The organism is Pseudanabaena sp. UWO311, assembly GCF_006937785.1.
Classification (GTDB): domain Bacteria; phylum Cyanobacteriota; class Cyanobacteriia; order Pseudanabaenales; family Pseudanabaenaceae; genus Pseudanabaena.
On record NZ_SJEE01000042.1, the window covers coordinates 1 to 43,741 of the forward strand.

Annotated in this window: 46 protein-coding genes and 2 tRNA genes; 13 read left to right on the plus strand and 35 right to left on the minus strand. The window is 41.8% G+C overall.

All coding sequences use genetic code 11. From position 1 onward, the window contains the following. Positions 1–350: 350 nt before the first annotated feature. Entirely contained in the window at positions 351–560 is a 210-nt protein-coding gene (locus PseudUWO311_RS21755; RefSeq protein ID WP_142657330.1) for a hypothetical protein, read from the plus strand. 5 nt (positions 561–565) lie between these two features. Here the strand turns inward: PseudUWO311_RS21755 and PseudUWO311_RS24215 are convergent, their stop codons facing one another. From PseudUWO311_RS24215 to PseudUWO311_RS21765, 3 genes are all read right to left on the minus strand, one after another. Beyond that, positions 566–841 (minus strand): hypothetical protein, encoded by a 276-nt coding sequence (locus PseudUWO311_RS24215; RefSeq protein ID WP_190303610.1) that lies wholly within the window; start codon positions 839–841, stop codon positions 566–568. Next, positions 817–1,419, minus strand: coding sequence for a hypothetical protein (locus PseudUWO311_RS24220; protein WP_190303611.1), 603 nt, complete (start codon positions 1,417–1,419; stop codon positions 817–819). The genes PseudUWO311_RS24215 and PseudUWO311_RS24220 overlap by 25 nt, the downstream gene beginning before the upstream one ends. Positions 1,420–1,558: 139 nt before the next feature. After that, positions 1,559–1,632, minus strand: a tRNA-Val gene (locus tag PseudUWO311_RS21765). A gap of 48 nt (positions 1,633–1,680) precedes the next feature. On the opposite strand from PseudUWO311_RS21765, the gene PseudUWO311_RS21770 reads away from it, so the two are divergent. Further along, a complete protein-coding gene (locus PseudUWO311_RS21770; protein WP_142657331.1) occupies positions 1,681–1,938 on the plus strand; it encodes a glutaredoxin family protein in 258 nt (85 codons plus the stop codon). 2 nt (positions 1,939–1,940) lie between these two features. Here the strand turns inward: PseudUWO311_RS21770 and PseudUWO311_RS21775 are convergent, their stop codons facing one another. Continuing rightward, positions 1,941–3,254 carry an aldehyde dehydrogenase family protein gene (locus PseudUWO311_RS21775; protein WP_142657332.1) on the minus strand — a complete coding sequence of 438 codons (1,314 nt, stop codon included), beginning with the start codon at positions 3,252–3,254 and terminating at the stop codon, positions 1,941–1,943. A gap of 19 nt (positions 3,255–3,273) precedes the next feature. Beyond that, positions 3,274–3,777, minus strand: a complete 504-nt coding sequence (locus PseudUWO311_RS21780; protein ID WP_223807686.1) for a hypothetical protein — start codon at positions 3,775–3,777, stop codon at positions 3,274–3,276. 355 nt (positions 3,778–4,132) lie between these two features. Here PseudUWO311_RS21780 and PseudUWO311_RS21785 point away from each other — a divergent pair. Next, positions 4,133–4,213, plus strand: a tRNA-Leu gene (locus tag PseudUWO311_RS21785). A 42-nt stretch (positions 4,214–4,255) separates the two neighbouring features. Here PseudUWO311_RS21785 and PseudUWO311_RS21790 read toward each other — a convergent pair. The 4 genes from PseudUWO311_RS21790 to ndhO form a co-directional block, all read right to left on the minus strand. Further along, entirely contained in the window at positions 4,256–4,738 is a 483-nt protein-coding gene (locus PseudUWO311_RS21790; RefSeq protein ID WP_223807687.1) for a 2TM domain-containing protein, read from the minus strand. Positions 4,739–4,828: 90 nt separating this feature from the next. Next, complete coding sequence (gene idi, locus PseudUWO311_RS21795; RefSeq protein WP_142657334.1) at positions 4,829–5,371, minus strand: isopentenyl-diphosphate Delta-isomerase; 543 nt, start codon at positions 5,369–5,371, stop codon at positions 4,829–4,831. A 172-nt stretch (positions 5,372–5,543) separates the two neighbouring features. Beyond that, positions 5,544–6,239, minus strand: a complete 696-nt coding sequence (gene surE, locus PseudUWO311_RS21800; protein WP_142657335.1) for a 5'/3'-nucleotidase SurE — start codon at positions 6,237–6,239, stop codon at positions 5,544–5,546. Between the two features lie 72 nt (positions 6,240–6,311). Next, entirely contained in the window at positions 6,312–6,530 is a 219-nt protein-coding gene (ndhO, locus tag PseudUWO311_RS21805) for an NAD(P)H-quinone oxidoreductase subunit O (protein ID WP_103666650.1), read from the minus strand. 153 nt (positions 6,531–6,683) lie between these two features. Between ndhO and PseudUWO311_RS21810 the strand changes: the two genes are divergently transcribed. Both PseudUWO311_RS21810 and PseudUWO311_RS21815 read left to right on the plus strand, forming a co-directional pair. Further along, a complete protein-coding gene (locus PseudUWO311_RS21810) occupies positions 6,684–6,932 on the plus strand; it encodes a Ycf34 family protein (protein ID WP_142657336.1) in 249 nt (82 codons plus the stop codon). Positions 6,933–7,022: 90 nt separating this feature from the next. Further along, complete coding sequence (locus tag PseudUWO311_RS21815) at positions 7,023–7,991, plus strand: N-acetylmuramoyl-L-alanine amidase-like domain-containing protein (RefSeq protein ID WP_142657337.1); 969 nt, start codon at positions 7,023–7,025, stop codon at positions 7,989–7,991. A gap of 105 nt (positions 7,992–8,096) precedes the next feature. Here PseudUWO311_RS21815 and prmA read toward each other — a convergent pair whose 3' ends face one another. Together prmA and PseudUWO311_RS21825 are read right to left on the minus strand one after the other, a co-directional pair. Beyond that, positions 8,097–9,005, minus strand: a complete 909-nt coding sequence (gene prmA, locus PseudUWO311_RS21820) for a 50S ribosomal protein L11 methyltransferase (RefSeq protein WP_190303613.1) — start codon at positions 9,003–9,005, stop codon at positions 8,097–8,099. Between the two features lie 95 nt (positions 9,006–9,100). Beyond that, positions 9,101–9,502, minus strand: a complete 402-nt coding sequence (locus tag PseudUWO311_RS21825; protein ID WP_142657339.1) for a DUF4346 domain-containing protein — start codon at positions 9,500–9,502, stop codon at positions 9,101–9,103. A 159-nt stretch (positions 9,503–9,661) separates the two neighbouring features. On the opposite strand from PseudUWO311_RS21825, the gene PseudUWO311_RS21830 reads away from it, so the two are divergent. Both PseudUWO311_RS21830 and PseudUWO311_RS21835 read left to right on the plus strand, forming a co-directional pair. Continuing rightward, positions 9,662–11,395, plus strand: a complete 1,734-nt coding sequence (locus tag PseudUWO311_RS21830; protein WP_142657340.1) for a serine/threonine-protein kinase — start codon at positions 9,662–9,664, stop codon at positions 11,393–11,395. A 136-nt stretch (positions 11,396–11,531) separates the two neighbouring features. Then, a complete protein-coding gene (locus tag PseudUWO311_RS21835) occupies positions 11,532–12,338 on the plus strand; it encodes a DUF429 domain-containing protein (RefSeq protein ID WP_190303612.1) in 807 nt (268 codons plus the stop codon). Between the two features lie 161 nt (positions 12,339–12,499). Here the strand turns inward: PseudUWO311_RS21835 and PseudUWO311_RS21840 are convergent, their stop codons facing one another. Both PseudUWO311_RS21840 and PseudUWO311_RS21845 read right to left on the minus strand, forming a co-directional pair. Beyond that, positions 12,500–12,712: a hypothetical protein gene (locus PseudUWO311_RS21840; RefSeq protein WP_142657342.1), complete on the minus strand. Its 213-nt coding sequence runs from the start codon at positions 12,710–12,712 to the stop codon at positions 12,500–12,502. A gap of 245 nt (positions 12,713–12,957) precedes the next feature. After that, complete coding sequence (locus PseudUWO311_RS21845; RefSeq protein WP_142657343.1) at positions 12,958–13,380, minus strand: hypothetical protein; 423 nt, start codon at positions 13,378–13,380, stop codon at positions 12,958–12,960. 145 nt (positions 13,381–13,525) lie between these two features. Here PseudUWO311_RS21845 and PseudUWO311_RS21850 point away from each other — a divergent pair, with 145 nt between their 5' ends. The 3 genes from PseudUWO311_RS21850 (at position 13,526) to PseudUWO311_RS21860 (ending at position 16,673) form a co-directional block, all read left to right on the plus strand. Beyond that, positions 13,526–14,326, plus strand: coding sequence for a WecB/TagA/CpsF family glycosyltransferase (locus tag PseudUWO311_RS21850; RefSeq protein WP_142657344.1), 801 nt, complete (start codon positions 13,526–13,528; stop codon positions 14,324–14,326). 174 nt (positions 14,327–14,500) lie between these two features. Next, a complete protein-coding gene (locus PseudUWO311_RS21855) occupies positions 14,501–15,967 on the plus strand; it encodes a sugar transferase (protein ID WP_142657345.1) in 1,467 nt (488 codons plus the stop codon). A 445-nt stretch (positions 15,968–16,412) separates the two neighbouring features. Further along, positions 16,413–16,673 (plus strand): hypothetical protein, encoded by a 261-nt coding sequence (locus PseudUWO311_RS21860; RefSeq protein ID WP_142657346.1) that lies wholly within the window; start codon positions 16,413–16,415, stop codon positions 16,671–16,673. A gap of 114 nt (positions 16,674–16,787) precedes the next feature. Here PseudUWO311_RS21860 and PseudUWO311_RS21865 read toward each other — a convergent pair whose 3' ends face one another. Beyond that, positions 16,788–17,792 carry a pentapeptide repeat-containing protein gene (locus tag PseudUWO311_RS21865; RefSeq protein ID WP_142657347.1) on the minus strand — a complete coding sequence of 335 codons (1,005 nt, stop codon included), beginning with the start codon at positions 17,790–17,792 and terminating at the stop codon, positions 16,788–16,790. A gap of 354 nt (positions 17,793–18,146) precedes the next feature. Between PseudUWO311_RS21865 and PseudUWO311_RS21870 the strand changes: the two genes are divergently transcribed. After that, positions 18,147–20,333, plus strand: a complete 2,187-nt coding sequence (locus PseudUWO311_RS21870) for a sigma 54-interacting transcriptional regulator (protein ID WP_142657348.1) — start codon at positions 18,147–18,149, stop codon at positions 20,331–20,333. Between the two features lie 90 nt (positions 20,334–20,423). On the opposite strand, the gene PseudUWO311_RS21875 is transcribed toward PseudUWO311_RS21870, so the two are convergent. After that, positions 20,424–21,524 (minus strand): glycosyltransferase family 4 protein, encoded by a 1,101-nt coding sequence (locus PseudUWO311_RS21875; RefSeq protein WP_142657349.1) that lies wholly within the window; start codon positions 21,522–21,524, stop codon positions 20,424–20,426. A gap of 101 nt (positions 21,525–21,625) precedes the next feature. On the opposite strand from PseudUWO311_RS21875, the gene PseudUWO311_RS21880 reads away from it, so the two are divergent. Beyond that, positions 21,626–22,255 carry a Uma2 family endonuclease gene (locus tag PseudUWO311_RS21880; protein WP_142657367.1) on the plus strand — a complete coding sequence of 210 codons (630 nt, stop codon included), beginning with the start codon at positions 21,626–21,628 and terminating at the stop codon, positions 22,253–22,255. Positions 22,256–22,270: 15 nt separating this feature from the next. On the opposite strand, the gene PseudUWO311_RS21885 is transcribed toward PseudUWO311_RS21880, so the two are convergent. From PseudUWO311_RS21885 to PseudUWO311_RS21915, 7 genes are all read right to left on the minus strand, one after another. Then, the gene (locus PseudUWO311_RS21885) at positions 22,271–23,011 is read right to left on the minus strand and encodes an energy-coupling factor ABC transporter ATP-binding protein (RefSeq protein ID WP_142657350.1); all 741 of its coding nucleotides are present in this window, start codon (positions 23,009–23,011) and stop codon (positions 22,271–22,273) included. A 6-nt stretch (positions 23,012–23,017) separates the two neighbouring features. Next, entirely contained in the window at positions 23,018–23,830 is an 813-nt protein-coding gene (cbiQ, locus tag PseudUWO311_RS21890; RefSeq protein WP_142657351.1) for a cobalt ECF transporter T component CbiQ, read from the minus strand. A gap of 92 nt (positions 23,831–23,922) precedes the next feature. Next, positions 23,923–24,246, minus strand: a complete 324-nt coding sequence (locus tag PseudUWO311_RS21895; protein ID WP_142657352.1) for a PDGLE domain-containing protein — start codon at positions 24,244–24,246, stop codon at positions 23,923–23,925. 23 nt (positions 24,247–24,269) lie between these two features. After that, positions 24,270–24,971 carry an energy-coupling factor ABC transporter permease gene (locus PseudUWO311_RS21900; RefSeq protein WP_142657353.1) on the minus strand — a complete coding sequence of 234 codons (702 nt, stop codon included), beginning with the start codon at positions 24,969–24,971 and terminating at the stop codon, positions 24,270–24,272. A 175-nt stretch (positions 24,972–25,146) separates the two neighbouring features. Continuing rightward, on the minus strand, positions 25,147–26,838 hold the full coding sequence (locus PseudUWO311_RS21905; protein WP_142657354.1) for an NAD-binding protein: 1,692 nt from the start codon (positions 26,836–26,838) through the stop codon (positions 25,147–25,149). A 150-nt stretch (positions 26,839–26,988) separates the two neighbouring features. Further along, on the minus strand, positions 26,989–27,384 hold the full coding sequence (locus PseudUWO311_RS21910; RefSeq protein ID WP_142657355.1) for an ACP S-malonyltransferase: 396 nt from the start codon (positions 27,382–27,384) through the stop codon (positions 26,989–26,991). Beyond that, positions 27,381–27,755 carry a DUF433 domain-containing protein gene (locus PseudUWO311_RS21915; protein ID WP_103666631.1) on the minus strand — a complete coding sequence of 125 codons (375 nt, stop codon included), beginning with the start codon at positions 27,753–27,755 and terminating at the stop codon, positions 27,381–27,383. The genes PseudUWO311_RS21910 and PseudUWO311_RS21915 overlap by 4 nt, the downstream gene beginning before the upstream one ends. 245 nt (positions 27,756–28,000) lie before the next feature. Here PseudUWO311_RS21915 and bioU point away from each other — a divergent pair, with 245 nt between their 5' ends. Continuing rightward, a complete protein-coding gene (bioU, locus tag PseudUWO311_RS21920) occupies positions 28,001–28,984 on the plus strand; it encodes a (S)-8-amino-7-oxononanoate synthase BioU (protein ID WP_142657356.1) in 984 nt (327 codons plus the stop codon). Positions 28,985–29,151: 167 nt separating this feature from the next. Here the strand turns inward: bioU and PseudUWO311_RS21925 are convergent, their stop codons facing one another. The 13 genes from PseudUWO311_RS21925 to PseudUWO311_RS21985 all read right to left on the minus strand — a co-directional run bounded on the left by PseudUWO311_RS21925 (position 29,152) and on the right by PseudUWO311_RS21985 (position 43,558). Next, a complete protein-coding gene (locus PseudUWO311_RS21925; RefSeq protein ID WP_142657357.1) occupies positions 29,152–32,130 on the minus strand; it encodes a COR domain-containing protein in 2,979 nt (992 codons plus the stop codon). A gap of 57 nt (positions 32,131–32,187) precedes the next feature. Continuing rightward, a complete protein-coding gene (locus PseudUWO311_RS21930) occupies positions 32,188–32,508 on the minus strand; it encodes a DUF433 domain-containing protein (protein WP_142657358.1) in 321 nt (106 codons plus the stop codon). Positions 32,509–32,734: 226 nt separating this feature from the next. Next, positions 32,735–33,328 (minus strand): plasmid pRiA4b ORF-3 family protein, encoded by a 594-nt coding sequence (locus tag PseudUWO311_RS21935; protein WP_142657359.1) that lies wholly within the window; start codon positions 33,326–33,328, stop codon positions 32,735–32,737. 387 nt (positions 33,329–33,715) lie between these two features. Continuing rightward, positions 33,716–34,645, minus strand: coding sequence for an ABC transporter substrate-binding protein (locus PseudUWO311_RS21940; RefSeq protein ID WP_223807688.1), 930 nt, complete (start codon positions 34,643–34,645; stop codon positions 33,716–33,718). An 84-nt stretch (positions 34,646–34,729) separates the two neighbouring features. Then, positions 34,730–35,353 (minus strand): hypothetical protein, encoded by a 624-nt coding sequence (locus tag PseudUWO311_RS21945; protein ID WP_223807689.1) that lies wholly within the window; start codon positions 35,351–35,353, stop codon positions 34,730–34,732. A gap of 157 nt (positions 35,354–35,510) precedes the next feature. Then, a complete protein-coding gene (locus tag PseudUWO311_RS21950; RefSeq protein ID WP_142657360.1) occupies positions 35,511–35,864 on the minus strand; it encodes a VOC family protein in 354 nt (117 codons plus the stop codon). A gap of 94 nt (positions 35,865–35,958) precedes the next feature. Beyond that, a complete protein-coding gene (locus PseudUWO311_RS21955) occupies positions 35,959–38,625 on the minus strand; it encodes a TonB-dependent hemoglobin/transferrin/lactoferrin family receptor (protein ID WP_142657361.1) in 2,667 nt (888 codons plus the stop codon). Between the two features lie 77 nt (positions 38,626–38,702). Continuing rightward, a complete protein-coding gene (locus PseudUWO311_RS21960; protein WP_142657362.1) occupies positions 38,703–39,548 on the minus strand; it encodes an ABC transporter ATP-binding protein in 846 nt (281 codons plus the stop codon). Between the two features lie 2 nt (positions 39,549–39,550). Further along, the gene (locus tag PseudUWO311_RS21965) at positions 39,551–40,492 is read right to left on the minus strand and encodes a FecCD family ABC transporter permease (protein WP_142657370.1); all 942 of its coding nucleotides are present in this window, start codon (positions 40,490–40,492) and stop codon (positions 39,551–39,553) included. 270 nt (positions 40,493–40,762) lie between these two features. Next, on the minus strand, positions 40,763–41,137 hold the full coding sequence (locus PseudUWO311_RS21970; RefSeq protein ID WP_103666484.1) for a VOC family protein: 375 nt from the start codon (positions 41,135–41,137) through the stop codon (positions 40,763–40,765). After that, positions 41,130–41,639 (minus strand): flavodoxin FldA, encoded by a 510-nt coding sequence (gene fldA / locus PseudUWO311_RS21975; RefSeq protein WP_142657363.1) that lies wholly within the window; start codon positions 41,637–41,639, stop codon positions 41,130–41,132. Before fldA ends, PseudUWO311_RS21970 begins: the two co-directional genes overlap by 8 nt. 45 nt (positions 41,640–41,684) lie before the next feature. Beyond that, a complete protein-coding gene (locus tag PseudUWO311_RS21980) occupies positions 41,685–42,338 on the minus strand; it encodes a Crp/Fnr family transcriptional regulator (RefSeq protein WP_142657364.1) in 654 nt (217 codons plus the stop codon). A gap of 188 nt (positions 42,339–42,526) precedes the next feature. Further along, positions 42,527–43,558: a chlorophyll a/b binding light-harvesting protein gene (locus tag PseudUWO311_RS21985; protein WP_142657365.1), complete on the minus strand. Its 1,032-nt coding sequence runs from the start codon at positions 43,556–43,558 to the stop codon at positions 42,527–42,529. Between the last annotated feature and the right edge of the window lie 183 nt (positions 43,559–43,741).

The window sequence follows — 43,741 nt, forward strand, 5'->3', positions numbered from 1 at the left end:
TCTCTTATTTACTAGAATTTAAGCCTACAAAACACAAAAAAGATCGGCATGGTCAATCGCAGGTATTCCTACTAGCGCCTAATATCTGCGATTAGCCACGCCTCAAGAAACAATAGACTTTGCTTTTGACAACTTGTTCGTTTCGCGATCGCTACTCTCACGATCTATATTGTTGCTTCGCGTTCGGAATGTGCTTTTGCAGTGCGATCACCTTGGTTCTAAAGACTGAGTTTCACCACTGCGATCACATGGTAAAAGAAGGACAAAGTTGCAAAACGGCGATCTCATACCCAACAACTTAGAGGATTTTGTGAGTTCTATATTGCATATATGACAAGGAGGCAAACCGAATGACTGTCACCACAAAACAGCAAATCATCCAAGAAGTTGAAGCAATGTCAGAAAGTGATTTGACCAAGGTTTTAAAGTTGCTGCTATCCTTTGGCTTAACTAAGCACAAGCCCCACATCACTGATGCTAAATATCCCTTGCGTGGGTTGCCTGTGGAATATATCGATCCCCTAGAACCAGTTGCGATCGCTGATTGGGAATTGGCATGATTGTTTTAGATACGCATATCTGGATCTGGTGGGTGCATGGTGATACTAAGCTCAGTCTGCGATCGCTGCAATCCAAGCCCATGAGTCTGATGTAATTGGGGTAAGCGCGATATCCTGTTGGGAAATTGCCAAGTTAGTTGCATACGATCGCTTGAAATTGCCTTGCGAAATTTCGGAATGCTTCGAGCAAGCTTTGTCGTATCCCGCAGTCCAATTGTTAGACCTAACGCCCGAAATTGCGATCGCCTCAACTCAGTTAGTGGGTTTTTATCGAGATCCATCCAATCAAATCATTACGGCAACAGCTAAGGTGTACGACTGTCTGTGGACTCGTTTTAATACGCTTGATCTGATTCGTCCAAGGGTTCTCCTCAGTAACATGATATTTACCCTTAGCCCAATCCCAACAGCTTTTAAGTAACCAAAGTCTTTCTTTTGCAGTTCGGGCGGTTACATTCTCCAGTTGAAGCGCGGCAAAGTCTCCAGCTAAACGTTCTGTCACTTGATGCAATGGGACATTTAGCGATCGCTCAAGACATCTCAAAATTGGAGTATATCTAGCCTCAATCGAACGGTTAGCTAAATTTTTTTCCTTGGATTGATTCTGCGTAAACTTTGTAAATAACTCAGGAGCAGTGATTTCTGTAGCAGTTTTTCCGAGAATTTTGGGCTTGTACTTTAGCAAAGTTGGGTCAAAATACCCCGCTTGCATATCTAGTTCGATCTCTGAGGATTTCTTTCGTGCTACGGCGTTTCCTGTTGCATCATTATTAACACCAACAGCCATCGTGTAGCGCTTGCCTTCATACTGCCATCTTAGTCTCAGCCGTCCGCAATGGTCTTCTATAGTAATTTTCATCGGGGTAAATTTCGGGGTAAAGTTACTACCCAAAACAACCCTTAACAGCCTAAATATATTGTCTTATTGACACTAGAATATACCTTCAGAAGTTGATCGGGACTCCCAAAAGCCTTAGTGTTATTAGCTCTCCAGCCTATGAACGCAAATGGACTCGAACCATCGACCCCCACGATGTCAACGTGGTGCTCTAACCAACTGAGCTATGCGTTCTAACGGATTTGTAATATAACATAATGGAAGTATATTTAACAAAAATCTATGAAATTAATTTTGTATAGTAAGCAAGATTGCTGTCTGTGTGAAGGGTTGCTAACAAAATTACAACAAGTTAAGCAAGTTAGCTTCGAGCTAGAAATTAGGGATATTACTAGTAACCCAAGCTGGTTCGATCGCTATCAATACGAAATCCCCGTACTTTGTCTGCTTAACGATCGCCAACAAGAACAGGAATTACCAAGATTTCCGCCGCGATCGCCTGTCGAGAAATTAGAAGTATTACTCCAGCGCTATTGCTAAATTTATTGCATCCATGAATTTGTCAACACTTGCTTAGTCGTCGTCAGCGCATAGATATCAATCAATCCAGGATATCTGGATGCACCGCGAGTTTTTAAACTGGACATCCCCAAAGCAATCTTGGCATTGCCACTATCACCAAGCTTAAAACAGCGACTAAATCGACTATGGGCATTGACAAAAATCGTGCTGCTATTAATACGACTAACAAAGCGATCGCGCTCGGACAAGGAGTCCGTCAGTAATACATCGGCGTGACCACTGCTGTATTGATTAATCCATGCGATCGCCTCTTCAGTATCATTAACGATCTTAATAGCGATCGTCTCGTCTAAATAAGCCTGTCCCCAGATATCCTCGGACTCGATCGATTGGTCAATGAGGACTTGACTTGGTTTGTCGGTTTCCTCGCTATGGGATTCTTCTAAAAATTGCCGAAAATACACGGTGGTCTCCGCGCATCCACGCACTGTTAAACCATGTTTTTTGAGACTACTAATCCACTCACCTAGTCCATGATCGATTAAAGAGCGATCAAGCCATGACCGATGTACAACGACCTTTTCGATCGCATTAACTGCATCAGGATCTCCCTTACGACTATTAAGGATAATTTCTTTAGCAAAGTCCAACTTACCTGAAGCCGATAAATACATGTAGCAATTACCCATTGAAATTGGTAAAGCCGAGACTGTGGCCTGCTTGCTCACCTGCTGGACAAAGCTAGGACGACCATAAGGAATAACCAAGCGTAAATATTTTTCTTGAACAATTAATTCTTTGAGCGTCACCCCTTTGGGAACACAGGTTATACATGCCTCAGGAAAACCTCTGGCAATGAGGGTATCTTTGGCGATCGCTGCGATCGCTTCTTGGGTGTTTGTACTTTCATTGCCTCCCTTGAGAATAATCGTATTACCGACTTTAAGACACATGCCTGCTGCAATTAAGCTGAGTTGCGGAAAACCCTCATAGACAAAAGCTACCACTCCAAGAGGTACACGTTGATAGCCATTAATGCCGACATGTAGTGTTAGCGGATCGGGCAGATTTGCAAGTTGGAGCAGACATTCGATCGCATTGTTAAGCCGTTCGGGAGTTAGTTTTAGCCATTCGAGTACTAATTCTGGTACTGCCATATCTCGACTTGCTTCTAAATCCAGCGTATTAGCTTCTAAAATCGCATTTTTATGCTTTTTAACGCCATTAGCAATTTCTATCAACAAACTATCCCGGTCTCTGGTAGACACTTGCATGAGTTGCAGCGCCGCCGCGTGGGATTTATAAATGAAGCCTGTAAGGTCTTCTGGTGACATACTCTGTAATAAATAATTGTTAAATATCGCGCTGACGAATCACAAGCAATCGCCATATTAGCAAACCCAAAAGGGCAAACAACAAAATAGCTAAAGGAATACCTAAAGTTGATTTTAGATTTAGTGCCCAGACAATGATTAGCGCAAAAAATAATACTGAAGCTGTGCACATCAAAATTGTTTCTAATCTAGCCTGTTGATCATTTCCACGAATAGGTTGCCATTTGCCCGTCCATTGCCATGTATGTTGTTGAGATTCGATACCACCTAATTGCAATAGACTATAGCCGTCATTTTCTATTTGAAAGAGCAAAGAGCAGCGATCGCATCCAAAAGCGTCAGTCAGTGCGATCGGCTTTAGCTTTCCGCGTTTGCGGGGGCAAGGACAGGGGTAAATTTGTTCTAGATCAATTTTTTGAGGCTTATGAATATGCACTAGATAGTCAAGCTCAACAAGAATACTAAAGGTATGCTCAGAATGAGGATTGCATAGATTATAGAAACTTTCTATGTAAAAAATCACGATTAGTTTTTTAAAATTGCGGCAAATCTACTCTTAAAAAAAATTGGTTGGTGCTTAATTTTTTTGCACTATAAGCCATAGATCAAGAAATTAATCAAAACAATTGTATAGCATTTGATGAAAATCTCTTGCTGCCAGCATGACAGGGCAACTACGGGAGCACATTCCCTACCTGAAACAATTCATGTTCTGTAGGGGATGTGCCACAGGGTTCAGTCCCAGACCTATGCTAAGACAGGAATTTCTTCCACGTAACATCGGTCATAACGAGAATAGTTCAAGTTAAAAAAGTTTATTCCGCAATTTACCAAGATTGCTGTATTATTTTATTCGGTGCAAAAAACACCTTACCCAAGCGGATGTGGCGGAATTGGTAGACGCGCTAGATTTAGGTTCTAGTATCTTTGATGTGAGAGTTCGAGTCTCTCCATCCGCATTTCCAAAAAACAAGACGCTGTGCTTTGCATAGTATCTTGTTTCATTTGAGCCATTCTTCAAGGCTAGAAGTTAATTTATCGGTGATTTGGGCAGTGAGTTGATCTCGCTTCTGTTTGCGCAGCCATTTTTGAAATTGTTTTTCGTATTCTTCGCTTTCTGGTTGGTAAGCAACCCATGTATCTAGCGCTACACCCAGTCCCCAAAATAATAGAGGATAGATAGCCCAGCCAATACTGCCAGAGGTAGACAAGTTGAGTGCGACTAAAAAAGAATTAACGATCGCATATTTCAATACATTTGCTTGCAAAGACTTCTTTTTATATTTGTCAAACTCTAACTGTTCTTTGCGAACAGCTTGCGTAGATTGCCATTCTTGCACGGATGCTAAGAAATCAGCTTCACTAACTCCCATGTCTGAGGCAATCTCATATATTTGCTGTTTGGTCAGGTTTTGACCGTTAGTTCTCTTGGCAAGTGCATAGCGGAGAATCTGATCGACTTGTTCTTCTGAATAAGTTTCCATATTTTTCTCCATAAAGATCAATTCAAGTATAGCTATAGACATCAATTTTAGAGAGTGGCGGCGCTTCGCGCCGCCACTCTCTATTTGTTTTTATCCTAGTTCAGTAATAAAGCGATCGCAGCAATCGCGCAGCCAATAGGTATAAGATGCTGGATTTTTTTGAATATCAGCTTGTAAAGTTTTTAAATCTATCCATTTCCAATCTTCTGCTTCTTCAGGATTGAGAACTGGACTGTGATCGCTATATCCTACAAATACATGATCGAATTCATACTCAGTTAATTCATTATCTAATTCGGCATGGTATATAAAACTAAAAATTTCACGCAATTCACAATCAAAACCCATTTCTTCTTGAAGTCGGCGATGGGCGGCTAGTAAGGTTGGCTCTTCATGGCGCGGATGACTACAACAGGTATTTGTCCAGAGTCCACCTGAATGATATTTATGTTTGGCTCTTTTTTGGAGTAACAGTTGATTTTCTGAGTTGAGCACAAAAATTGAAAAAGCTCGATGCAGTAAACCTTCACGATGTGCTTGTAATTTTTCGGCAACTCCTATTTGGCGATCGCTGGTATCTACTAAAATAACTTTTTCTTCTAATTGCTGAATTATTTGTGGCGTTACATTCATGGCATTTACAAAAATAATATTTTAAAAGCCTTGTTTTACAAGGCTTTTAAAATATTATCTGGTTTTGCCCAGAGGACAAGCATGTTCAGACATAAAACCCGAAGAAGCGGAGAGCGGCGCTTTGCGCCGCTCTCCGCTTCTTCGGGTTTCTTCACCATTTGGTGCTTTAGAATCAAATGCTCATTTGTGTGACAGCTATTTTGCCAGAAAAGCAAACGTCAACATCAGTATTAGGAGAGAGATCGCGAAGGTTATAACGACCTGTATAGGTGACGCGATCGCCATCGGATTTAAACTCTAGGGGCAATGGTTGGTTCGACTTTTCACAAAATATTATTTCAGGAGTTTCCTTACTCTCTTTTGGATCAATATGGGGCAAGTTCACATTCCAATATGACTGAGGTGGGAGTTTAATTTCTAAAAGTTGCTTAATGACCATAGCCGTTGTGTGTGCTGCCCAATCCCAATCAAAAGCTTTGCGGCGGTCTTGATAATGGGAAATAGCGATCGCAGGAATATTATGAAAAGCCGCTTCACGCACTGCTGCGACAGTACCAGACATATAGACATCCACGCCCATATTGCCACCGTGATTGATGCCTGACAGCACTAATTTCACATCACTATACAAATGCGCGATCGCCACCCTCACACAGTCAGCAGGTGAACCCGCGATCGCATAGATATCTTCGCTGCGTTTGGCAATTGCGATCGGCTCATTCGTCGTTACTTGGTGTCCACAGCCCGAATATTGACGAGATGGGGCTGCGATCGCGCCTTTAACTCCAAATACTAGTTCAGTAGCTTTTTGCAAAGACCAAATGCCCTCAGCATCAATGCCATCGTCATTGGTCAAAATAATTGTCATACTACCTTCCCTCTTAAACAGCAATAAATTTCAAAAGCCTTGCATTGCAAGGCTTTTGAAATTTATTGCTGTTTAAGCTGCCTGTTCTTCTAATTGATCCTTATGCAGCCAAATTACAGGGGTTGATACTTTCCCAAATTTAATCTGGACATAATCACCACGAAACTCTAACACTTCGCCCCAAGTCTCAAACAGGTATGACGACCAGCGAGTATCATTAGCGGTTGCTTCAGGACTATTTTCTAATTTTTCGCGAATAGCGCGAACAAGTGTGCCTTTTTTTAGTGCCATAGTGTTTAATGCAACAAATTATTAAGGATTTAAAACTACTAGTAGGTATTGTATAGCAAACCGATATGTTGTTCTCAGCGCCTACAGCAGTAAAAATAAATCGACTCGAGGATTTTTTTGTTAGCATAGCCCCATGAATTAGGTATAACTGTTATGTGTATCTGCATCAACTGCACCTATGTCGATCGCTGCATCACCTATCACGCTGTTGAAGCACAACATTTGCAACCACATCTGACTGAGTATCCAGACTTTGAGGCAAACTCACCAACGGTTAATGTCAATATTAAAACGACATCTGGAGACATCCAAATGGAATGGGATGTCGTTGGTTGTGAGAGCTTCTCAGCAGAGATGGGGAAATGGATGAAATTGCGTCCTGGGGAACTTGTTCCCACTTGATTTCAGGGATATGAAATAGAGATGTAGTATTTTGTACTGCTTCTCTATTTCTTGTAAAAGAGTTTTGGAGAAGTCATAAATTAGGAATTCATGTCTCAAATTATCAAACCATTATTACTATGTACCTTACTAGGAATATCCTTTAGCGATTACTTCCTTCCTAATATTAAAGATATTGACCACAAAGATTCAGTTCTTGTAACTGCTAAAAGTAACCCATCAATCCATCAAAATTCATCTCAAAATAATTCTGAGAATCTATCGAGTTTAGATACTTCTGCAACTAAAGCCGAATATCAACGATTGATGCAGATATTAAGCGATCGCAAAATCACCATCCTTCCCATAGACGAAGTTCTGCAAACTGTTTCTACTAAATTTCTGGGTGCAACCTACCGCGAAGGTTTATTAGATCAAGATAAAACTGAAAAGCTATTCGTATCACTTACAGAATTTGACTGTGTACTATTTGTGGAGACAGTTTTAGCATTCTCTCGCAACTTGCGATCGTCAGGTCCCAGCTACGAACACTTTGTGGAGAAGATCCAAGAAGTTCGTTATGCGGATGATAAGCTAGATGGCTATTGCAGTCGCTTACATTATTTTTCAGAATGGATACGCGACAATCAGAAACGCAATATTGTGCGTGACCTCACATCTGAATTGGGAGGGGTTCCTCTCAATAAGAAATTAGACTTCATGAGTAGTAATTGGCAGAAATATCCACGCCTAAAAAATAATGAAGCTAATCATCAATGTATTTTAGCAATGGAGCAGAAGATAGAACTAGAGACAAGATCGCAACCGTTACGATATATTCCATCTCGTAAGATACGTTCTATTTATTCATTACTCAAAGCTGGCGACATTATTGCTGTGACTACGGATCTGAAAGGGCTTGATGCTACACATACAGGCTTTGTCTATCCTACTGCCAATGGAATAGGGTTCATCCATGCGTCACCATCAGGCAAAGTCAAAGTCTCTCCCGATTTACAACGTTACGTTGAAGGCGTTGATCATGCGATCGGAATTATGGTAGCGCGTCCCGTTAATTAACCAAAAATTGCAAAGCAAAACCCAAGAGATGAGTGGTGGCGCTTCGCGCCACCACTCATCTCTTGGGTTTTATATCTTAAGCAAAACTTACATTGATATATTTTGTTAATATTCTGACCGTCTAATCGTTAAACATGCCCATTCTTGACGCTTCCAGAATGTGGCGATCGTCCATTTATGAGCATCAAGAGCCTCGGCAACTTTCTGTACTTGCTCAACTAAAATTCCACTTAAAATTCCCCAGCCATTTTCGTCAACGAGCTGATCGAAATAGGGAACCATATCAACAATGATGTCAGCAAGGATATTGCAAGTAAACCCATTCGCAGGTGCAGGCATATTCGCAATCAAATCTTGAATACTGCCCTCTTGCACCCAGATTTTATCTTCAGGAATATCATTAAGTTGGCGATTGTGGTTAGTTGCCTTGATCGCCAGAATATCATTATCGATCGCATAGGTCTGACTCGCTCCAATCAGTAAAGCCCCGATACTGAGAATACCTGAACCACAACCAACGTCAGCAACCACAATATTGTCTTCAGGTTTTGCACCCCATAAGCGCATTTCTAGGGCTTCTAAACAAAGTTGTGTAGTAGCATGAGCACCCGTACCAAAAGCGCTGCCAGGATCAAGGCGCAGAACTTTGCGATCGCTATCAGTTGGTGGATCAATCCAAGCAGGATAAATCACCAACATATCGCCAATTTCTTGTGGGCTCCAATGTTGTTTCCAGCTTGATGACCAGTCCTCATCGTTAATTACTGTCCATTGAGTAGCTGGTGCTTCGTAGTCTAACGCGATCGCATCTTGCTTTAGCCATAAAGCAAGTGCCGCCAGATCCAAAACACTGCCCTTCTCAACTGGCAAATAACTACTAACTCTAATCTGCCCATCTTTTTTTTGACTTGCCATTCCTTGGCAGCCAAAATTTTGTAACCGCCAAAAAATCTGCTCTTCTAGAGATTGCTCGGCTATAACTTGGATTTCCCACCAACTGTTGTTTGGTGCGATCAGCGAAGGTGACATCTGGCGCTTATGACTATGATATGAATAATTATATTTTGAGATATTATGATCGCGCAAAGCGCTGAATATCGTAACAATCTCTAGTCTTGGATATATTCCTGTTGCTGTAACAGCGCTAATTCTGCTCGCTGTGCTTCGCGTCCTAGATATGCAGCATGGTCAAACAGTGTAACAGGGCAAGGTTGTGTTTGTTCAAAGATTTCTACGCAGAGTTCCTTAGCAGTTCGTCCTGTGAATAAATTCACAGCTTGGCGATCAACTTTACCTTTAGCAGGAATTGGTTTACCCGTTTCTGGATCAACTGCTAAACCTTGGTCATTGATAATGTTGCTGTAGTATTTAGCGCAAATTAAATTTTGTTGGCGATCAACATAAATAATAAAATAACCACTGGGATCAAGAGCTAGCGATCGCTTAGATAATTGAGCGTCAATGAGGTGGAGTTGTTGTGTAAGTGAGTTCGTTTCAGCAGTCAAATTCATTAACTTTGAGGCAAGAGAATATTAATTATTAATCTTATGATACGACTTACAGCGCTCAAGTTTTGCGGAACCAACTAATCCTATACAATGAGACATAGCAAGCTTGCGATTATCAAATTTTCAAACTTGTCATAGCCTATAACTAGAGGGGTAATCGCCATGCCAGCCAAAGTACTAGACGGACGCTACAAACTGATTAAACAGATTGGAGCTGGTGGATTTGGGCATACATTTATTGCTAGGGATATGCGCCGCCCTGGTTCGCCACCTTGCGTAGTTAAGCAACTAAAGCCCGCTAGTGATGATCCTAATTTTATTCGTGAGGCAAGGCGGCTATTTAACACGGAAGCAGAAACCCTAGAAAAACTTGGCAGTCATGATCAAATTCCGCAACTACTTGCCTATTTTGAGGAAGATAAGCAGTTTTTTTTAGTGCAAGAATTTGTGGAAGGGCGATCGCTTCATGACGAACTGAAAGCAGCCCTGCCTGAAGTATCAGATTTAGATAATGAATCTCAAGATCGTCTTTTTGCTGAGTTAGAAAATATTGACGCACCAATCAGAGACAAACAACTAGCCGAAGTTGAAGTGCTTAAGATTCTGAAAGATGTTCTTGATGTCTTGGACTTTGTGCATTCTGAAGGGGTAATTCATCGGGATATTAAGCCAGACAACTTAATTCGCCGTAAGAAAGATCAAAAGATTGTGCTGATCGATTTTGGTGCGGTCAAGGCGGTGCAAGATGCTAATACGCAACTCGTAGCCAATGAAAAAGGGGAATCACGATTTACAGTGACCATCGGGACACCTGGCTATATGCCCAGCGAGCAATGTGCAGGTCGCCCAACTTATAACAGTGATATATATGCTTTAGGCATGGTGGCGATTAAAGCGCTCACTGGATATAGCTCAACTGATCTCCCAACCGATCCCGCTACTGGTGAGTTAGTCTGGCGAGATAAAGCAAAGGTTAGCAACGGATTAGCAATGGTATTGACTCGGATGGTGCGCTATCACTATACGCAGCGCTACCAATCAGTGCGCGAGGTTAATCAAGGTATTAACACCTTTGCAACGATGACAGAAGTGGAGCGCCAAGCGACTACAAGCAAGATCGTTAGGTCAACAATTCTAACTGGGACAGAGAATTCAACTGTCTCCAATATTCCGACTTCATACAAATCTAGTTCTCAAACTCGTCGCTCAGTTCCTGCTCCGTCGGCTAGCTCTAATTCAGGAGTTCTCTTTCTATTTGGTGGGCTTTTAGCAGTTGTAGCAGTAATCGCGGCTTTTGCTTTACCCGCGATGATGCGAAATAACCAACCATCGATTATTGTCAGCAATCAGCCAATTCCTGCCACTAAGCCTATCTCTACTGACCCTAGTCCTGTCCAAACACCTACGAATACAGCTGTAAATCAAGTCCTAAATTTGGAAGCCAATAAAGAATCTTTGGTTGTCCCTAACAAAATGCTGGGAGATGCGATTCACACTTATACAGTTCAGGCTAAATCTGGACAATTGCTGAGTACTTCGATTACAGGTACGGGACTATTGCTTACTGTTCTGAATGCTCAAGGCATACCTCTCTCCAATGCTGTTAATGTTGTGAATGCTGATGTGCCAATTCCATCTGATGGAGCCTATGTAGTTCAACTCAAAGGTATTGGAGGGACAACTGAAATTCCCTATCAATTAAAATTTAGTCTTAAGGATTCGGCGCTCGCGCAACCAACTTCCGTTCCTCCAACTCCTCCCTTAACATCTCCATTGGCATCACCAACTCCCTCACTAGGAACACCTGTTCCAAATACTCCTACACCTGTGGCAACTCCAACACAAGCACCAACACCTCCTCCTCCACAAATAGAAATCAAAGTTAGAAATAGATAAATACAAGATGGTGCGAAGCACCATCTTGATAGTTGTTGCTAGACACGAACATAAACCTCACAAGAGAATTGCGGCGCGAAGCGCCACAATTCTCTTGTGGGGTTCACTTGGTGACAGCTATGAATTTGAGAACATTATGAAAATATATGGAATTGACTTTACTAGTGCGCCTAGTAAAAATAAAGTAATCGCTTGTGTAGAAGCGAGGCTAGAAGCAGATGTTCTTAGTATTCAAAAGTTCTATCGTTTTATTGATTTTCCTTCTTTTATGGACTTTTTGACGCGATCGCCTGTCTGGATTGCAGGAGTAGATTTTCCATTAGGGCAGCCTCGAAAATTAATCGAAAACTTGCAATGGGGGAAGACTTGGGCTGAATATGTTGAGCGCGTAGGGCAGATGAGCAAACAGGAGTTTGTCGAAACCTTAAATCAATATCGTCAAGATCGACCTGTGGGCGATCGCGAACATCTGCGTCAAACTGATAAGTTCGCAGGTGCGATTAGTCCAATGAAAGTCTATGGTGTACCTGTAGGTAAAATGTTTTTTGAAGGTGCGCCAAGAATGCTTGCCGCAGGATTTAGCATTTTGCCTTGTCATCCCACTAACGATCCACGAAGTGTGATTGAGATTTATCCTGCGCTAATTTCAAAGAACATTATCGGTAAGCTAAGCTATAAATCTGATGATAAGCGCAAACAAACTTCGGAAATGCAATTTTTGCGGCAAGAAATAATTAATCAGGTGCGATCACCTATATGCAAATCAAAGTATGGCTTTGTTGTCGAAATTGATCAACAGGTTACTTGTGAATGTGTGAGTGATGCTTCGGGCGATACTCTTGATGCTGTACTTGCCGCAATTCAGGCAGCATCAGCTTCTCAACAACCCAACTATGGAATTCCTGAAAACTGCGATCATCTTGAAGGATGGATTTGTGCATAAAACCCAAAATAGAGTTGCAGCGCGAAGCGCTGCAACTCTATTTTGGGTTTAAAAAAGAGCAAACTAAAGTTTGCTCTTTTTTATTTGAAGTTTAGTTTATCTAATTTAAGAGTTGATGGATTTTCAGTTCCAATCATTGAAGAAACTCCAATAGCCAATCTCTAAGCGTGCACAACTTTGTTACTAGTTGTCTTTTTCCAACCTCTAGGCAACTTCAAATCATCAGGATCGACGTAATGACAAGCATAGTCGTCTAAACAGATTAAAGCCCAGCCATTGCCATCGATATTAACGAGTTTGTAAGAAGCTTCCAACACAAAAAAACCTTTGTGGTTGCGGGTGTCGGGCTTTACTCTGACATTTTCTAAGATCATTTTATTAACTTCCTTTTAAATAAAAAATTGTCACTTCGCTGTAATTAAAAAGTTATCAGCTTCAGTTATTTATATTTATGTAGCCTAGCACCCTTGACAAAAATCCCGTGTTAAGTTTTTCTGACAAAAGAGCAGCACTTATGAAGTTCTATGACGTTAGATAAAGTTATTTATTGAGTTTCAACAATTGTGATTTACAAATGTTGACAGCAGCCCGAAATTAACAAGAATACATAGGCTGAATTTTAGCTTAGTACCCAATCCCTAACCTTTTCAAGGGCTTTCCAATCTGGACGACGGCGCAATCCTTCTTCAAAATTCTCAACAATTTCTGGCTTAATATCTTTCAAAATCATTAGCCAATTTTGAGCTGCTTCAACTTGCTCTCGCACCCCTTTTTGGGATAGCTCTAACATTGCGATCGCCAGATTAATGTGACCTTGAGGATCTTCGGGAGCAATTTTGACCGCCTTCTGTCCTGCCTTGATCGCGAGTTTGGCATTGTTGTCTAGCAAATACAACCAAGATAGACAAATCCAACCGCTAGCAACTTTGGGCTGGCGCTCACATACTTTTTCAAACACAGGAATTAATTCTGCCGCAGATTCACCCTGTTTGTAGCGCTCTAAACCTTGAGTGAATAAATCTTCTGCAATTTCTGTATTCATTGAGCGAATCAAAACTCCAAAGCCGTATTTTTTGCCTTAATGATAATAGCATCAAATGAGAGCACAACTCATCAATTAAAAAGTCTCACTGATTTTTTGTGGCGCGGCTTTGTCGCACCACAAAAAATTTAAATCCCAGAACATTATGAGTCAGCGTATATCCATTATTAATGTTGGCATTGACACAACAAGTTATGTAGATACTTGCGATCGCATTGCCAGTCTCGTCCAGCAGGAGACACCTAGCTACATAGTTGCTGCGAACGTGCATGTAGTAATGACAGCTTATTGGCATCAAGACTATCGCCAAGTATTAGAAAGAGCCAACATAGTCACCCCTGATGGGATGCCACTTGTATGGGGGCTGCGATCGCTAGGGGTAAAAGAACAACGGAGAGTTTACGGACCTGATCTAATGCTTGCTTGGTGCGATCGCGCAGCGCAAGAAAATATACCTATTTATCTTTTTGGCGCAACGTTCGAAACGCTTAACAAATTAGAGCAAAAATTAAAATTACGCTTTCCAGAGCTAGCGATCGCGGGTAAACATGCTCCACCTTATTTCGAGCTTGACGATCCAAACTTTGAGGAGCAGTTAGCTGAAGATATCGAAACTATTTCTAAATCAGGTGCAAAGGTTGTATTTGTTGCCCTTGGTTGTCCTAAGCAAGAATTTTGGATGAGTCAAGCTCAACCCCGATTGGCAGCAGTGATGATTGGTGTGGGCGCTGCCTTTGACTTTCATAGTGGACAGGTTTCACAAGCTCCACGTTGGATGATGGCGATCGGGCTTGAGTGGTTATATCGCTTTACTCAAGAGCCAATGCGTCTGTGGCAACGCTATTTAATCAATAATCCATGCTTTGTCGTTTTATTTGGGATACAACATTTGCAACGAATTTTTAAAAGCCCAAAAACTAAAGGAGACGTGAAGCGTCTCCTTTAGTTAGATCAAAACCCAAAGGAGAGTTGCGGCGCGAAGCACCGCAACTCTCCTTTGGGTTTTGCTTGGCGACAGCTATGTGTCTGAACTAATTCCAAATTTGGGCAAGATAATGAGCAAGTACTTAAATAAAGCAAATTTTGTGATGCACAATCAGATTAAGAGCAAAAGAGGAATATGAGAGTGAGTAGCGATCGCAAACCAACCCAGAAGCACACCGAGCAATGTGCAAAAAAATACGACATTCGAGCTGGTAACCAGATCAAACAATGGTCTATGGTCGAGTGCAATTGGTTGCGATCGCTATTCCTAATTGCTAGCGACACCTTGGGATTGGGCATAGCATGGCAAGTTTCTCGAAGACTTAATCAAGGATTTTCACCCTTACCACCAGAACTTAATTGGGGAGAATTTGCAGGATTTACGGGTTTGTTTTGGGCTTTTGCCGCAGCGATTGTCACAGCATTTGCCTATCATAACTTTTACCGAGGCGAGTCCCAATGGCGTAACTATGTAAAGCAATCTCAAGTCATCAGCAGCGTTTACATGGCATCTCTAGTGGTCAGCTATTTTTATAGCCCTGGAGTTGATGCACCGCGATCGCTATTTTTCCCAGCATGGATTGGCAGCATATTAATGATTATCGGATTGCGGTTGCTATTAACTTTGCTCTTTGATCAGTTTCCGATCGCCAGAATTCATACACCTGTCTTTATCATTGCACCTAGCGATCGCTTGTCATACTTAGCCAAAATTGTCGAAAAAAGAACTGGCTACAAAGTAGTCGGAGTTCTCACTTCTTCTCTCGCTAATACTTCACACGCTATGCAATCCATTATTAGTTCTGGGGCAAAAGAGGTGATTGCGGAAGGATTGCCAGAAACACAACTTGCTTCTCAGTTATATTGGCAACTTCGCAATGCGGGAATTGGACTAAGGCTAGTTCCATCTAGCTTAATGCTACTTCATCGGCGCGGCACTCCAGAGATTTTTGCATCAATGCCCATGATTCGGATTGAGTCATCGCTGTTAGCGAATTGGGAATATATTTTTAAGCGCTGTTTGGATTTGGTCGCTGCCTTTTTCGGGTTAATAGTTTTATCGCCAGTATTTATTGGCGTTGCGATCGCGATTAAAACTAGCTCTAAAGGGAGCGTATTCTATACTCAAGATCGCATTGGCTTACAGGGGCAATCTTTCCGTATGTGGAAATTTCGCAGTATGTTTATGGATGCTGATCGCCGCCAATTAGAACTAGAACACCTTAATAAAAGTTCCGATGGTGTCATGTTCAAAATCGAAAAAGATCCACGCATCATTCCAATCGGACATTTTTTACGCTCTACAAGTTTGGATGAGCTTCCGCAACTATTCAATGTTTTAATTGGACAAATGAGTCTGGTTGGACCAAGACCTCTGCCTGTGAGGGATGTGGCAAGATTCACCAGTTGGCATCATACAAGGCATTTAGTTATGCCAGGGATTACAGGTTTATGGCAAATTTCAGGGCGATCTGATTTAGATACAATTGATGATGTAGCAAAATTAGATTTGTTCTATATAGATCGCTGGTCACTAAATTTCGATTTGGAAATTCTCATTGAAACTCTAAGGCTAGTTTTATTTGGTAAGGGGGCATATTAGAGTAAGGGCTGGTATGGGAACATAGTCTTACGAAATCTACAGCAATTTTCGATCAAATGAGCCGCAAGATAAATCTTGAAAGCGTTGCTTAGCAACGCTTTCAAGATTTATCTTGGTTTGGGTTTAAGCGCAAATCGTTGTAAGTGCAGTCTCCCTGTGCTAGCGCAAGATATGCATAAATTGCTTTCCACGCAATGTTGAAAAACTAGTAATTAGGCGTGACAAAAACTAACATCTAAAAAGAAAAATCGCCCACTGCGGGGGGCGATTTTTCTTTTCAGATTTTAAGGGCTTTTTTGCTTAGCTACTTACTGGTAAGCTTCATTTTTCGGCGTTTTTTCGGCAAATTCTTTTGCGTAGTGTTACAAAAGACATGATTTTTGAAACCTATCCGACTATAATTCAATAGCATTAATCCTTAAAACTCTTTACGAAGGTAATTAAAATGAGCGAAGAACAAAATTCAGGACTTGGCGGATTTGTAAGTGGCTTACAGCAAAAGGCTGGAGAAGTAGCTGAAGGACTCAAGGAAAAGGCTGAAGGAGTTATCGGTGAAGAAAACGTCAAAAAGGTTACTGATACTCTAAATTTGGATGTTGGTGTCATGGCTAAAGATTCTGCAGGCAAAGCAGTTGATGCACTAGAGAATCTTACTGGTCGTGACATTGATGGTGATGGCGATATTGGTGGTAAGCCACAAGCTTAGTAAAACCCGAAATGATAAATCGCCCGCGCAGCGGGCTATTTATCATTTCGGGTTTTAAGGTTTCTTTTATTTAACGACAAATCATTAATAAAGACGGCATAAATGCCGTCTTTATTAATGATTATGGATCGAACCATCGGGCATAATCGTTCCAAACAAATTTGCTTCGGATAAACTAACTCCATTCAGATTGGCAAGCCGTAAATTAGCTTTAACTAAATTAGTACCAATCAAAAAAGCAGCATCTAGCTTTGCTGAAACCAGTTGTGCTCCTGTCAAAATTGCCCCGTTTAAATTTGCATTACTTAAAATTGCATCACTTAAGATTGTATCTTCCAAATTACTATCACACAGATCAGCATTGCTCAGAATTGCATTGCTCAGAACTGCATTTTTTAAATTTGCGTGCCTTAAATTAGCATTACTTAAATTGGCATTACTGAGAATTGCATCAGCTAAGTTAGCATGACAAAGATTAGCCTGATTAATAGCAGCGTTGCTCAAATCACATTCTTGCAAATTAGCATTGTTCAGATTTGCGTTGCAAAGCTTTGAGTCCGATAAATTGCTATTACTAAGATCAGCAAATTCTAGATTTGCGTTAGTTAAATCACTGCGGTGGAGATCAGCATTTGTGAGATTAACATTGCTCAAAATGGCATTGCTTAAGTTTGTCTCACTTAAATTTGCATTGCTCAAATCACTTTCGTCTAAATCTGCACCACTCAAATTAGCACCATTAAAATGAGCTTTAGTAAGATCGGCTCCTTGTAAGTTTGCCATACTCAGATCGCATCTTTCTAAACAAGCTTCTCTTAGATGAGCTTTGCTCAAATAGGCTCCACTCACCTCAGCATCTTTAAGATTTACTTTATACAAATCTGCTTCTCGCAAATTTGCTTTCACGAGATCAGAACTACTGAGATTCGCACCTAATAAATTAGCGTTACTCAAATTTGTCCAGCGCAAGTTTACTCCACTCAAATCTGCTTCGCGGAGATTGGCACGTCTTAAGTTAGTACCACTCAAATTAGGGATAATCTCAGGATTTTCTAGTCGCCATCTATTCCAACTGGCTGCTCCTTGTTTCAGTATCGCAAGATGTTCTGAGTTTCCCATATGTCTCTTCCTTTTACACCATGCTCTCGTTTAGATGTAGCGGTTATTTAGAGGGTTATACTCCCATTGATTATCACTTGGCGAAACAAGAAAAAGTCAGAAATTAAGGTATTGCTGTCGCCAGTTTTATTACAATGCTTTTCGCTCAATCCAAAACAAAAAGAAGTTATTTGTTTACATGTATAGCAATGCAAGTTTTGCTTAGTACATAAAAACCAAAAGATAAGTGGCGGCGCTTTGCGCTGTCACTTATCTTTTGGTTTTTGATTTGTCCTAGCTATGTTTTGCATTGCAATATAGCAATGCAAAAGGAGTATACTCTAACTAGCAATAGCTATAAACCTGTGAAGAATTATGTCTTCCAATTATTCTGAAACTTCTTTAGAGTGGATACAAGATCGATCGCAGGTTTTGCAGCCCTATCTAATTACCAAGGCTGAGCGAGGAATTATTGGTAAGAGTCGCTATGCGATGAGGCTTCGTCAAGAGATTAAAAGTGCCAGTGAAGATCGGCAACCAGTATTGATTCTTGGCGAACCTGGACTGGATAAAGATAATATTGCGGCTTTGATTCATTTTAATTCGGCATATAGACGGGAAGCGATCGCAAAAGTAAATTGCAGCCTTGTCCAAACCAGTGGTGCAGATTTATTTGGACGTGCAGATGGCAATCATGGGCTATTAACATATTTGGGAAAAGGAACTCTAGTTTTAAATAACATCCAAGAGCTACCCAATGAATTGCGCCCCCAGATTGTGCAGCTTCTAAAAAACGGAACCTTTAGACGAGTCGGAAGTAATGCAACCGATGCGCCTTTAATCTGTGAATCGCGGATCATTATGGTCTCTGAAAAACGTCAATCTACCTGTGAGTCATATGTTAAACATTCGATCAAAGTTCCATCGCTGAGAGTGCGAAAAGCTGATATTAAACCACATGTGGAATATTACATTAGTTTGTTTTGTCGCGATCGCGGTATTCCTAAACCAACTATTACTGCTGAGGCTTTACGCAGTCTCCAAAGCTATGATTTCACAGGAAATTTAAAAGAACTACAATTATTGGTGGAACGAGCAATATTACAGTCACAGGGTGCGCCATCGCTAAACGAATCAGTGTTTTGGTCAACCCAACCCAAGGGTAAAAAGTTTCGCTTTAATCTACTCAATGCCTATCCTAATCTACGTCGGTTCCTACGTAGTGAATGGTTTCCCGATCGCCTTAACTATGGATTTACGTTCACTTTTTTTGCGATCGTCGTTGCCATACTGTTTTTAGCTCCTCAAACTCGCGATCAAAATATTGCGCTTAATTTTTTTTGGGCATGGTGGTGGCCATTAATTTTAATTAGCTTTCCCTTTGTAGGAAGACTATGGTGTTCTATCTGTCCGTTTATGATTTATGGAGAGGTAGTGCAGAAGCTCTCTCTATGGCTATTTCCACGACAGCTTAAACATTGGAATCGAGATATTTCTGAACGTTGGGGTGGATGGTTTTTATTCGGTCTATTTGTGCTGATCTACTTATGGGAAGAGCTTTGGGATTTACAAAATACTGCCTATCTTTCTGCATATTTATTGCTATTGATTACGGCTGGAGCGATGATCTGTTCGCTGATTTTTGAACGCAGGTACTGGTGTCGCTATCTCTGTCCCATTGGAGGGATGAATGGACTATTTGCAAAACTCTCAATGACGGAATTACGCGCTCAACAAGGAACTTGTTCGGCTGAATGTACGACCTATCAATGCTATAAAGGCGGCGTGAAAAAAGGCGAAGGTCTAGAGACAAATGGATGTCCGCTTTATTCTCATCCTGCTCAATTACAAGATAATCGCGACTGTGTGCTATGTATGACTTGCCTCAAGGCTTGCCCCCATAGGTCTGTAGAGTTTAATCTTCGTCCTCCCGCAATTGAACTATGGACAACCCATGTACCACGCACCTATGAAGTTGCTTTGCTCTTGTTACTGCTTGGTGGTGCATTTTTGCATCGCTTACCAGAAATCACCTCGTTTTTTGGTTTGCCGTCTATTACGGAAGCATTCTTTCCCCATTTGGCAGTATCTCTACTCATTCTGATTGTCGCTGCGGTAATTCCCTTAATTACTTATGGGATCATGCGATTGCTCTACTTTCTCACAATTGTCTGGAGAAAGAATTGCGAAGACAATCAGCTTCCTTTTAGTATTACAGCCTGTAAACCCAGACCATTTATCCAGCTCGCCTATGGATACTTGCCATTAGTTCTAGGCGCAAATCTAGCGCATTATTTACGTCTATTTCTCCAAGAAGCAGGTCGGGTATTGCCAGTTACTTGGGCGACTTTTGGGCTGGATGGTTCGACATTGCCAATTTTTATTGCTCATCCTGCGGTAATTTCCTTTTTGCAAGGAACCACATTAATTTTCTCTGTGCTTTTGTCATGGGTGCTAACGCAAAAGATTGCCAGACAGCCTTGGCGATCGCTGATACCTCAACATTTGAGTGCGGTCATTTTAGCGATCGCTTTGTGGCTAGTTATAGTTTTCCCTACTTAAAACGCATTACAGCGCTTTGCTGAACCAATAAATAGCGGTGCACGGCTTCGCCGTGCACCGCTATTTATTTAGTGGGAAGGGAGTATCTTTTTATGTCGCAATCATCTGATCGTATAGTTGAGCCGTTTTTTCAAGCATGATTTCGCTTGAGAAAAGTTGACGATAGCGGCTATAACCATCTTTTGCAAAGCGATCGCGTAGCTCTTGATCAGCAATTAGTTCGGCAAGCTTAACAGCCAAACTGTCAGGATCGCGAGGCATCACGATAAAACCTGTTCGGCGATCACTTACTTGTTCAGCAATACCACCCACACGAGTTCCGACTACTGGCTTTCCTTGAGACATCGCTTCTGCACAGGCAAGACTGCAAGCTTCTTGGAGCGAAGGCAATACAAAAATGTCAAACAGTTGCATCAGGTTCGGTAAGTCATCAAGATAGCCCGTGAAAATCACGCGATCGCTTATACCTAAATCTTGAGCTTCTTGTTTAAGAGAAGCTTCTAAATCACCATTACCTGCAATTACTAAATGCAGGTTTTCTCCTTGCAATTTTGCAAAAGCCTGAAGTAAATAGGTTAGCCCTTTTGCTTCATCTAATCGGGCTGCTGTCCCAAGGATGATTTGATTGGCTGGGTCTAGTTGAAATTTCTTGGTGAGTTCTAATGATTTATCAGAATCGAGAATTGGCTCTTTGACTCCGTTGTAAATCAAATGGAGCTTTTTTTCACTTAATCCCAATTCCCGTAAAAGATTATATTCAGCTTCACAAACACAAATTACGCGATCGGCAAACCAATTGCTAAACCAGCGTGACATTTGATAACTAAATTTTGCCCCTAGTCCATGAAAGCCATGTACAGTATAGAGAATAGGGACTTTCTTTAAAGCTAAATATACAGCTAGCATTAATTCGTGAGCGCCGTGAACATGCACAAGATCGATCGCCTGTTCTCTTTGGATTTCCTTGATTCTTGCGATCAGTTCTGGAAAGCCTTTAAATACATTAATCTCCCACTTTGTGTATTCACGCTGCAAAATTGGTAAAGCTCGAAATTTGGGAGCACCTTTGCCATCTGGGGCTAATAGCGATATTTTGTAGCGATCTCGTAGTCCTTCAATGAGGCTAAGGGCTTGCTTTTCTGTGCCACCTTGATTGAGGTAAGGCAGAATGAATAAAATGTGTTTTTTCACTGTATATGACAATTACTTTTTGCTATGCTGTCAGCAAATTGAGTTTAGTTATAGCAGTTATAATTGAGGAAAGTCAAAACCCCAAAGATAGAGGTGTGGCAATGGTGCAAGCATTAGTTAACTGCGATCGCATGACTTTTGAAGAGTTTATCGATTGGTATCCCGAAGATGGTAAGCGCTATGAGCTATATAGAGGAGCAGTTAGAGAAATGATGCCCATAGGTGATCATGAATTAACTAGTAGCTTTTTGTCTGAGGAGCTAACTTTAGAGGTTCGTAGTAATCATCCTAACTATCGAGTTAGTAGGATGTGTCTACTAAAGCCAGAAATGGCTGAGACTGGTTTTATCCCTGACGTGGTAGTGATAGATCGGCTCGAACTCGTCAACGAACCTTTGTGGCAAAAAGCTTCAGTGATTCAAAACGGCAAAACTATTCCCTTAGTCATCGAAGTTGTCAGTACTAACTGGAGCGACGACTATGCAATCAAGCTATCGCAATATGAGGTGATGGGAATTGCGGAATACTGGATTGTGGATTATCGGGCGCTAGGGGCAGTGCGACACATTGGCAAGCCAAAGCAGCCAACGGTGACAGTTTGCAAATTAATCGAAGGAGAATATCAGCTATTTCTATTTACTTCTGGGAAACGGATTGAATCCGATATTTTACCCAAGCTAAATTTGATGACTGATACGATTTTTCAAGCTGCTATTGAGGTTGCAGGATAAGCCCTGCTGAAGGTCTCAACGAGATCCTAGACTTAATGGCATTTCGAGAGAATGCTCCAACAAAAATTCCCGATCGCATAACACCTTCTTTGTCGAACCATCATAGACAATTTTACCCTCACTCAAGACAACAGTGCGATCGCATAGCTCTAGAACTAAGTCTAAATCGTGAGTAGCAATTAATTGAGTTTCGGGCAAAGTATGCAAAAGCTGGATTAACTGACGGCGCGATCGCGGATCGAGCTGGGCAGATGGCTCATCAAATACTAAGACCTGCGGCTGCATCGCTAAAACCCCTGCGATCGCAACTCTTTTCTTTTCACCACCAGAAAGATTATGAGATAGCCTCTCTCGATATTTTGCAACATCTAGCCCGACTGCCACCAAAGCTTCTGCTACCCTTGTTTTTAGCTCATCTCCTCGGAGTCCTTGATTCATTAGACCAAAAGCAACATCTTCCCAAACCGTTGGCATAAATAATTGATCATCTGGATTTTGAAACACTAGCCCAACAAAATTCCGAATTGCGGCGAAATTGCTGGGCTTGACGACCATCTCACCGACCACGATTTCGCCCTGCTGTGGCATGAGAATGCCGTTCAGATGCAAAAGTAATGTTGACTTTCCAGAACCATTGGCTCCAATGAGTCCCACCCTCTCGGTTGCGGCGATCTGGAGATTAATCCCTTTTAGAGCCTGAATACCATCAGGATAGCAATAACTGAGGTTCTCAATAGAAATAGGATTGTGATGCAAAGCGCTTTAACTAATAAAAACTTGACCGACTATAATCAAAATCATAACGCAACTAATTGCCATGCGATCGCTCCATGTGCTCGTAACTGATTCGAGCATGACTGGAGTACCTTGATAGCCGCGTGCTAACATCGCCTGATAAATGCGATCGCCGCGATCGTAAGTGCGGATAAACAGAACTCCTAACATATTGCCTAGTACCTGTCGTTGCCACGGTCGATCGTGTCGTTGGGGATTATAGAGATTTTGTGGCGCAAAATTGCGGGCAGTTGCCGCACGATGCATAGCATTAAATTCGTTAGTTAAGACTCCAATGTAGCGATACATCGAGGTGAGAATGCTAACTAACAGTGGTGGCATTTTGAGAGTAACTAGAGCTTGGAGTAATAATGGAATGGAAGTACTGAGAGTGAGAATATTTAATAGTAGTAAAGATAAAAACGCTTTGATACTCACACTTCCTAAAATTATTAATCCATTGGTAGTTATTTGTAACCATCCCCATTGCCAAAGTATCTGTCCACCACCACGGAAGAGAGTTCCTAATAGAATCACGCTAATAAAGGCTAATTCGATCGCCATACGTTTGGCGAGAATTCCTAAACTAACTTTACTCCAGTAGAGAATTGGCAAAACAGCAACTCCATATACTGCCCAAGTCCACCATCTGCCCATTGGAGTTAGGGCGATCGCAAATACCAATAGGAATATACAGATCAAGCGTGTATGTACAGCTAAGCGATTCCATAAATTTAAGCGATCGCTCAGTGTTTGACATAGGCGATCATTTGACTCAATGAGATGAATATGTAGAAGCATAGATTTAGTTTTATAGAAGCAGACTAAAGGATACTTCTAAGCAACCTGTTTCAACTGGTTTGAGCTTTTAGCCCGCACTTGAGTGCAGGGCTTTATTTCTGTTTTGGTTCAGATTTACGTACTGTGAGTTTGCCAACTCCCCATGCTAAGCCAAATACAACTAATGTTCCTGTAATTCCCGCTAGTGCAGTTGATGCTTTCTGATCGGGAACTGACTTGACAGAATATTCATCAAAAATATTGGCAAAGGGAAGTTGTTTTGTTGATGAGTTCTCAATAGCTTTATCTTCAAATTTTAGATCTTGAGAGACTCGATCTAATCCATCTGGATCTTTGCTAGCAAAGGGTGAGATGAATGCAGCAATACTCAGTGCTAGAAATAATCCTGAGAATAGAAAAACACGATTTTTATGCATTTGTTTATGGCTTTTATGTCAACCTAAAAATGATCTGATTCAGTTTGTTTAATTGCGGATAGAGGAACATCGTAAATTAGCTCAGGGCGAGTCTTCCAGATAAAGCTAGTTACTGCGAGAGTAATAAATGCTTCGCCAATGCCGATCATGAAATGCCAAGAGAGCATAGCGGTCATTCCTAAAGCCAAGGGAACGGTGTCTGAAAGAGCCAACATTACCGCACAAACTGCCGATGCCACAACTACACTTGTCCATGAAGCGATCGCAGTGCCAACACTCATGCCTAACCAAGTATTGCGCCCAATCAAAAATCTAATCACTCGATAGAGATAATAACCACCAAAGGTTCCAATTAATCCCATAATCGTGATATTTGCACCTAGAGCCGTCAGTCCACCATCCTGAAACATGACAGACTGCACGATGAAGACCACTGACATTACTAACGAACCCGCCCAAGGGCCAAGCAAGATACCTGCTAGAGTTCCTCCGAGTAAATGTCCAGATGTACCGCCCACAATTGGGAAATTAATCATCTGTGCGGCAAATATAAAAGCAGCACTCACTCCCATGAGCGGAACGGTACGTTCTTTATATTCTGACTGAACTCGATTAAGAGAGAGGGCAATTAAGGCGATCGCAATGCTCCCTGTGACTAAACTTACAGGTAAACTCAGATACCCATCGGGAATATGCATCGCCACATAGACTGGAAAAGAAAGCATCAACGCCTCGTAAGTATTAGGATAGTAATCTAGAGGATATGAGAGGCGGTGGAAAGCGCCGCCTCTCATATCCTCTAGATTATGATAAAGATATTTCGCCAGTTTGGCATCCAAAATAACAGAAGATTAATAAAGCGATTTGCGGTAGGCAAAACAAAAAATCAATACAAGTTGCCTAGCTAACTGCTACTTGAAAGGGTGCAACGCGCCAGAGTTGTTCTAACTTTGCCGCAGGCATTGTCAAATAAAGAATATCTCCTGCACTTAGCGAAGCCTCTAATAAATTCCATCCATGAATTGTTTGGCAAGAAGTTTCGATATAAAGCGGGACAAAATCTGCTGTCATTGAAGCTTCACACACTGGTTTTCCGCAGAATGGATGATTGGGAGTAATCATTGTTGCGATCGCGACCCAGAGACTATCAGCGACAATGCCATTACCGAGAATACGTCCACCTAATGCCGAGGAGGCAAAGGCAGGAGCCGCAATTTCGGGAGGACTGAGAACTGACTCAAAATCAAATACTTCCTGTGCCATGCTGGCATAGTAGGGATCGTCGTAGCGCACCACCACCCGACATCGGGGCGCAATGCCCTTAGCATTGAGTGCAATTTCGAGATTGTCTGTGTCATTGCTTGTGACCGCAAGTATACTTTCCGCTTTTTCGAGATTGGCAGCTTTGAGCGTAGTCGGCAGGCTAGCATCACCATGAAGGACGGGAATACCATTCGCTCGCACGGTATCTAAAAAGCGATTATTTAAGTCGCGTTCTATCACCAAAACTTCGTAGCCATAGCTGACTAGTTGCAATGCTGTCTGCACGCCAACACTACCTAAACCGCAAACCACAATATGATTTCGCTGTGGTACTCGCGCTGCATCCCAAAAGTTTCTCAGTCTGGAGCCAAGAATAAAATCATTTAAGATTGCGTAAAAAATCCCAACTACCGCCGTACCAACCAGCATCATTACAATCGTAAAGACTTTGATGCTATCAGCAGAATGTTCCACAACCTGCTCGTTGCCACCAGCTCCTGTAATCATACCCACCGAGAAATAGAGCGCATCTACTAACGAAACTTTCAGCTGGAAACTGGTATATACCACCGTTGCCGAAAAAATTGTGAGTAATAAGGCGATCGCAGTAAATAACACGGCTCTTCCATGCACATGAAAGTGTCGAATGCTCATGAAGAGCTTCGATATTTTCTGCAAAATCGGGCGTGATGCAGTGCGCACACTGGGTTGTGTACCAAGTAATAGGCGATCGCCTCTTTGTAATGTACGACCATTGAGAACGGCACTCACCAGATCGACTTTGCTTTCGTCATAGGGCAAGTAATAGATCAACATGCGAGTGCGATCTTCCCAAAACTCCGATAGTGGTTTACCTAGCCAAGGATGGCGATCGTCGATATATTCTTCGTGAATCGGCCAAGTCTGGTTGAATAGTCGCAATTGCCCGATCGCTTCACTACCCATTGCGCTAAAGGCAAATACTGGCGCAGCTAGGGCTGCCACACTCATGGTCAAATGATTGGGCAATGTCAAGTCGAGACGCACGCCCAAACTGGAGTTAAACAAGCGATTAATAATCCTGACATGGGGATTAAGTACTCGCGCTTGCATTAAAATTGTGAGGTTGCGGGTTTCATCGGCTCCCGCCAAAATCAAGGTTTGCGTGTCTCTAATTCCTGCGGCAATCAAAGTATCCGCCGCCGCCAGATCGCCAATCACTATTTCGGCATCGGGATGATGTATTGGGCGATCGTGAATGCCGACCACAAGACAGCCTTGCTGCTTCAGCAGGCTCAAAATCTTATAACCTGTTCGGTCTAGACCACAGATGATAATGCGGGGTTTCATTGCTTATGTGCGATCGCGATCGCTACCCATAGAACTATCGTAACTATTGTGAGCTATAGATGACATTGTGACTGTAGCTGACAGCACGAATCAATCCCAAATTTGTAAGGTTGCGTCCAGCAGGGACGCAACCTTACAAATTTGGGTAATTTATGGTAAAAAGATTCGCTTTGCGCCTCGATAATTATCAACATCAAGCGCAATTTCAATCAGCTTTTCAACACAGCGATTTCGATATTCAGACTCATTTAGTAGTCGATCAGCATTGCTAATTGTGATTACAGGCAAAGATTCTGAAGTGTTTTCCTCACGCATGACTTGCTCTAAAGAATCCTTACCTTTCATACTGCGATTTGCAGTAAGTAGAATCATCTGATTCTTTTGAGCTAATCGCCACACAACCCTATCATCGCTATCAATTGGTAAATTGATTTCTGTAAATGTGAAAAATTGGATCGGAATAATATCAAGCCAACCTTGACTAGCGATCGCGCCAAAGAACACTAGAGCATGACCTTTGAGGTTGTGATCAATCAAGAAAATCATACTTTGGCTTCACGACTTGCTTTTAAAGCATGTAGTTTTGCCCAAGCTGCTTCAGTTCCAGTCTTGGGTGGTAATTTTGCAATTCGATTAATTAGTTCGCGATTTTGCTCTTCGTAATATTGTCGCAGTTCTTCCGTTTCTCTAAGAACTCTTTGATACTCTAATTCAACTTCTGCGCGATTTTTGTCAATATAATCTAAGGCAATTTTAATTTGCTCTTCTGTTAGATCGAATAATCCTTGAATAAATTTACGCGGGTATTGAGCCGTTACGTAGTCCATCACATCGTAAAGAGTGATGCGCGTACCAGAGATCGTCAGTCCGCGCTCTGTGCGGATGATTTCTGGCTGTTGAATGGGTGATGCAACCATATTGAAACCTCATGGCTTTTATCTTTACTTGATACCTATCCTGAATTATAACTTGAGTCCCAAACCCAAACCCGTAAGGTTGAGCCCCGCAGCGTCACAACCTACGGGTTTGGGTAATTATTATGAAAAGTCAAGTTTTCGCCCAATCATCACTTTAATCCTATGTAGCAATGAGTCCTAAAATATGTCAAATTAGAGGATCGCAGCATAGTTAAAAATTACCTCGATAAACGAAGTTTAAATTAATGACATTAAAAGTTGGAATTTTAGGATTTGGCGGATTAGGTCAGGCGGCGGCAAAGTTGCTCAGCGCCAAGCAAGAAATGCAGTTGGTCGTAGCCGCCGATAAGGAAGGCTTTACTTACGATCGCAATGGACTCAACGCCGCAGATGCGATCGCTGCCTATCAAAGTAAAGGTTCTCTAGGTTATCTCGAATCATCGGGCATCTTGACCCAAGATAGTATTGCTGAGGCGATCGCTACGGCAAAGGATGTGGATGGTTATTTCTTGGCATTGCCAAATCTACCCAATACTTTCATGGCAAGTGTTGCCAAGCAATTTATTGCTTCAGGTTGGAAGGGTGTGCTAGTTGATGCGATCAAGCGCACTAGTGCCGTTGAGCAAATGATTGCTCTTGCTCCTGAACTCTCGGCAGCAGGAATTACTTATATGTCTGGTTGTGGCGCAACCCCAGGGTTGTTGACTGCGGCGGCTGCGATCGCAGCTCAGAGCTTTGCGGAAGTCCATAAGGTCGAGATTACTTTTGGGGTTGGCATTGCGAATTGGAATGCCTATCGCGCTACGATTCGTGAAGATATTGCGCATATGTCGGGCTATACGGTGGATATGGCTCAGGCGATGACTGATGCGGAAGTGGAAGCTCTGCTTGAAAAGACCAATGGTTTAATCGCGTTGGAAAATATGGAACATGCTGATGACATCATGCTGGAGCGTGTGGGTATTTGCGATCGCGATCGGGTGACTGTGGGTGGTGTGGTTGATACGCGCAATCCGAAGAAGCCTTTGAGCACGAATATGAAGCTGACAGGTCGTACTTTTGAGGGCAAGATTTCGACGCATACTTTCACGCTTGGCGATGAGACGAGTATGGCGGCGAATGTGTGTGGGCCAGCGTTTGGCTATCTCAAGGCTGGGAAGCAGTTCCATCAACGCGGTATTTATGGGTTGATGACTGCGGCTGAGGTGATGCCTGCGTTTGTCCGTTAAGTTTCTATTTGGAACTTAGAATCTGTAGGGTGTGTTAGCGAAAGCATAACGCACCCTATGAAAGGATTTTTGACTTCTTTAAAATGCCCAGATCCCCGACTTTTTTTGTGATTATGTAGAAGTGATCTGCGATCGCAAAGAAAAAGTCGGGGATCTTAATCTCTGTATTACCCTTCAAGAAAACCTTTGACAGTGGCAATTACAACTTTTGCAACAGGATGATTGATAGCTTCTTCAAGTGTGGTAACGCTGCCTTCTTTGAGAGCATTGACTATTTTTTGCTGAAGTGTGGAATCTTTTTTGATTGCATTGACAGCTTCATCTTTAATGAGATTTTGTCCCTTTTCTGTATTGGGATTGTATTCTTCAGAAAGTTGATCGAGTAGCTCTTTGATTTCTTTGGCGGCTTGGGCAAGATTGGGAGAATAGTTGTTATTTTGTATGCCAATGTTGTCACCTGCAACATTTTGATCGCCCATGATAAATTGTCCGACTGAGTTATGGAAATTTAAAGTGTTTTGAGAATCGCTCATAGTTTGCTCTTGGCTGCTAATTTGTATAGAGGGATTGTGCTGGTTGTTTTCCATGTTGAAATTAAAATTAAAGTTAAAACGCTCTTTTGGATCGTCTTCTGGATCGAGATTTTTTGTTGAATTTTGAGGTTGTGTTCGCGATGCAATATCATCAATTAATCCTAATACATCAACGTTGTCATAGCTTATTTCACATTGGACTGTAGTTACACGCTTTTCGTAGCGTCGTTTGAGGTCAGTTAGTTTATAAAAATGTGGATCTTGGCTACCTTTACAGGTAGAACAGTTACAGGGGATGAGCTTTTGATATTTATCTTTTAGGCGTTTATAGGAATTGTGGATTTTGTCAAGTTCGTAAGTAACAGTAGTTAACAAGTCTCTTTTGTTTTTGCCAAAGACACGTATTTTAATTTCACGTTTCCCATAATTTTCTATAACTTCGGCGCGGGTGTTAATGATGTTTTTGGAATTGATGATTACGCCGCTACGCCAGACAATTTGCTTGTCCTCTTGGTTTTTCTCTATATCTTCGTGCATGGTGACGATGAACTGGCGGATTATCCCTTTAGGCATAAAGTCGTAGGTGTATCGCAAGATAAGGTTTTCAGTGTCATCCCAAGTGTATTCTGGCTGAGTTTCAGTGAGAAGCTGGGGAGCAATGTAACTACCTTTAGCTTGTGGAATTTCGTAGCAAAGTTGAAATTTTTTCATCAACTCTAACAATTCACCGTACATTCCTTCATATTCGTCAGCGCTCCAGATCGTGGCAAGGTCTTGACGGGTAAAATGTCCGTGATTGAGGATAACTCGTGAATTGTCTAAAACGGCATATGCGGCATCAGTTCCCCATTTGGGTTTGAGAATAACGGTTTTGTATAGAGATGAGGTTTCATCGTCTTGAAAGTGGAGACAGATACCCAGATCGTGAAGATAGTCGCTAAGTTGTAGTTTGTCCTTACGCTCTTTGAACCCATTGTCTTCGCAGATTTGCAGATATGTTTCAAGGGTGATGAAATTACGCGGATCGCTTTCAAGGATACGGCGAACTCTGACCCATGTTTTGGGTAAGGTTTGCCCAATGTGAGGGAGTTGGCTGAGATGATATTTACAAGCAGTTACAATAGCTTCTAGGTTGCGATTATTAGCAAGATTTGTTTCAAGGACATCTTTAAGATTATCAAACTCGTCGCGTAATTGATTGACATTGATTTCCCTTTTGCGGTCTTGTTTTTCATTTTTGACAATCAGAATTGGGCTGTTGTCGCTGAGCAGTTCAACGACGTTGAGCCAATAGTAAAAGTCGGTGTCTTCTTTGCGATTATCGGCAACAAGGACATAAAGAGAGCGCTTACTTAGAAAAAATTGATGAGTTGAATGGTAGATTTCCTGACCTCCAAAGTCCCAAATATTGATAGTAATTTGATTGCCATCTTCGCGGCAAAATGACCAATGTAATACTTCGATTCCTTTGGTACTGTCTTCTTCACAGAGTTTATAATTTGGATTGATAATCTTGTTTGCTAGTGAAGTTTTGCCTGCTCCTCCTTCACCAATAATCAGCAACTTTGCTTCATACAGATATTCTCCTCCTTCAGATTCTAATTGTTGGAAATATTCACGAATAGCATCCATACCTTTGTTAACGATCTCCATAGGCGGATTTGAGATTGGGTTTCCATATAAGTTAAATCCACTATAAATGGAAGATGAAGAAATCTTTGTTAGCTTAGTGATTGATTGAGGTAACACACTAATATTGTTACTACTTAGACCAAGGGATTGCAGATTGGTCAGCTCTGAAACCGCATCAGGAATCTCACTAATGTTGTTTTTGCCTAGAGAAAGGAATCGTAGATTGGTCAGCCCTCTGATTGCATCGGGAATCCCACTAATGTTGTTGTCGTGTAGAGAAAGGGATTGTAGATTGGTCAGCTCTCTGATCGCATCAGGAATCCCACTAATGTTGTTGTCGTGTAGAGAAAGGGATTGTAGATTGGTCAGCCCTCTGATCGCATCAGGAATCTCACTAATTTTGTTATAGCCTAGAGAAAGGGATTGTAGATTGGTCAGCCCTCTGATCGCATCAGGAATCTCACTAATTTTGTTATAGCCTAGAGAAAGGGATTGTAGATTGGTCAGCCCTCTGATCGCATCAGGGATCTCACTAATTTTGTTGTTGTGTAGAGAAAGGGATTGTAGATTGATAAGCCCCTTGATCGCATCTGGAATCTCACTAATATTGTTGAAATATAGATCAAGCGTTTGTAGATTGGTTAGATTAGTAATTACCTCTGGAATCTCACTAATGTTGTTATAGGGAATTTGTAGATCTTTAAGATTGACTAAATTCGCTAATTCAGAAGGCAATGTTTCAAGAGGATTGCCAACTTCTTCAGTTTCATATTCGTGTTCTAAAATGAAGAGAGTCCACCAAGTCCTTTTGGGTTGCGATTTTCCTAAAATTAATTTCTTCAAACTTTTGCATTGACCAATAGAAGATGGCAATTCCCTTATCCCCATACCCGCCAGATCGAGTTCTTCCCAACTTTCCCGCGCAGCTTTAGCAATTAGTTCTTCTACAGATGTAAATGGATTAGCTGAAAAGAGATTCATAATTTTCAAGGAAAAAGTAAATAGGTAAAAGGAAAAATTGGGTTGGGTTTGGGGCGATTAATTGATTCCACCATAACGCTCCTCCAACTTTTGTTGCAAAAGAGAATTCGTTTTAGCCTTCATTTCCATCGCAAAAGCCTCATCCTCAGCGATCTGTTGTCTAATTTCCCGAAAATGATCGTGATAATAAGCCAATGCAGAATAAACATCCGACAGCGTGATAGATGGATATTGAGAGACTATTTCATCAGCAGACAAACCCATCCGTTCATGCCAGATCGCAATGTCCTCAATCCTAATCCGTTGTCCAGCAATCCGAGGTTTACCACCGCAAACACCTTGAGTAATCTCAATATGGTTGTTAATTACTGTTGTCATGTTTAACGCACCCTCAACAAGTAATGCTGGCTTAAAAATAACATTATTTCTCTTGATTTTGGTAATACCCACCATCCAACGCCGCAAACTTCGTCAACTCAGGATCATTAGCAACAGGAATTTTCAAATTCACAAAAAAAGTCGGGGATCTGGGCTTGTAGGTAATTATCAAGGAAAAAGTAAAAAGGTAAAATGGGGATTTTAAAGCTATTAGGCACAACTAATCTCAAGAAAAATCCAATTTCCCCAGTTTGTAATTAGATAGACTTTCATTAATTTCAGCCAAGTCAAAAGCCTCAGCATCAAGCCCTTCCTCGTGATATTCCATCATTTCGGCATAATCTGGATGACTAGGATCTGACAAAATCTCTAACAGATCCATATAGCCCCATGCTCCACCGCAATCTTCTGGAGGACAAGCTCGTTTCCCCTTAATGCAAATAGGATACTTGAGTTTGGGATCGGGAGCTAAGATTTTCTCTAAAACAATTTTATGTTGCCAACCGTCACCCATGTCATAGATATACCTGATCCAACTTTTCTCATCGGTTAACACCTGACTAATTTTAAATTTTGCTTCATCTTTAGAAGGTGTTCCAAAATCAAACAAAGCGTCATCGGGCATTAATGGCATATAACTAGCTTCACTACTTTCAAAACTGTGTAGGTGGTAATTTTGCCAAGGCATGATTGCTTGAATCACCAGATGTAGCTCATCTAACTTCATCGTACTTTCTACTAACACCCTGCGCCAAATCGGAGGGCGAATATCTTCTAAAGTAATTTTTAGTTGCAATATTGATCGGGTTGATCGGGGCATAAGTTACTTAAAAACTAAAGGATTTTAAAATTCTACTACCTAAATAATTACATCAAGCTAAGTCTTCAACTAATCCCTAGCGATATTTCAAGGAAAAAGGAAAAAGGAAAAAGGTAAAAATTGGGTTGGGATTGGAGGTTGAGATCCCCGACTTTTTCTACTCAAGCAAAAGGAATTTGCAAATTTACAAAAAAAGTCGGGGATCTGGGCTTGTAGGTAATTATCTATGATTTATTTGTCATTAGCAAAATCTTTGGCTATTTCCTCGCCAAAAGGCGATCTCAAACAAGTAAAAAGGGGAAAGAATTAAATTCTTCCCCCTTTTTAGGGAGATTGAGAGGGATCTCTTAGGGCTTTTGAACGCAAGAAGTAATTCTTAAGTGGTTTCTAAGCCTTAGCGCTAACGATCGCTTGCAATTGTGCACAAGCCTTAGCGATCGCATCAATACTTCCAGGGTTGACTAAACCATAGTAACCAAGTGTATAGACACGATTGCTAGTTACAGCATCGAGCTTATTCCAGAATGGAGCTTCTTTGAGCTTATTGATCTCACCATCACCAAAATCAACCAAAATCAACACCTTGGGATTTGTCTCTAAGATTTTCTCAGCAGAAAGAGTGATATAGCCTTTTTGTAAGCTTTGACCTTGCAATTCAGCCGCCGCATTTTCTATTTGGAACTTGGTTAGTAAGTCTCCTGCCCAACTGTTCTTATTCGGAGCAAGGATTGGTTGAGAACTCACTAAAACTAGAGTTGATTCTGGTTTAGTGGCTTTGGTCGAGATGAAAGCTTGATAGGACTGAATTAGTGCCGTGGGATCGGCTTGAATTTCGGTAGCGATCTCCTTGGTTAATTCCTCTAATGACTGCCAACTTGTAATGCGAGAGGTCATTGTCCTAATGCCTAGCTCCTTCAGCTTAGCAAGAATCTGATCGTGAAAACCCGTTGCACCGATTACCAAATCAGGCTTGAGGGCAATGATTTTCTCTAAATTTGGAGGCGTTTGTCCTTCACTAACTTGGGGGAGCTTAGACATTTCCGCATTCTCTCTCAGCAACCGACTCCCTGGAATCCCCACTAGTTTGTTTTTATCTAATCGATAGATGATATCAGCTGAAAGTGAAGTCAAAGCAACTACCTTTGAAGCATTAGCGGGTTTAACTTCGGGAGATTTAGCTTGTGAGCTATTGACAGCAGGTGGAACTGGGGATTGAGAAGGAATGGCAGGTGTACAGGAAACAATAAATGTGGCGACTATAAGGATAATCAACCAATTTCTTAGCGATCGCATAAATTTGCATACTTGATAAATCATCTTTGTTTAATATAAAGCTTGTTAACTTCAGAGCGTAAATTAAATAACTCGCACGATTAAAACTGCGTTGTTATTGTGATGTATTTAACTTGTGATAGTTAGGACATTAGCGATCGCTTGTTTTTGCTCAGCATCATATCCCCATTTCTCAAGAAAAGCCTTGTAATCTCCAGTATTAAAAATTGCAGAGTTCTGCATTTGAACTGCAATTGCACGAACTTCTGGCAGATCTACTTTCTCGATCAAGAGGGCTGTACGTTTAGCCACGCGCTCAGAACCATGAGCTTGTTCGAGGTTGCCATTACGTTGATGGGTAATTGCCATTGCCGTTGACATAGCCAGATTTTTGACTAGCAATTCAGCGATCGCATTAGGCTCAGCTTGCAAAGCTTGAATGATTGCTTCGCTAGGAATATCCGCTAATTCCCATTCTCCTGTCAAAAAGCTTACAAAAAATCCTCTCGCTCCATTTGAGGTTTTAATAAGCGCTTCAATTTCTGATTTTAGTTGTGAAGCTTCTAAATCTTTTCGTACTCGTAAAGTTTCGGTGTAGGCGATCGCGGCTTCAAAGGTCATATTTGTCGTAGGTTTATTACTTTTAATGTTGTTGCCATCAGTTATCCAAATATTCAAAATGGCGTTGCCACTTTGAATATTTGAAATCCTCTCTGGATTTAGAGGGTGTTTGAGAAGTCTCCTAACTAGCATAAATTTCTGCTTTCCCCCCCTTAATCCCCCCTTGCAAAGGGGGGAAACTTAAATCCTCCCCCTTTGCAAGGGGGGATTAAGGGGGGGTAAAAAACTTCTCAAACACGCTCTTAGCTTTCAATCATAGAAAGTGTAATCACACTTTCTATGATTGGTATTATTTATCTGTTGCAGGTTGCAATAAACTTAGTAAATGACCTTCGGGACTACGAACGGCGGCAACTTTGCCAAAGGAAGGTTCGCGAATACGTCCCTCTAGCTGACCACCGAGTGATTCTAATTTAGCAATTGTCTCAACTAGATTATCCACATGAAAGCTCAGAATTGGAGAGCCTCCAGTTTTTGGAGACTCTTCCACTCCATGCATAATAATCTTCGTGCCATTGGCATCAAGTTCTGCCATGTTAGGACTCAGTTTAGTAATTTCTAAACCTAAACCTGAACTATAGAAGTTCGCAGCAGCAGGAACATCTTTTATCATCAGCATGATATGTCGAAATTGCACGGTCATTTTGAGATTCTCCTAATCAATATAATAAAGTGGTACTTGCGCCTTTTATCCCAATCATCAAAATGGCATTGCCGTTTTGATGATTGGAAAACTTTTAAAAAACAAATGTCAGCCCAGCCCTGAGACTAATTCCTGATTGAGCAAATCTAGCGAGATCCGTTGGGGCAGGAGCCGTAACCAGTGGGCGAACGTCAGAATAAAGGAAATATTGGCTATTAAATAGATTGAAAATTCCCATATTCAGAGTTAGCTGCGGAGTGATTTTGTAAAATCCTGTCAGGTCAATGACTGTATAACCTTGCGGTGTATAAGCATTGGCTGGTCGATTGCTTGCAAGTCGGGGTTGACCTGCAAAAGTGGCAATCAAATCGGCTCCCCAAATATTCTCAGGGGCACGATAGCGCAAGCCTGTCACCAACTTAATCGGATCAACGGTTTCCAACGGTTGATTGGTAGTTTGATTTTCACCAACCGTTAGCCCCAGAGCTGCAATCAGGCTGAATCCATCATTTGTAGGACTAAAGCGATACTCACTACCCAATTCAATTCCAAAGGTACTTGCCTTCGCCACATTCTGAGTTTGAAATAGACTCACATTTGGAATCCCGTTAACTGTTGCAACTCCCGCACTCGCAAAGGATTCAATGAAGTTACTATAGCTATTGTAAAAACCTGTGAGATTGAAGTTGAACTGGGGATAGTTAGCTCTAACTGCAATCTCAAAAGTATCACTGGTCTCAGGTCTAAGGTTAGGATTCGATAGGGTTTGGTAACGGAAAGTGGGGCTGGTGAGATTGGTGAAGCCAGAGTTAATTTCACTATATAAGGGTGTGCGAAATCCTTTAGCATAGCGTCCTGTCAATGTCCATTCTGGCGAGGCTTGCCAAACCAATCCAAGGCTGGGTGAGATTGCCGATTCACTAAAGTCAGCGGCTGTTGCAACAGGAGAATTTCGCAGATAGATTTCATCGATTTTAGTTTTGAGTTGATAGGAATCAAATCTAAGTCCTGCAATCAATGTAAAGGTATCACTAAAATCAATTGCATTTTGGACATAGATGCCCAAACGGAAAGTGTCTGAATCAGGAAAGTCCTTGACAGGGAAATTATCCGCGCCAACCACCTTAGTAGTGAAAATATTTGTTCCTGTGGCATTAAAGCGATTTTCAGTACCGTTACGAACACGCTCATTACGAGTAGTAGAAATATCAATTCCATAGGTCAGAGTATTAAGAATCTCATTGATTTTAAAACGACTTTGGAACTCTACTTCACCTCCAAGAAGGCGATCGCTAAATGTATTAGTGAGATTACGCAAACGACGGCGGTCAGCACCAGCAGCAGTTCTGACAAAATCCTGAGTACGAATTTCTTCAACATTAGAGTTTTGATAGTAGATCTGGGCTTTGGCTGCGGTCAAAAAGCTGGTGCTATTGGGATCGTTGAAATCATAGGAGATACTAAAGCGATCGCGGGAGACATTATTATCTAAAGTCTCATCCTGTCCTCGAAATCCTGTCGGTGATTGCAACCCAGTTATAGTAATAGGCGCAACTCTAAAGTTGTCGCGATTACGGAAGATCTCCGCAGCGAAACCAATTTTGCTAGTTGCATCAATACGATAGACCAATTTGCCGAGCCAGTTGTTACGCCCATTGCTACGACTATCAACAAACTCGTTACCCGTGGGAACCCTTGCCTCAGATCCATCACGGCGAGTGTAGCCGAGCAAGCCTTCCAAATTGCCATCACGGAATGCGATCGCGGCGGTATTTGTAAAACTGCGATCGGCTGTTTCCACATTAGTCGAGAGACTAGTCACCACTGATTGATCGGGGCGCTTTTTGAGTAAATCTTCGGGATCTATAGTACGGAAGCTAACCACGCCGCCCAGAGCATCGCTACCATAAAGAGCGGAAGCTGGCCCTCGGACTACTTCAACCCGTTGCAAGCTTTCAATATCAACGTAGTCACGCCCAAGAGAAGATGTGCCAAAAGAAAACTGGGCTGGAAGCCGAATCCCATCATTGAGAATCAAAACACGGTTGCCGCCTAAGCCCCGAATATTGATATCTTGCAATCCATAGCGGCGATTATTCCCAACCGAGACGTTTGGTTCGTAACGGAAGACATCGCGCAAATCCTGAGATAGATTTTGATCGATTTTGTCAGCATCAATAACTGCGATCGACCCAGGGGTTAGCCTTGTTGGTCTAGCAGTTCTTGTACCTGTGACCGTAATTTCTTCTTCAGGTTCACCATCACGATTGAGGCTAAAAAGCTGTCCTTGAGTTTTCAACGAAACTTCTTGGGTGGGTGGCTTGCCATTACCAAACACATTGACCCGCAAGGTATTCGCATCAAGTTGAGTAATGTTGATTTTGCTGATTTCAGCAGTAGGATCAGCGGCGCTAAATTCCTGCTGGTCAGGAATTGCCAGCACAGCATTGGGAATATCTGCAACCAGATTATTCCCTTCAATCCTAAATCTATTGGTGTCAATCTGAAGCGATCTCCCTTCTGCGGTTTCCAAAATAATCTCTAGTCTTGCATCACTAGGATTGATTTGAACATTGGTAACTTGAACGGGAGAAGCTTGGGCGATTTTTATGAAAAGGGGCTTCAGCCCCTTTTCTTCATCAGGATTTTCTTTCTCATGAGAAATATTTTCAGCGATCGCTAATTCTGAGAACAAAAATAATATCGGAATACTAAGCAATAAGAATACGGCATTCTTAAGCAGAATGTGATGAAATTTCATATGATGTTTGATGTCGATTTGATGTCGATAAATTGAGGGCAAGTTGGCGCTTGCCCTTTTTTGATAGCTTTGAAAGCTTATTTGGTAGGATCGCGACTCCTGACTAAAGTATGTGATGGCGACAGCAAGCAAATCTGTAAACCTACAGGAGTAATGATTGTCATTGCTTCCACATCAAAAACTTGACGTAAATTTTCAGGCGTGATCGCTTGATCAGGAGTACCGATCGCGACAATTTCTCCTTTCTTCAGCATGGCAATGCGATCGCTATAACGCACCGCCAGATTAATATCATGCAGCACCGTAACAATCGACAATTGACGCTCGTGATTGAGCATTTTCAATAGTTCCAATAGCTCTAACTGATGATGCAAATCCAAAAATGTAGTCGGCTCATCTAGCAATAGAACTTGTGGATCTTGCGCTAAGGTCAAAGCTAAAAAAGCCCTTTGACGCTCACCACCCGAAAGCTGATCCACAGGGCGATCGCTAAATTCGATTAACTGGGTTTGCGCGATCGCAGTCTCGACCATTTCGCGATCCTCTAAACTGAGATCCCATTGCCACCAAGGTTGATGAGGTGTACGTCCGAGGCTAACCAGTTGTCGCACCGTTAACCCTGATGGAACAACTTGTTGCTGTGGCAAAATCGCCAACTGTCGCGCTACCGATTGTGCAGATTGTTGATGAATCGCTTTGCCATCAAGTAAAACTGCGCCAGTTTGAGGCGTGAGGATACGGCTAAATAATCGTAATAAAGTTGATTTACCTGAACCATTTGCTCCGACTAGGCTTAGCCATTCTCCTTTATGCAAAGATAGCGACACATCCTTTAAGATCGCCTGTTTGCTATAGCCACCAAAGAGATGTTTTGATTCTAATAACGCATCAGGAATAGCATTAGAAAGATCATAATTATCCATTTCTAACCTCTCTTGCCGCGTCGATAGAGCAACAAAATAAATAGTGGTGAACCTAACAACGCAGTAACTGCACCCACAGGCAATTCCACCGTTCCTAATCGCGACAGCAAATCTGCTAGTGTTAGCACCCATGCACCACCGATCGCCGAACATGGCAAAATCCATCGATAATCAGAACCGACCAGTAAGCGCACACCATGTGGCACAACCAAGCCGACAAAGCCAATTAGTCCCGACATACTGACGGCACTTGCGGCAAGTAAACTTGCCACAGCACCGATCGCTAAACGCGATCGCACAAGTGAAGTTCCCAAACCTGAAGCCATATCGTCGCCGAGATTGAGCAAATTGAGCGGACGCGCTAACAAGCAACCAGCAATTAGTGCCATGCCCACATATGGCCCAACATTATTCACTTCAGCCCATCCGCGACCATTGAGACTGCCGATCAACCAATTTAGCGCCGACTGAATCCTGCCATCATCAGCGAGTAATAGCAATGTTGTCTGAATTGCGCCAAACATCGAGCTAATCGCCACACCCGCCAAAATCAAGCGCTCGACCGATAGTCCACCACCTAAGTAGCCAAGGGTATAAACGAGTATTGCGGTAGCGATCGCACCTAGCCATGCACCCACAGGAACCAAAGTCTGCACTACACCGAGGGTAATCATTGCGATCGCGACTAGTCCTGCGCCTGCGGAAATGCCCAACACAAACGGATCGGCAAGTCCATTGCGCAGCATTCCTTGCAACAATGCGCCCGACATTCCTAGCGCCGCACCGACTACCATCGCCGCAATAATGCGCGGTAATCGCAGTTCCCAAATAATCGTTTGATTAATTGATTCGCCTTTATGCCAGAGCGCTTGCCAGAGATCATTCCAGCTAAGCGGGACGGCTCCTTGGCATAGCGAAATTGCCATCGTTAGCAGTAGTCCCATCGTTAGCAAAACTAAAGTTGGCAGGAAGCGATCGCGCAAAAGCAAATGATTAAATTTAAATTTCTGAACTGTCATTAATCAAATCAACCTGAATAAATCTAATCCTAACTTTTGCTAAGTAAGTTGCTGAAATTAAGCGTAGACGTAGGATGGGTTAGCAATAGCGTAACCCATCATTTTTACTATTGATGCGTTACGTTGCACTAACGCATCCTACATTTAATTAAGCTTTCCTACTTATAGCTATATATTCGCTAGGTGAAAAAAATATCATTGTGAGTTTTCAGCAATCCTCCATAAAACACCTGAGGGATCAAAAACAACAAAGTCGCGCATTTTCCATTCCTGCTGTTTTGGTGGAATAACTCTCACCTTATACTTTTCAGCAATGTTGCGGCTTTGGAATTCAGCCCACCAACTATCAACATCTTCGACCAACAAATGCATCATTAGGTTTTCGGCAAGTTCCTTTACATAAAAATTCTGTAAGAAAAAGCCTACACCTGTATTACCAACATTAAAGACAGCTAGTTCCGCATCTTCATAAAATATTTCAAATCCAAGGTCTAGATAAAATGACTTGGAGAGATTGAAATCTTTTGCAGGAACAAAGGCTCTCAAGTTTATAGCATTCAAGTTAGACACCAAACTCAGACCTCAACAGCGCTACCCACTTTTTCAATCTTTGCTCAGTCAACTCCGATTGATTAGTATCATCTAGAGCCAACCCAACAAATTTACCATTGCGTACTGCTTTGGATTCATCAAATTCATAACCTTCCGTTGACCAATAACCAATGGTCTTGCCTCCACGTTCTGTGATCTTTTCTTCGAGAATACCGATCGCATCTAAGAAGTTATCCGAATAGCCAACCTGATCACCACACCCGAAATAAGCAACTTTCTTCCCAGAAAAATCAACATCATCAAGTTCAGCGTACAAACCTTCCCAGTCTGATTGCAATTCACCGATATTCCAAGTCGGACAACCAACGATTAGGCAATCATAGCCTTCAAAATCACTAGTATCGGCTTTGGCGACATCATGTAAATCCACAAGCCCAGCACCAAATGCTTTCTGAATTTCTTCAGCCGCACTCTCAGTATTTCCAGTCTGAGTACCAAAAAACAGTCCAATCTTAGCCATAGTTGTATTTTTCCTTGTTTAGAATAATGAGCAAATGTTGAGAACTTAAATAGGGGATTCCTGCAAAGACGAAAATGACCTTTCAGGGAAGTTTTGATGCAACGTTAAATAATGATTTTCCCAACTGAGTAACCCTTGTAGTCGCAGTTGATTGAGCGATCGCGTCATGGTTACTCTGGTCGAACTAATTGTATCGGCAATATCTTGATGGGTGAGCTTAAGGCAAATAGTCATACCGCGATCGCAAGATTTCCCAAACTTTCTAGACAACCAAATGAGAAACTTCTTGAGTTTGACATCAGTAGTGCGGCAATGAGCAATATTCAATAACTGTTGCGTTTGCTGACAATGGTCAATAATTGCGCTAGAAGCCTGTTCCCATAAAATCGATGGTAAGATTTCCACCTCAACATCATTCAAGCACTGCATCTGATAAGGATCGAGAGTTGACATGAGGCTACCAACAATATCGCCTTCATTCCATAGTCCCAAGATAATCTGGTTGCCGTCTTCATCCCAAGTCATCGTCCGCACAATTCCAGTTTTAATGCGCCACAACACATCACTACGAAGTGGAATATACTCGTAACGCTTGAAATAATAGCTTTTGAGTCCATGGTTGAGAAGGTGCAAAACCCTTGGCGGCGCAAGTGGAATAGATAAATGGTTATCTGCTAATTTAACTAATGTAGAATTCATTGCTTGAACCTCTTTTATTTATGTATCAGCGCCATCAGTAGCCAAAAGTTTGCCAGATAAGTTATTGATGCGATCGTTAATAAACTGCCAAGAAACATCGCCATGATTTTGTTCTCTAATATTTTTTAGAAAGCCATATTTCTACTAAGAGTTTGGCTTTGCCAAACTCTTAGTAGAAATATGAACTGTTATTCCGCAGCCGCCATATTTAGGGCGCGACTAACGCGACCGAAATCAAAGCCGATCGCTTTCAGTGCGTGATACAAATGTCCTTGCAAGAATAAGAACGCCAAGATGAAATGAGCATTAGCCAGCCAGCAGCGAGGAGTATGCGCTCCGAAGGGCAATGTCACTGTGTCAGCATAGAAAGGCATAACACTGAGCTTCACTTGCAAAATTTCGCCGTAAAATTCCACTGGATAGGCAAGAGTATTCACCGCGCAGAAGTAAGAAGCAACAAAACCAGCTAGCGCGATACCGCCTAATGAATAAGAGAGAATTGCCTCACCAGAGAAAATCAAGACTTTCTTCGCCCAAGCCAAAGGAGGCATCACGATATGCCAAACTCCACCAGCCAAAAGCATAATTCCTACATAAATATGTCCGCCGACGAGATCTTCTAAGCTATTTACATTTGCAAAATGAGTTTGATAGCCATAAATCACCAATGGATCAAGAGTTGGCGCAGCCACAACCCTAACAGCGTGAATAGTCGAGTCATAAAGCCCACCAAAGTACATTGCTTTTGCGGCAAGCAATAATGCTCCTGCTCCTAAAAACAGCAAATGATGACCCAAGATGATTCCTAATTTCCGCGAATCAGTCCATTCAAAGTGAAAATTTTGGGCAAAGCCTTTTAGCTCTTTGAGACTAGCTGGGGTTTTAGTGAGGTGAAACAATGCTCCCGCCGCCAAAACTGCGGATGAGATCAGGTGTAGTGAACCAATTACAAAATAGGAATAACTATCAATAAAGACTCCACCTTCGCCAACACCAATACCTAAAGAAGCAAGATGTGGCAGTAAAATTAAGCCTTGGCTACCCATAGGCAAATCTGCTCTATACCATGAGATTTCATATAGGGTAAAAGCACCAGCCCAAAAAGCAATTAATGCTGCTTGAGCAACATGAGCAACGATAAAAAGACCTGAGAGATCTGCAAAACGGGCATTCCCAGCCCACCAATCAGATTTAACGTTCGGATTTTCAGAGATTTGCATAGCTAATTAGATCAACAGTAAGTTACCAAAAAATTTGCAGTTTGAGTTGCAGCTAATAGGAATAAGTTGCAATAAATTTTCTTTGCTTATGCTACTAGAAAATTCTTTGTTGAGAATTACTATCATTAAAAACTTAATAAAGCTTAATATTTATAAAGAAGTGGGATAGGCAGTGCGAAGCAC

Bases quoted from the DNA above. Each gene is read 5' to 3' on its own strand.
- PseudUWO311_RS21770 (WP_142657331.1), top strand. From the start codon at position 1,681: ATGAAATTAATTTTGTATAGTAAGCAAGATTGCTGTCTGTGTGAAGGG.
- PseudUWO311_RS21955 (WP_142657361.1), bottom strand. From the start codon at position 38,625: ATGAAATTTCATCACATTCTGCTTAAGAATGCCGTATTCTTATTGCTT.
- PseudUWO311_RS21960 (WP_142657362.1), bottom strand. From the start codon at position 39,548: ATGGATAATTATGATCTTTCTAATGCTATTCCTGATGCGTTATTAGAA.
- PseudUWO311_RS21840 (WP_142657342.1), bottom strand. From the start codon at position 12,712: ATGATCTTAGAAAATGTCAGAGTAAAGCCCGACACCCGCAACCACAAA.
- PseudUWO311_RS21755 (WP_142657330.1), top strand. From the start codon at position 351: ATGACTGTCACCACAAAACAGCAAATCATCCAAGAAGTTGAAGCAATG.
- PseudUWO311_RS21775 (WP_142657332.1), bottom strand. From the start codon at position 3,254: ATGTCACCAGAAGACCTTACAGGCTTCATTTATAAATCCCACGCGGCG.
- PseudUWO311_RS21865 (WP_142657347.1), bottom strand. From the start codon at position 17,792: ATGGGAAACTCAGAACATCTTGCGATACTGAAACAAGGAGCAGCCAGT.
- PseudUWO311_RS21880 (WP_142657367.1), top strand. From the start codon at position 21,626: ATGGTGCAAGCATTAGTTAACTGCGATCGCATGACTTTTGAAGAGTTT.
- idi (WP_142657334.1), bottom strand. From the start codon at position 5,371: ATGAATGTAACGCCACAAATAATTCAGCAATTAGAAGAAAAAGTTATT.
- PseudUWO311_RS21945 (WP_223807689.1), bottom strand. From the start codon at position 35,353: ATGCTAGTTAGGAGACTTCTCAAACACCCTCTAAATCCAGAGAGGATT.
- PseudUWO311_RS21845 (WP_142657343.1), bottom strand. From the start codon at position 13,380: ATGAATACAGAAATTGCAGAAGATTTATTCACTCAAGGTTTAGAGCGC.
- PseudUWO311_RS21925 (WP_142657357.1), bottom strand. From the start codon at position 32,130: ATGAATCTCTTTTCAGCTAATCCATTTACATCTGTAGAAGAACTAATT.
- PseudUWO311_RS21980 (WP_142657364.1), bottom strand. From the start codon at position 42,338: ATGAATTCTACATTAGTTAAATTAGCAGATAACCATTTATCTATTCCA.
- PseudUWO311_RS21940 (WP_223807688.1), bottom strand. From the start codon at position 34,645: ATGATTTATCAAGTATGCAAATTTATGCGATCGCTAAGAAATTGGTTG.
- PseudUWO311_RS21850 (WP_142657344.1), top strand. From the start codon at position 13,526: ATGAGTCAGCGTATATCCATTATTAATGTTGGCATTGACACAACAAGT.
- bioU (WP_142657356.1), top strand. From the start codon at position 28,001: ATGACATTAAAAGTTGGAATTTTAGGATTTGGCGGATTAGGTCAGGCG.
- cbiQ (WP_142657351.1), bottom strand. From the start codon at position 23,830: ATGCTTCTACATATTCATCTCATTGAGTCAAATGATCGCCTATGTCAA.
- PseudUWO311_RS21835 (WP_190303612.1), top strand. From the start codon at position 11,532: ATGAAAATATATGGAATTGACTTTACTAGTGCGCCTAGTAAAAATAAA.
- PseudUWO311_RS21855 (WP_142657345.1), top strand. From the start codon at position 14,501: ATGAGAGTGAGTAGCGATCGCAAACCAACCCAGAAGCACACCGAGCAA.
- PseudUWO311_RS21935 (WP_142657359.1), bottom strand. From the start codon at position 33,328: ATGCCCCGATCAACCCGATCAATATTGCAACTAAAAATTACTTTAGAA.
- PseudUWO311_RS21830 (WP_142657340.1), top strand. From the start codon at position 9,662: ATGCCAGCCAAAGTACTAGACGGACGCTACAAACTGATTAAACAGATT.
- PseudUWO311_RS24220 (WP_190303611.1), bottom strand. From the start codon at position 1,419: ATGAAAATTACTATAGAAGACCATTGCGGACGGCTGAGACTAAGATGG.
- PseudUWO311_RS21895 (WP_142657352.1), bottom strand. From the start codon at position 24,246: ATGCATAAAAATCGTGTTTTTCTATTCTCAGGATTATTTCTAGCACTG.
- PseudUWO311_RS24215 (WP_190303610.1), bottom strand. From the start codon at position 841: ATGGATCTCGATAAAAACCCACTAACTGAGTTGAGGCGATCGCAATTT.
- surE (WP_142657335.1), bottom strand. From the start codon at position 6,239: ATGACAATTATTTTGACCAATGACGATGGCATTGATGCTGAGGGCATT.
- PseudUWO311_RS21825 (WP_142657339.1), bottom strand. From the start codon at position 9,502: ATGAATTTGACTGCTGAAACGAACTCACTTACACAACAACTCCACCTC.
- PseudUWO311_RS21930 (WP_142657358.1), bottom strand. From the start codon at position 32,508: ATGACAACAGTAATTAACAACCATATTGAGATTACTCAAGGTGTTTGC.
- PseudUWO311_RS21810 (WP_142657336.1), top strand. From the start codon at position 6,684: ATGTGTATCTGCATCAACTGCACCTATGTCGATCGCTGCATCACCTAT.
- PseudUWO311_RS21910 (WP_142657355.1), bottom strand. From the start codon at position 27,384: ATGATTTTCTTGATTGATCACAACCTCAAAGGTCATGCTCTAGTGTTC.
- PseudUWO311_RS21905 (WP_142657354.1), bottom strand. From the start codon at position 26,838: ATGAAACCCCGCATTATCATCTGTGGTCTAGACCGAACAGGTTATAAG.
- PseudUWO311_RS21870 (WP_142657348.1), top strand. From the start codon at position 18,147: ATGTCTTCCAATTATTCTGAAACTTCTTTAGAGTGGATACAAGATCGA.
- fldA (WP_142657363.1), bottom strand. From the start codon at position 41,639: ATGGCTAAGATTGGACTGTTTTTTGGTACTCAGACTGGAAATACTGAG.
- PseudUWO311_RS21950 (WP_142657360.1), bottom strand. From the start codon at position 35,864: ATGACCGTGCAATTTCGACATATCATGCTGATGATAAAAGATGTTCCT.
- PseudUWO311_RS21965 (WP_142657370.1), bottom strand. From the start codon at position 40,492: ATGGGACTACTGCTAACGATGGCAATTTCGCTATGCCAAGGAGCCGTC.
- PseudUWO311_RS21900 (WP_142657353.1), bottom strand. From the start codon at position 24,971: ATGCTTTCTTTTCCAGTCTATGTGGCGATGCATATTCCCGATGGGTAT.
- PseudUWO311_RS21985 (WP_142657365.1), bottom strand. From the start codon at position 43,558: ATGCAAATCTCTGAAAATCCGAACGTTAAATCTGATTGGTGGGCTGGG.
- PseudUWO311_RS21860 (WP_142657346.1), top strand. From the start codon at position 16,413: ATGAGCGAAGAACAAAATTCAGGACTTGGCGGATTTGTAAGTGGCTTA.
- ndhO (WP_103666650.1), bottom strand. From the start codon at position 6,530: ATGGCACTAAAAAAAGGCACACTTGTTCGCGCTATTCGCGAAAAATTA.
- PseudUWO311_RS21915 (WP_103666631.1), bottom strand. From the start codon at position 27,755: ATGGTTGCATCACCCATTCAACAGCCAGAAATCATCCGCACAGAGCGC.
- PseudUWO311_RS21790 (WP_223807687.1), bottom strand. From the start codon at position 4,738: ATGGAAACTTATTCAGAAGAACAAGTCGATCAGATTCTCCGCTATGCA.
- PseudUWO311_RS21815 (WP_142657337.1), top strand. From the start codon at position 7,023: ATGTCTCAAATTATCAAACCATTATTACTATGTACCTTACTAGGAATA.